We start from the raw sequence: 57,671 nt of genomic DNA, 5'->3' as shown, positions 1-57,671 counted from the left end.
CTGTATTTAACAAAAATATTTACCTCTTTGATAGGTTTTTATCTTTAGATACGTATTAATTGGCAGGGTACCCCAAAACAAAAAAGGAGAGGTTGAAGTGAAAATAACGGATGAAAACGTTGTACAACAAATAATCTTAGAAAATGAAAAGACTATTCCTTATCTTATTAAAAATTATGAAGGTCTGCTTAATAGTATCATTCGAAGATATTTGAACGGCAATCAACAAGATATAGAAGAATGCTTAGCGGATGTGATAATTTCGATATGGTTTAATATAGATTCATTTGATGATAAAAAAAATGAGTTCAGGCAATGGATTGCCGCAATTGCCAAATACCGTGCTATTGACTATATACGCAAAGTTGAAAAAGTAAAGCGACATGTAAGTAAGTTTGAGTTTGATGAACATGTATATAATCAATCAATAGTCAAGCCAAGTGGAATCGACTTAGCTACCATATTAAGTGCGTTGAACGATAAGGAACGAGCGATATTTGAAAAATACTATGTGGAAGGTGTTCCAGCCAACGAAATTGCCAAGGAATACAAAGTAAAACAATCTTGGGTGCATAATAAACTTTCTAGAGGCAGAAAAAAGTTGAAAACTATTTTATTGAAGGATGGGGTGTAAAGGATGTCCATATTTAAAGAGTTAAATGATGTAAGATTAGACGTAACTGAGTTTGAAGAAATACCACTTTCAACAATGGAGCGAAAGCGCATTCAAAAAAGGATCTATAACAAAATATCAACAAAGACTAAGATGAAGAAAAAGAAAAACTATTTTTTATTAGCTGTAGCCTCCTTTATTGTCATTTCTAGTTTTACATTTATCCTTACATTTCCAGCTTTGGCCGCTAAGGTACCAATTCTTAGTAACATATTTGAATTATTGATTCATGATGAAAACTATGTATTTGAGGAATATGACAAGCATTCGACCGATATAGGGATAACCCAAGAAAGTAACGGGATAAATATTACTACAACTAATGCAGTATATGATGGAGAAAATATAACAATTGCCTACACGATTAAGAGTGAACAGGATTTAGGAGAGAGACCTGTTTTAGAAGGTAAAATAATTGTAGATGAATTTGGAGATCGTTATAAGGATAATGGATATTTTGAAAATTATATAGTAGAAAAAATAAATGACCATGAATACGCTGTAATATATATCTATCAATTACTCGAGGGATTTAAACCCGACACCCTTCATGTTACATGGACGGGGGATACAGTACTTAATTTAAATAATGTTCGACAAGCCACGTTAGGAAGTTGGTCTTTCCAATTTTCTTTAGACATGTTAGATAATAAAACAAGAAAATTTGCTACTAGTGAATTTTCCACAGAAGAGGAAGGGATTGAAGTTGAGTTAACAAAAATAACGCAAACTCCCATTTCCTCTACTATATATCTGTCGGAACTAGTGGACGAGCGGGTAGTTTCACAAGAAGAGGAAGAAATGAGAGGCGTTTCAATCGAATACTTAATATCCGATAATTTAGGAAAAGAATACAAATATGTCCATTACCGAGATACTGGTCACAGTACAGATTTTGATGCGAATCATAGAAGTTATCCAAGAATTACGACGAATGTTTTCGATGATGCAGCGACAACTCTCACGATAACGCCAATCATAAATGTGATGAAAGTGGCTAATCCTGATTCAAATGGTGCTGGTCCCCTAGTGCCAGTAATGAAACCTTATACTATTGAACCCATTCAAGTGCCAATAAATAAGAATTAGCATTTTTCTCACTGACTATATTCTTATAAAGGTCTACCTAGCTTTTTGCTAGGTGGACCTTATTTAAACAAAAGAAAATATCCCTTTTTGAAAGATTTTTCATCGATCTTAAAAAAGTAAAACCCTCTGTATAATCATAATTGTCAACGGCTATTGACTCATGACCAAACAGAAGGACCTATTTATATTCTAACCATATGGAGATGCCCTTGCCAGTATGGCGGAAGACCTTGCAAAAGAAAAAGCACAGCCTTTTAAATAGAAAAAATTAAAAGACAAATGAATCCCCTCAGAAGATATAAAAATACTTCCTCTTCATGCATTTTTTTAAAGTATCTCCGAGATACATTTATTATAAATATTTGTACTTATGGTCAAAGGAATGTTTTTTTCAATTTCCCTTATTGCACTAACCTGCTTCGTTAGTTCAAAGTAAAGTTTAACTAAAAAGAGCATTGTCTCCTGATTTGAACAACACCCCGTTAATTAACCATAATCCCTTGAATAGCAACGAATAAAATAAAGAATGATATGCACAAATAGAAGAGACCCCACGATAAACTCTGAGTTCTTTTATATTCTCGCAATCCTATAATAATGAACATTGCACTCATAAGTATGAACATCAATGGTTGCAAGTTGAAGTTTTCCGTAACCAAACTGTAAACACTAATTAACAAGGCACAGATTGCAAAGATTATTTGAAATAATTTTAATATATCAACCTTTTTTTCTGCCATTTTTTATGCCTCCCACCAAAAATCGGTTACCTTCAAAAGATACCTTAATTCAATATAATTACTCTTTACTTTAATACGTTTAAAAGGGATATGTGTTTCAAATTTTTGAATCCTATTCAACTAACCTGCCCCGTTAGTTCAACAAGACCTATCGCTAAAATAGCTGTGAAGTCTATTTCGATGTTATATTATGTATACAGAAAAGCAGGTCCTTCCTTTATGGTATCACCTCACCCTTCTACATTTTGTACTGCTTGTTTTGTTGTAAGTCCTACCGTTGATCCCCATGCCCAAAGCGATTTTAAAATCGCATACGGTAACAATGCAAGAGCTGCAACGTAGCCCCAGCCTTTAGTGAAATAAGTTTTATCAGCTATTTCCGACCTCATATGTTTCTCCTCCGCCTACTACTTACTACTCCATTAATGCGATTCACTATTAAATGCGTTTCCATTATAAATAATTCCCACCCCTTTAATTTTTTGTGCTACAATCATGCACGTTATTTAGCCATCACTTCTTAAAAGAGGTTGAGTGCTGCATCTAAAAGACCCACCGAAACTTCTTGATATTTTAAAATCTATATACTCTACTTTAATTCCTCTTTTTTCTAATTCATCTCCGATAAATTTAAATTCATAATCGGAATATATACATTCTCATTTATAGGAAGACCATTTGTTGCAAGTCTGGACGAGTCTTCTGATGTTACATATATTCTATCCCAATCTTTATACTGCTCAGATATACCATCTAATAACGCTTCTTCACAAACTATCATTAGCCCTTCTCTAACCAAGCTAATAGCACAGTCAAGATGAAGTATTGTATGGTGGAGAGGTACCTCAACTACCTTATATTCAAAGTTACTTACTAAATTTCTTAGCCAGCTAATACCATTTTTATTTGATGCAAGTCCGACCTAAAAGACCAGCTAATAGAATGGATAACAATAACTTCACAAAACTCCCCCTTAATCTGCCTATCTGTATTCCACAAAGAGCCATCTAGCAGCTCAACGATTTTTCACTAAAGCACCCGTTAGTTGAAGTAGGAATTTTAAAAACCAATATTTTAATCAATTTTCCATTTCCAACAAACTGAGTAAAACGCACCACCGGAAGGCAGTGCAGAATTTTAATGTTGTGTTGTTATTGTCGGTCTACTGAACTTGTTTTCCTAAACCACCATCATCCCGTATTTCAAACTTCCCAATTTTTCCTGGTTCAGAAAGAATTGCCATACCTTTTACTTCGTGTTGTGAAACTTCACCTGCATTATTCGTATATTCTACCTGAGCGGTAATGTCATAAAACTTGGGTGTGTTAATATTCTCACTTTTAGTTACTTGTATATCACGAACTTTCATTTCATAACGAACTTCCTCCAGTTCCGTACTTAAGTGGAACTGGAAAGCTTTATTTGCAGGAATTAATTGCTCATACATATAATCCATAAAGTAAGGTTTATATGTTGTTTCTACTAATTCTTCATATGCAAGCCATTCAGGTGAATCCACTGGTATTCCGAAGCCCGTACCTTCGGGTAAATTTTGCTTGATTTCATCCATTTTTTTATTGATGTTTTTCTGGATAAGAATATATTCTTCGTTCGGAACTGTAAATTCCGATTCAAGAACAGCACGAACTGCGTCCTTATTTTTATCTTCTGTTGAAACAACCACTTCTTCTTGGAGTTCAGGCTTTTCTTCTGAACAACCCGCAAACAGAAAACACGAGCTAATCAAGAAAAAGATGCCTCTTATTTTTTTGATTTGTTTATTATACATACTAGTCCCCCTGATAATTTGTCTAGTGTTAAAATTATACTCTTTTGTTAATTGAAATACATTATAAAAACCGAAAATTTCCATTTTTCTATCTTTTGTACATTTAGACGAAACACAAGTTTTCCTTTTTAAAATTAGTATTGTTATCTCAACTCAATTATCTGAAATAAAAAAAGTACCTCTTTTTGCTACAAATCTTATGACAGATTCGCTATCAATTGCGGTACTTTAAGTTATACATTTATTGGTATTTTGCAGTTTTGTACTTCATCACAGAACCCGTTATCATTCAATTGCCTTTTAATTCTTATTAATCTAACCTGCCCCGTTAGTTCAAGAAGGCTAATCAGACAATCGATAACAATAAGGTTCTTCCTTTTAAATCATTTAATTTCCTTAGATGATGCGTTTCTTTCAAATTTCTTTGTTTTTATAAACGAATTCAAATCTCTAAAAAAGACATAATACGATAGCAATACCACCGCTATCATTGGATATGCAATTGTAGGGAATTCATCGAATATATAATCTCGCTGAACAAAGATGAAATATTGTACCATTATCAATAAAATTAAAATGTGAATTACTGAAATCAATTGTTTATGTTTTCTGAAAAACAATATAAATAATAAATATACTACATTTACGAGAACAAAAGCCCACAAAGCATTCAAGACTAAATCAAACGACTTTATTTAAAATCTGCTAGTGGAAACAAAATAACCCGTGTAAGCCATAAACTTATTTCCTCGATTGATTCCTTCATTCCGCCCTCTAACCAATTAAGAATCAGCCCAATCGAACCATTTGCCATAAATGTTGCTTCCCAAACACTATCTTGGAAACGAAGTACCTCATCTTTAATGACTAACGTAACTCGATCGTGGAATTCTCTTTCAGATAGCATTATTCGATAGAAAGATTCGTGCTTCTGAATATGTTCAAACATTGTAATAAGTATTTTGATTGGCTGACTAAATTTTTTATAATCATGTAATGCTGATTCATAAGTATACGTTGGAAATAAAAAGGTTTCTTCAAATTCTTTTAATATTTCATCTTGCATTTGTTCCAACATATCCTGCTTGTCTCGGAAATGAAGATAAAACGTTGATCGATTAACTTCTGCAATCTTAACTATTTCACGAATAGTTATGGCTTCGTAGCCCTCTTCAACCATTAATTTCATCATTGCATCTGTAAGTAACCGCTTTGTACGTTTAACACGTGGATCAACAGGTTTCAACTAACATTCCCCCAAAACTCGATTATTTCTTCGACACTTACTTAAAAGATGTCCACTAAACTACATTCTCCATTATATTGCTGATTGAAGAAAGCTTTTTCCTATTTTAAACTTAATTATAAGACATTATGTTGTCTACTTTAATAATTAACAATAAATTTTATCTGTACAGGAGGAATGTTATTTAAACTTCAATGATCAGGTAAATAGAAAGGATGGATAGAACTATGGATAGACTAAAAGGGAAAGTAGTTATTATTACTGGTGCGGCAAGTGGTATGGGATTAGCAGGTGCCCAACTGTTCGCTAAAGAAGGGGCTAAAGTTGTTGCAACTGACGTAGTTGTTGATGTATTAGAAGAAAAAGTAAACGAAATTGTTGCAAACGGCGGGGATGCTCTAGCAATTCAATTAGATGTTTCTCAACCAGATTCTTGGCATACTGTAATTGAAAAAACACTAGAGAAATACGGAAAAGTTGATGTTTTGGTTAATAATGCTGGAATACACATTCCAAAAGGTATTTTAGAAGCTGAATTAGATGATTGGAATAAAGTGATGTCTATCAATACTACTGGTGTATGGTTAGGAATGAAAGCAGTTATTCCTCATATGCAAAAAAATGGTGGAGGTTCTATTGTTAATACTTCTTCAATTGCCGCTATTGTTGGCGGATTTGGTGATGGTCACGGTGCGGCTTATAGTGCATCCAAAGGTGCTGTTCGTGCATTAACAAAACACGCAGCCCAATGGTTTGGAGAAGGTAATATTAGAGTAAATTCAGTTCATCCTGGTGCTATTTTTACTGGCATGGTTGAAAAGGCTGGTATTAAAACACAGGAAGAAATGGGTACACATTATGAAGGAAGATCGGCTTTAAAACCTTATGCTGGAGAAGCCTTAGACATTGCTAATGCCTATTTATATTTAGCGTCTGATGAATCTAAGTATGTAACAGGGTTAGAATTGGTGGTAGACGGAGGATGGACTACACGTTCATAATCACGAAGAAAGCCGTAGAGTTTTAGTTAATAAATATAAAATAAGCTTAGTTCATTGAACTGAGCTTATTTTATATATAAAAAACAACCATTCGTTTAATTAGTAAATAAACCCTTATTTACATTCTCTAAATTTTTAAATACCTTCTAATTCCTTCTTCAAATAACCTGCTGCGTTAGTTTAATGTATTTCTGAGAACTACTTGAAATTTTGGATAAAAAAACAGACCATCGACATGATGGTCTTGTTTAACTAAAGAACCCGTTAGTTGAAGAACATTTCTATTAGTAAGGTATCTTTTTTGTTGAGCTAGTGCTCATTCAGACACTCAGTATCACCTTAATTTAAGTATTACTTTCCCTTTAGCTTTACCTGTCTCTGTATACGCTAACGCATGTTTAGCATCTTCAAAAGGAAACACTCTGTCAATTGTTGGTTTCACTGTTCCTGTTTCTAAAAGTTCTGATAAAATTTCTAACTGTTGCCCGCTATGTTTCATAAAAAGAAAGGTGTATTTTATATCATACTTTTTTTCCAATCCAGTTATTTTTGAACTGACTAATGAGAGAATTGTTTTCTTAATTAGACCAAGTCCCATTTCTTTTGCGAAACGACCATTTGGAGTTCCAGCGATAGAAACAATTTTACCCCTTTTTTTTACTGTCAAAAATGACTTCTCTAATGTTTCACCTCCAACACTATCAATTACTGCGTCATAATCTTTTATGACGTCTTCGAAATTCACAGATTTATAATTAATGATTTTATCTGCTCCAAGTGATTTGGTTAATTCAATTCCTTCGCTAGAAGTCGTTGCAACATACGCTCCCATTTCTTTTGCTAGTTGTATAGCAAAAGTTCCTACGCCGCCTGAGCCAGCATGAATGAGAACTTTTTGACCGTTTTTCACACTCAATATATCATGAAGAGCTTGGTATGAAGTTAATCCAACTAAAGGGATAGAAGCTGCTTCTCCAAAACTAAGGTTTTTAGGTTTTAAAGCAATATCTGCTTCATGAACAGATAGAAATTCTGTAAATGTACCCATCTTTTCTGAACGAGGACGACCGTAAACTTCATCACCCACATTGAATTTGGTTACCCCTTTACCAACTTCGATAATGGTTCCACTAAAATCGTTACCTAACGTTAAAGGCATGTCGTATTGCAACAAAAGTTTTAATTCGCCCTTACGTATTTTTGTATCAAGAGGGTTTATACTCGCTGCATGTACTTCCACTAAAACCTCATTATCTCTTATTTTGGGCATTGGTCGTTCAATAAAAGTAGGATCTTTTTTATATCCTTCTATTACAAATGCTCTCACGCCAAAACGCCTGCCTCTCTACATTAATTACTAGTGAATTCCTGATTTTATTGTAAAACAAGATATCCTGAAACTTCATCATTCTCTTTTAACGCAAACATTATGAAACTCCCCCAAGACTTGAATAGATATGGGAAAGTTTCATTAATTGTTCCTGCTGTTTATATGCCAGTTATTGTTTCATGGAAGGATAATCGATATATCCTTCCGCACCGCCAGCATACATTGTATTTCGGTCAGGTTCGTTCAATGGTGCGCCAACTTTTAAGCGTTCCACCAAATCAGGGTTTGAGATTAACCAAGTTCCTACGGTAACAACATCAGCCACTTCATTATCTACGTCTACTCCTAAATGCTCTAAAGGTCGTCCTGGTCGGTTAATAAGAAGAGCTTGCGACCATAATTCGCGAATTTCCTGTACTAATGGTTCATTTCCAAAGTGCATGACATGAAGATAGGTAAGATTAAGCTTATCTAACTCCGCAATTAAATAACGATACATATCAATATTTGTTTCCCCTTCTTCTATCCCGTTCAATGTTCCTTGTGGGGAAAAACGGATACCTGTCCGTTCTGCACCTATTTCTTCAACTACTGCTTTAGCTACCTCAATCGCAAATCTCGAACGGTTTTCAATAGAACCACCATATGCATCTTGACGGTGATTTGCATTTTCGCTTAAGAACTGTTGAATAAGGTAACCGTTAGCACCATGAATTTCAACACCATCTGCTCCAGCTTCAATGGCTGAGCGTGCTGCTAAACGAAATTCATTAATGACTTCTTTAATTTCTCCTTCTGTTAACTCTCTCGGTGTAGGAATTTCCTTCATTCCTTCTGCCGTGAAGATTTCCACATTCGGTGCAATAGCTGATGGTGCAACAGCTTGACGGTGATGTGGTGTGTTGTCAGGATGAGAGACTCGTCCGACGTGCATCAGTTGAATAAACAGTTTACCGCCTTCACTATGAACTTTTGAAGTGATTTTCTTCCAACCATCAATGTGAGCTTTAGTATATATACCCGGTGTGTTTGTATAGCCTTGACCGTCGTCAGAAGGTTGAGTACCTTCACTGATAATTAAACCAACTGATGCTCGTTGACCGTAATATTCAACCGCTAAGTCACTCGGTGTCCCATCTTCTAACGCACGACTTCTGGTCATAGGTGCCATACCTATTCTATTCTTTAAGTTGAAATTCCCAATACGTACTTCATCAAATAATTTACTCATAATCAAGCTCCTTTTTTTGTTTGCTTATAATAAATCTTATAGTGATGTGGCATCTAAAAATGAATTCACATTCTTAGCAAATAACTCTGGGAATTGGAATAAGTGTCCGTGACCAGAATCGGGATAAATGATCAATTGGGCATTTGGTAACTTCTCAGATAAGATAAAACTATTTTTTGTTGGTACCATCACATCTTCGATGCCATTCGTCACAAGTGCTGGGTGAGGGATATTTTTCAACCAGTCATAATCTTGATCAGGCTTCGGTTGTGCCCATTTTGCAAGAGCGTTTAGTTGAGCAGCTTGAACTTGTTCTGAACTTTCAAATTGTTTCTGACTCATAATTCGTTGCAAAGAATCCATCCCAGCAGATTTACTTGTTTCAGTTGATTTGTAGAAGAAGAACATGAAATCGTCTATGGCATTGTCTACATTTCCTCCATGTCGTTTCATTCTTTCAAAAATCACTGGTTCTGGGTTTACCCCTGCTTCTGGAGAAGAACCAGCAATTATAATTCGTCGAATAAGGTCTCCTTCTTGTAATGCTAATTCTTGTGCAACCATTCCACCGATTGAAAATCCTAAAAGATCAACTTTATGTAAATCCAGTGCTTTAATGAACGTTGCGGCATCCTGAGCCATTTCACTAATAGTTTCTGGTGTTTGCCCATTTGTTTCCCCCACACCTTTATTATCAAAAAGAATTACTGGTCGTTCTTTCGCGATTGGAGCAACCATATTCGGGTCCCAATTTTCCATTGTCCCTCTAAAATGCACTAAGAAAACTACAGGTGTACCTGTTTCAGCCCCAAATTTTCTGTAAGCAAAACGAGTACCATTCGCCTCTATAAATGTTGATTCTGTCGGTATTGTGAAGTTTGACATATGAATTCTCCTTATTTTTAATTTTGTTTTATCACTTTAATGTTTTAAGAACGACCGTTCTAGAATTAATAAAGAAAAAAGAAAGCGCTAATCTAACACTTTCAACATTAAATCAAGGATATTTTCTAATTCCTCTTTTGAATAGTTTGTTTTAACCATGACCCTTAAACCAACAAGGTTATTATGCAGAAATTGGGCAGTAATTTGAGGATTTAGCTCTTCATTCAACTCGCCTTTTTTTCGACCTTCTTCAAGCATTTGCTCGAACATAATCTCAGTATCTTTAAACATTTTTGTCACTATATGTTTAATATCTTGGTCTAGTAAGGATAGCTCTACAGCAGCATTTACTGATAGGCAGCCTGTTGGATAGACGTCTAATTCAGCTGATTGTATAACATAATTAAAAACATCCCGAACAGCTTTCTTTACTGTTGTAGAGTTACTGATAATTCCAGTAAATGTTTCGATAACAAACGTTTCATAGTAAGTTAAAGAAGCCAAGAACAGTGAGCGTTTATCCCCAAATGTATCATATATACTTCTACGATGAATACCCATATAATCAACCAAATCTTGCATTGATGTTTTTTCATATCCTTGCTTCCAGAAGAGTTCCATCGCTTTTCTAAGGACGACTTTCTCATCAAATTCCCTATTTCTAGACATTTTACTTCCTTCTCCTTAATGGACAATTTCTTTTAATAACATTTTAGAACGGTCATTCTAAAAATAGAGTACACCATTTAAAATGATTAGTAAAGAAATTTATTCAGCGTAACCACAAAGTGTCTGGTTACTTTTTCAGTTAACCTGCTGCGTTAGTTCAATAAGAAAAAGCTACCCTTACACTCAGCCACTTGTGAGCTTAAGCACTCCGTTAGTTGAAAAACGTCATACATTAATTTTCAGTTTCTTTTTCGTCTCTCTCTTTTATATATCTTTCGTACGCCTCTTTCACCCTGACATTGCTATTAGCTGGTACTACTTGTTTATGAATCTCATTAATTAAAATAAATGACCTGAAAATGACTCCGACAATAATTGCACATAAGATATAGATTCCAATAGAACCGAAGATAACCAAGATACCTAAAAGACCAGCTAATAGAATGGATAACAATAACTTCACAAAACTCCCCCTTAATCTGCATACTTGTATTCCACAAAGAGCCATCTAGCAGCTCAACGATCTTTCACTAAAGCACCCGTTAGTTTAAGTAGCATACTTCACAAACTTTAGTTTTATTTTCTGTTCAATATAATAACTTCAGAATTGCCGTCCCACTCTATTTTTGCTTCCATCTGTTCATCTTCTTCAATAATTACTGCACAACTTTCATTGTTTAATGGGGGTCCTGTACACTCACTATTACCAGAATTAATATTTTTACCTTGTTGGTTAAATCTTTCTTCTTTACTTGTAATTTCAAACCATGAACTCTTTAAGTTATACCCAAATACCGCTGGTGCTGGTTCTTTACCGATATATTCAAATGATACATCTGCCAATTCTCTTTCATTACTTATTTCAGTTTCGTACTTAACAATCCAGTTGTTACTTTTTCCATGAAAATTATATTCCTTCCCATCTTGTGAACAAGCACTTAAGATCAGCGACAAAAAAATAAACATAATACCTAAAATCTTATTTAACCTCATAGTTACGCCCCCCTAAATACTATACATTTCCAATATTAGCATTTTTATAAATGTATTTTAGTGCTTGTTCAACTAAACTAGTGCTTTAGTTAAATATGAAAAAAGAGTTGCATAAGCAACCCCATGAATTTTAACTAAAGCACCCGTTCCTTATTAGGAGAGTTATTCTTCTGTTTCTTCTTCATCTATTTTAGTATTTGTAAATGCTGGTTTTATAAGTGGAGTTGAAGTTGCATCATTTACGGATGTCGCATTATTTTTTTGCTTAATCTCAAAATATTTATCGACAAGTCTTCGTGCTAATGGAGTTGAAAAATTTGTTTTGTATGATGATTCCAACGAAGCATGCGGGATAACGAGTGCGTATGCTATTTCCGGATTGTCATATGGTGCAAAACCGACATGGGTTAAGTTTACAGTATTAAATGTTTGCCATAACTCGGCATCAAAGTAGCTAGCTTGAGCAGTGCCTGTTTTTCCTCCCCCAGTAAATGGAGCATTTCCAAAGGCTTTATTCGCCGTTCCACTTCCACTAAAATATACAAGTCTCATACCCTGACGAACCCGTTCGATTTCTTCACGAGTGTTATCTACTGTGTTTAGTATAGTTGGCGTGATTTCCTTTACTATTTTACCTAGTTGGACGCCATCCTCAGAAGGCTCTCTAATTTCCTTGACTACGTGAGGTTGAATTCTATAACCACCATTAGCAAGCGTAGAAACAAATTGGGCTAATTGCAATGTAGTGTACGTATCAAACTGTCCAATACTTAAATCTAGCAGCTTACCATCTTCAAATCCACCTGTTCTTCCGTTCACTTCTCCAGGCAAATCTATACCTGTTAATGCTCCGAGTCCAAGTTGAGCATAACCACTTCTCATTTTAAGAAATGCATCTGTCCCAAAGTTAATAGATTGGTTTGGTCTATAAGTACTGCCAGCAACTCCATATGCTGTTTTAAACATATATACATTGGAAGAACGCTCTAGCGCTTGTAAGTCATTCATTCGTACGCTTCCGAATCGGTTAAATACAGAACTTTTTGGTGCCGAATCCTTTATACGGATAGGTTCATCCACTAATGAGCCTCCGATTGGATACACACCCTCACGATAACCTGTAAGTATAGTACCTGGCTTCACAGTGGACCCAACTTCATATGCATTAGTAAATGCGCCAAATGCGTAGTCATTAGTTTCTTTTGCACCTGTTTCTTCATTTGTTCCAATACGTTTACCTACTAGTGAAAGTACTTCACCCGTATAAGGATCCATCATGATAAAATAAGCATTTTGCAAATATTGACCACCACTGTTTTTACTAAATTTAAGTAGTTCTTCTGCTAAAATTTCTTCATGCGCTAATTGAACTTCACTGTCCATTGTTAACACTAAATCTTTCCCAGGTTTTCCTTCATAAACTGTCTGAATATCGATTACTCTTCCTTTTCCATCCGTAATATTTTTGACCACACTTTTTTGACCTTGGAGCACTTCTTCATATTGTTGTTCAATATAACTTGTACCTACACGGTCATTCCGAGAATAGTCTCTAGATAGAAAATAATCTAATCGATCTTTTGGAATACCTACTTTTGGCAATGTAGTTGAGCCTAATATAGCTAGTGAAGAAGTTTTTACTCTTCTCCAATCGGTTGTCGTATTAACTCCCTCTAATTCACCCAGTCTTTCTGAGACCCGTGCAAATTCTTCAACTGTGACCTCTTCTTTTACGTCATCTCCTTTAATAATCTGAGGAGATAATGCATATCCTGAAGCCATTTCTCTATAAATCGCAATGACTTCCAAATCGTCCTCAGTAAAGGAATTTAATTGTTCTTCTGTAATTCTGCTTCTAGTCAAACGGTCGATTGCTCTATTTATCTCTGTTTTTTCTAATTCTTTATCTTCTTCTATTTTTTTACGCTCTTTATCCGTCACCAACTCAAGTGCTTCTTCTGGATATTTTTTCAACCAGAAATCTTGCAAATCACTCTTGGTAATATTGTTTGATTTCTTTTCTATTAAAACACTTAATATTTCCGCAATTATATACATATCTTTGGACTTCGTTGTTTGCATTTTTGTATACGTTATAGCTCGTAGCGGAAGATTATCAACCATTATCCGTCCTTCACTATCGAAAATTCGACCACGGGGTACACTAGTATTTACCGGGATTTCTTCACCTTGGGCTAATTCACGTGTGTATTCTTCTCCTTTAACGATTTGTAAATAGCCTAATCTTAGTATTAGCATTGTAAAAAGTATAAATATCGAGAAAAACAATACGTTCATACGAAAAGTAATAGTTGATCGTTGTTTAGCTTTCATACTTTGTGCACGTTTATTGGGAATTTTTCGCATGGGAGTACCTCCTTTAAAAAATAGAAGAGAACCTTGTAATAAAAGAAGATTTTCCCCATAAAGACCTTGTAGAATTGCTACAGTTGCACTTGAACTTTGAACCCTAGAGTGGAAGATTCGATTCCCAACATATCTCGACTAAATATACAGTATATGGAAATTAAACGCAAATCCTATTATTTTGCTTCTCTGCGTTAGTTTAAAAAGCACTATTTAAATTAGATAGACTTTCATTTTCCAGTTCAACTTCCCGATTACAATACTCAACATAAAGTAATTTCATAGCATCTATAATTATTTCATCTGCTAATTTCTCTTTATATCGATTTGGTAACTCCTTTGCACCCAAAACATATAATAATGGATTTTTGGAAAACTCACCCATTATCCCAATATCAACTACTACATTATCTAACCCTCCAGTCATATGATTTAAGAAGTGGCTTGGAATACCTTCTATATCGCCTCGCTGCCTAACTAAACCATTAATAATTGGAGTCCATAAATTGGGATTAGTTTTATACCCTTGATATATTAATCGCAAAAGTTCTAACATCTCACTCAATTCTCCGTTGTTATCCAAGTCTCTTGGATTTTGAGTAATATTTATGTTTTTAAAATATGATTTTATTTTAGTGTTAATCATTTCCCATCCACCACAAAATTGAACAATTCTATCTGCGACAAAGCTATCGTGACAGGCTATCATCACTTCTACCGCATCTTGTAGTGCCAAGTTTTCTCTACTTTGAAAGTGAGGATACACTTCGTAACTATCCTCTTCTGGATTTAAAATTACATCTTCAACAATGTCAGTCCATTTATAGTTTCTTTCTTCAACCAATTTTGCTATACAAAAGGCAATTGCAACTTTTGCCGCAGAAGCAAGAGGTAATAATAATTCTTTATTTAATGATAAAAGTATTTCCTGTTTTACTTGAGAATAAATTATAATCCCCACTTCACCTGACTCTAATTCCTTTATTTTTTCAAGAACTTTCTCCATTTTCGAACCCCACTTTACTTTACATAGTCTTCTATCTAATTATTATTCTCTGTAAACTTGATCTTGTTCAACTAAAATATTGCTTTAGTTGAACAAGGAAAGAAGGCTGTATCATCACTAAAGCACCTGTTAGTTTAGTGTAATATTTCACAACTATTATTTTCTAAAAGAAAATTCATTTTCACCCTTATCTATTAACTCTATTATTTTATCCAATTTCTTTTCAAGTTCATTAAGTTGATGCTGTTTTGCCTGTTGATTCAAAAGTAATCTCCTTATAAATAGTGTAAATGATACTACAAATAAAACGATAAGCCCCAATACTATAACCTGATAAATCATGTCTCCTACGCTAAACATTAAAACATCCCCTTTTGCAGAAATGGTCAAGCATAACTGTAAATTTCCTCTCCCATTCCTCATTTACTTTATTTTACCATTTAATATTGATAATTGGATTCTTTATTAGTACTTCCTTTGTTTTGGACGTAAAAATAGACCATCGTAATGATGGTCATGTTTAACTAAAGCACCCTTTAGTTGAATATGAAGTTAACGATTAGAGTAATATTCTTTTGGATTTGTTATTCCATTTTCTATTAAAAATTTAGCTTCAGATTTAATTATTTCAATGTAGTTACCTTTTTTAAAAGGTTTTGTTAATTCATCAATCCTTCTTAGACTTCCTTTTATCTTTGTTTTATTATTTTGAACATCCACAATTACAGTTAAATATGCTTTACCATTATAATTTACTACTCCTGTGACTTGTTTTTTCTCTAAATCTATATTTGTATATTCGGGCACGATTCTTATTGGAGCAAAGGTTGTCCATCCCACCGAACTTTGTTTTGATTTCAGTCCAATCTTAAATATAAAATAACTAACAAGTTTTTTTAATTTAGATATCATTTTTTCACTCCTAATTTACATGGAATATTTTATCACACCTTATTGAACTAACCTGCTGCGTTAGTTCAATAAAAAAATAGGCTATACCCCTCCTTGAAGTAAAGCACCCGTTAGCTTAATAAGAGATTTGATTATTTCTCAACCCATAATTTAAAAGTATCTAATATTTCTCCTAAATTCATTGGACCACCATTGCCAAAAAATTGAGAGTCATTCCCTTCTTTGTCATAGTCAATTTTACAATGAATCCAGTAAGTTTCATTCCGTTCAATATTTATATTTTCAAAGGTTTTGTCCTTTACATCAGTATTTTCTATACTAATCTTTACACTCCATCCGGGGTTATCTAACGTTTCAATGCATATTCCAAATTGATGTTCCCAATCATCATCACATTGTTCAAAGTACCATTGTTGAATCCATTTTAAAGTTCCCATTTATAATCCCCAATCTATATTCTTTTTGAACTAACCTGCTGCATTTGTTTAATAAGAAACACCTTCTTATAAATTGATTTTGGTTAGTTGAAAGTACTCCTCATAAGAGCCCCTTATTTCATCAGGCCTATCCCTACCAATCTCAAGAGCTCTTATAGCTCGTGCAACCTCGCTCACGTATGTTTAGACTGGAGTGAACGTCACCATCATCTTGGTGGCGCTTTAGGGAACGGACTTATTACACACTTTTTTGATTTAGGTTGGATAGTTAGAGTTCCATTTATTCGCGCTGTGAAAATCACAGATAAAGGAAAAGTAGGGTTTAAACAAGACTTTAATATTAATATGTAATTTAGCGCTGAGAAAAACCCCTACTTAGAAGACAGATTAGGATAACTTTCTTTTTTCTGTACACTATGAGGGGCCATATAAACGCTTGAACGCTTAGAACAAACTATTCATTTATTTATAAAGTTCTTTTAACTAGGTTTTCTCCTGAAAAGTTCTATTTACAAGATAGATACCAATAATAATAAACAAGCCACCAACTATGATAGAAGGGTATAACGTCTCCCCTAATAGTAACCAGCCAGATAATACACCGAAGAAAGGTGCCAAAAATAAATAGGCACTCGTTTTTCCTGGATCCCCCTTTTGTAAAAGATAATACCAGACGGCAAATTGAACAATAGAAGACATAATACTTAACCATAATAAAATGAACAATGAATTACTGTTCAAATGAAGACTGGTTTTTCAAGAATAAAGCTGCTAAGTAAAAGTAGTAATCCACCAAAAAGCATCTGGTAAGCGGATAGAACCCACGTATTGAAAAGTGACCCCCATTTTTTAACTAATAATGTTGAAATTGACCAAAAAACAGCAGAAAGAATGCCAAAAAGAACGCCAATCTTTAATTCAATTTGCACACCTACTGCAATACTTACCCCTACTAACCCTAAAAGAACACCAATCCATTGATAAAATTTATAGCGTGTTTTTAAAAATATGGTTCCGAGTACAACAACAAGTAACGGGTTAGTGAATGTAAGAATTGAGGATTCACTAGCTGTAATGGTTCGTAAACTCAAGAAAATAAAACCCATAACACCGGCTGTTTGGAAAGTACCAATAATAAGCATCTTTATCCAGTTTCCTTTAGATACTGGGTGCGGTCTTCTTAAAACGATAACGATTACTGTCATTATGAATCCAGCAAGTGTGAAGCGTAATCCTGCTAATAACAACGGGGATGAATAAGACAAACCTATTTTACCTACAGCAAAAGAAGAACCCATTAAAGATGTCGTTAAGAGTATTAACAACGTAAATTTGAAAGTATTCATTTTTTATCTCCCTACATATTATACTGAGCTATCTGTGTCTATTATAACTTCTATACATTTCAGCTACGGTCGAAATATGGAATGCAAATGGAGATAAATTATAAATGGTAAAATCCAAATTGGTCGAATAGGCTTATTTGCTTGAGGAACCTTCACATGCTGCACTGCTAATTAATTTAACGAATGGGCTTTTCCATACTGCTAGTGAACTTGCTTATAGGAGTGTTGTTAAACACAAAACGACAAATGCACTTCATAATCTTCTTCAACTATACTGCCTCGTTAGTTCAATAAGAAAAAGCTACCTCTCAAGGCAGCCTCTTGCTCTACTAAAGCACCCGTTAGCTTAACAAGGTATGATTAAATTATTTTCCAACTTTAACGTATATTTACTTAAATATAGGACGCATAAAACTTCTCTCATAACTTAAAATACATTTAGTATCTTCTGCAAATTTAAATGCTGCTTGACATTCTTCATCCAATGCCATTTTCACTCGGTATTCTTCGTATGATGTTAAACTTGGGAAAGTGAATAAGGCATAAGCAATATTATTAGCACCCTCATGTGGAAGAAAATAGCCATGATGTGTGCCACCTAATTTATTTACAAGCGGAATCCACATCTTACCGTATTCTTCAAATTCATTTACTTTATAAGGGTCAATGACGTACTTCAAATAGCATGTTACCATTTTATTCCTCCTAAATATTTTTCTCATCATAACATATATTTCAACTATTCTGCTGCGTTAGTTTAAGTGTAACATTTCATAATTGATTTCTGAGGATCTACTTGAAATTTTAAATAAAAAAATAGACCATCGCAATGATGGTCTTGTTTAAATAAAGCACCCGTTAGTTAAAAAAATAGTTTAAACAAAACATATCCAACTATTAAAACAACAATTAATATTACTGTCCCTTTCCAACCCATACCACCTGTTAAATCAGTTAAATTTCCATTTTCACCTCGACTAAATCCATCTCTTAATGCACCACCAGGATTTTTTTTAAGTTCTTGTTGTCTTAATCTTTCTCTTTTTTCTTTTGGAGTTTCTTGTCTATTATTCAAACCAAACACCCCCTATGATTACTGTATTCTCTAATTTCTATTGGTTTACCTTCTTCAACTAACCTGCCCCGTTAGTTCAATAAGAAAAAGCTACCTCTTAAGGCAGCTTCTTTCTCTGCTAAAGCACCCGTTAGCTTAACAATATTTCTTTTGATTAATGTCATTTTTAGATATTATGTCGTTTTTTTACATTTGGAAATTCACTGTTATTAATTTTGTTCCAAATTTTTAATGCACTTGGATAACAATTATTAATCGAATGTACTTTACTCACCGAAAACATTTTATCAAATACCTCATGTATCACTACTGCCAATTTTTCAACAGATGTTGCAGTTGGTAATAGCAATACAATGCGACTTATTTCTGGATCATATTCATCCTCAGATGTGTAACGTAAAAGGTGCTTCGGGTCCCAATCATTAATTACATCTTTTACAATTTGGTAGTGGTTCATAATATCCCCTCATTTAAAATACATTTTTAGTGATTTATTCTACCCCCTTATTTAGCTAACCTGCCCAGTTAGTTCAAGAAAAAGTGCCACCACCAGACTTGAAGTAAAGCACCTTTTTTAATAAATAATTTACATATATTAACTTATTCAACACAATCGTAAAAAAAACTTCTTCTTCAACTAACCTGCTGCGTTAGTTCAATAAGAAAAAAGAGTTGCAAAAGCAACCCATGATTTTTAACTAAAGCACTTTTTATACTGTTTTTAGAGCAAGTTTAACTGTCGTATTTATTTGCTCTTTAAACACACCATTTTTATCAATAGCTAATAATTCCTCTTTTAAATGTTTTTCAAATAAATCAACGTTTTCTCCTAGAAACCGTTTAGCACCAAATGAAGTAGAATAGTGATTTCCGATAATAGAATCCAGTGTCCATATCTGCTCATATGAAGGTATTTGATGAATTTCTAGGTCGAACTTTGAACATGAAATAATATCCTGATGGCTAACTGTTGGATGACTGTATGTAATATTCCCTGCTCTTCTTTCATTCCCATACCAATGTTTTACAACTTCCTGAACTGTCTGTTGCCAAGGTAGAAGCACTTCATTAGGAGAGTAATTATCTATAATAGCTATTCCGCCACCAACAACTATCATTTCGTACAGACTTTCAAGAACTCGTGGTCTATCCATCCAGTGAAATGCCTTTGCAATAGTTACAAATCTAAAGGTCGTGTTGTTATTACGTTTATATTTTTCTACATCACCAATTAACCACTCTGTATTTTCAGCTCTAATTTCCTTACTGATTCTTTCAGCCTCCTGAATCATCTCATGCTCTGTATCCAACCCAACGACTTTTTCAAACCAATCAGAGAACCTTAGTGATAATCGTCCATCACCGCATCCTAAATCCAGCATATTGCCATTCCCATCTAAAGAAAACTTATCTCTTAAATATCTGATTAAAGTAGCAGAATATAATGGTCTATATCGAGAATAATACCAAGCTGTACCTTTAAATAAATCGTCCCCATAATCTTTCATTGAATAATCCCCCTTAATTAGGCCCTTCGGTTGGAACATCAATCTGTATTCTAAATCTTCCTTATGGGGTACCGCAACATAGCTATCAAACTAACAAAACAAGAATTCCCTATTATCATTCATTTTATCTAATTACTTCCGAATAGCTTCTATTCAAAGTACTCGACTCGTATCACCCAATATTCACGCTTCTTCAGTGAGGATGGTGTTTATAATTTTGAGTACCAGGCTCTCATTAAATTCTAATTTGTGTGAGAGTCTAGTATCTATCGAGTCGCTTTCCACTATTCTTTCGTTAACCTTCCAGTGAAAATGGTTCTATAACTTTATTTTCATATGATGATAACACGATGTTAGTGGAAGGGGTACCGTAAAGCATGGATGCATCGATAAATTTTTCTAAACTCTTAACAGAATTAGTTGCTAATTTTACAATATAGCTTATTTCCCCTGCTACTCGGTAACATTCCAGTACATCAGGGTGGTTATGACAAAAATTTGATAATGCTTTACAGTCTTTTGACTCGAACAAAATAATAGCACTAATAGGACGGTCCATTTTTTTTACATCAACTTGAGCATGATAGCCTTCAATTACTTGTTGCTCCTCAAGTTTACGCACTCGTTCTATTACTGCTGGAGATGATAAGTGAACGACTTCTGCCAATTCTTTCATTGAAATTTTAGCATTTATCTGTAATTCTTTTACAATTTCTTTATCGATTTGATCCATAAACGTCATCTCCTTTTTTTATAAGTTAGAATAACCTAAATTCCTTATAATTTAAAGTTAAATAAATAGATATCCTTTTTATACTTATATAAACATTCGCTTTGCTCTACTAAAATGGTGCATAGGGAGGTGATTGAAACAATGAAAAAAATATTATTACTATTAGCAGATGGTTTCGAAGCAGTAGAAGCAAGTGTATTTACAGATGTGCTTGGTTGGAATAAATGGGAAGGTGATGGTTCGACGGAAGTTGTGACAGTAGGTCTTCGAGAAAAACTAACTTGTACGTGGAATTTCACTGTTTTACCTGAAAAAACAATAGAGGACATTCAATTAGAGGAATTTGATGCACTTGCAATTCCAGGTGGATTTGAAGAAGCAGGCTTTTATAAAGACGCATTTAGTGAGCCATTTTTGAATGTGATAAAGTATTTTCATAAAAATCAAAAACCGATTGCTAGTATTTGCGTTGCATCGCTTGCACTTGGTAAAAGTGGTATTCTTAATGGTAAAAATGCCATTACTTATAATCATCCAACAAGTATTAGAAAAGAGCAGCTAAAGAACTTTGGTGTAAACGTACAAGAGGAACCCATTGTTCGCGATGGACATATCATCACCTCGTCAAACCCCAGCTCGGCTTTTGATGTTGCCTTTTCATTACTTGAAATACTAACGTCTAAAGAGAACGTTAAACATGTAAAAGATCTTATGGGTTTCAATTAAAGGTACAAGGTTCTTGAAATATTTGAGAACCTTGTAACCCAATTAACGAGAAGAGTTGGAAAGCATATGAAAAAGATTCATTACAGCTGGATTATTTTAGCGGTTGCATTTTTCTCTATTATTGTCGTAGGCATTGTGCGATCCTCATCGGGTGTTTTTATTGAACCCTTTGAACTTGAGTTTGGATGGAGTCGTCGAGCCATTTGATTTGCCTTTGCAGTAAGCTTAATTTTATATAGCTTCTCAGGTCCTTTTATGGCAGCTTTTGTTGAAGTTTTCGGATTAAAACGAGTAATGCTGTATTCAATGCTAACGATGACGGTTGGTCTTGCATTAACCTTTGTCATGCAAACAGAGTGGCAGTTGATATTAATCTGGGGTGTCATGATTGGTATTGGCTCCGGATTATTTTTATCCGTATTAAGTACTCAAATAGCGAATCGCTGGTTCGTGAAACAACGCGGTCTTGCAGTCGGAATATTAACTGCTAGTACGGCAACTGGTGAATTAGTGTTATTGCCAGTATTAGCTGCAATAATCAGTAAATATTCTTGGCGCTATGCAACTGGGCTCATCTTCATATAGTATTTTGATGTTCATAATAATCGCACTTTTCATGAAAAACTCACCAAAAGAAAAAGGGATTCTACCATACGGTCAGGTGGATGAAAAACAAACTCCTAAAGAGACGAAAAATCGACAAAATCCATTCAATTTAGCTTTAGGTACACTACTGGAAGGATTGAAAGTAAAGGATTTTTGGCTTCTTGCTGGGAGTTTCTTCATCTGTGGCTTGTCTACTAGTGGATTAGTTGGAACGCATTTTATCTCCTATTGTATCAGTTTTGGAATACCGGTTGTAACAGCTGCTTCAATGCTATCATTTATGGGGATTTTTGATTTAATAGGTACGACATTATCTGGCTGGTTATCAGATCGAATTGATAATCGTTGGCTCCTATTTTGGTATTACTCATTACGTGGCATATCACTACTATTTTTACCATTTGCTTTAAGTCAAGATTCTTATGTATGGTTAGTTATTTTCTCTATTTTCTATGGCTTAGATTGGATTGCAACTGTCCCTCCTACAATTGGATTAGCAAGACGTACATTTGGATTAGAAAAAAGTACATTAATGTATGGCTGGATTGTCGCAGCTCATCAGGTAGGAGCAGGAGTTGCAGCGTATGGTGGTGGTGTTATTTTTAAAATATTCGGATCATATCAATGGGCATTCATCCTGGCAGGGGGCATGTGTATATTAGCGAGTTTATTCGTCATTACGTTGAAAAAGCATCAGCCGAAGCTAGAAGTGATATAGTCTATACTATTAAATGTTGCGATTCTCAGACTCTATATTGCGATTAGGAGCAACTACATTACGATTTGAGGTCCTATCTTGCGATTTGCACATATATTTAAAAAAACAGGTGGAGAAAAATGATTCGTTTTCTCCATGCTTTTATATTAGAGTAGTTATCTTGAACCTGGTCTCTTGCCTTCTAAAATAAGAATATTGACATTATCAATTAACTGAGGGAGCTCACTCATCGTTTGAATTCTAAAATCAGCACCGTTTAGTATATATAAAAGGAGATATTATAATATATGGAAGATAAATTAAANATCTAAATTTAATTTAATAAATGAATCGGTTAGGGCCAGAAAGTTTAGATACACATGGCTGAATTCATGTCGGATATTGAACTTACGGAGAAAACCACCTACGAAAATGATAAGGTACCATTTTCATAGGTGGTTTATATTGTCTTTATTATTTAATGGAGCTATGTCCTTAAGCCATTATTTTTGGTTTTCTTTGTTCTAAAAACGGTTCTTTGCTTTCTATTTCTTCGCCCGTTTCAATATCAATAAATGTACTTGTTTCATTAAACCATTGGTCTGGTGCTTTATGTCCCCAGAACGTTTGACGAAGTGGATCATTTAAATCCCAACGTTTCGGCTTTAAATCTGGGTCACTAGTTAAATAATCACCTGTATAAAGCTCTATACGATGACCATCTGGATCTCTCAAATACAAGAAGAAAGCATTGGATAAACCGTGTCGACCAGGTCCTCGTTCAATCGAATTAGCATACCCCATACTCGCTAATACATCACAGCAATCAAGCACGCTTAATCGATCTGTTAGAGTGTATGCGAAGTGGTGTAATTTTGGTCCGGGACCACTCATAAATGCTTGGTCATGAACAGTAGGTTTTCGATATAGCCATGCAGCCCACAAATTCCCGTCTTCTGTATCCGTATACTCAGAGCATAAAAAACCTAATTCCTTCACAAAGAAATCATAGGCTGTTTGAACATGGGGTACTGCACAATTTACATGATCTATTCGCTGAATTTTTGCCCCATGATAAAGGTCATAACGTTGCAGCATTCGGTCAACGGTAGTCATTTCGGCAAAAAATTCTAGGGGGATGCCTGATATATCGTGGACTCGAAGGGTTCTACCCATTGCATGTTGTTTCCCCTTTTCCATCCATTTTGTTTTCAAGCCCTTAGAAATAAAAAGTTTTTCAATTTCATCCAGATCCTTTTCTTTTTCAACCTTATAACTGAGTACTTCTACTACGGCTTTATCCGCTTTTTTCAACAGTAAACTATGATGTGAGTGCTCTTCTAAACCTCTTAAGTATATATGATTTTCATCGCTTTCTGTTTCAATCATGCCTAATCCATCCACATAGAACTTTCTTGATACTTCCAAGTCCACTACATGAAGAACAGTTCTCGCGATACGAATGATTGAAAAATCCATCGTTTTCACCATTCCTTCCTCTATTTTTTCCCGAATTGCTGTATATGATGATCAGCAATGGAAATATGAATAATTTTCTGTTCCGTATAAAAACCGAAACCGTAATGTCCACCTTCTCGTCCGATTCCAGAGGATTTGGAACCGCCAAAAGGTGTTCTTAAATCACGAACGTTCTGTGCATTCACCCAAAGCATTCCAGCTTCGACCCTATGCGCAACACGATGTCCTCGCTTAATATCATTCGTCCATACATAGCCCGCAAGACCATATTCGACTTCGTTTGCTAACTTAATAGCTTCTTCCTCATCTTTAAATGTCAATACAGTTAGTACCGGTCCAAAAATTTCTTCTTGAGAAACACGCATGTTGTTTTTAGCATTTAATATAATCGTCGGTGCTACAAAGTTCCCTCTAGCAAACTCCATTGGGATGTCACCAGTTACAACTTCAGTGCCTTCTTCTTTTGCAATTTCTAAGTAGCTTTTCACTTTACTAAAATGCCCTCTATCAATCAGTGGCCCTACTTCCGTATTTTCATCTAACGGGTCACCAACTCTAATATTAGAAACACGTGTTTTTAAAGCATCAATGAATTTATCTTTAATACCTTCTTGTAAAAATAACCGTGAGTTCGCAGTACATCTTTCACCGTTAAAAGAATAGATTCCCCACACACAAGCATCTAAAGCACGATCGAAATCGGCATCTTCAAATACGATAATTGGCGATTTACCACCAAGTTCCATTGAGCAGCTTTTAAGTGTATCGGCACTATTTTTAATGATAGTAGAACCAGTTTTTGTTTCTCCAGTGAATGAAATAAGCTGAACATCAGGATGTTTAACAAGCGCATCACCTGCTATTTCGCCAAATCCATGAACAACATTGAAAACACCTTTTGGAAGATCAGCCTTGTGAATCACTTCAGCTAATAGATTCGCTGAAAGTGGAGAAAGTTCTGCTGGCTTTAACACAACAGTATTACCAGTTGCTAATGCCGGCGCCACTTTCCATGTTTCTAACATGAAAGGAGCGTTCCATGGTGTGATTAATCCTGCAACACCCACAGGTACATTAATCGTGTAGTTGATAAATTCATCATCTACTTGATAGGCATCTCCAACTAAGCGATTTTCCACCATACGCGCATAAAATCTAAAGTTTTCTGATGCGCGGCTCACCATTTTTCTAGTTTGACTAATGGTAAGTCCCGTATCAAGTGCTTCTAAATAAGCAATTCTTTCTATTTCTTCATCAATCAAATCTGCAATACGATAAATGTACGATAGTCTTTTACTCAATTTCATTGTTTTCCAAGGCCCGTGATCAAAGGCTTCACGCGCAGCTGCAACTGCTTTATTTATGTCATCCGTTTGACCTTCAGCAACTTCATTAATTTGTTCATTAGTAAATGGATTCATATTTTTAAATGTACTTCCACTTAATGCGGAAGTGAATTCTCCATTTATATATAGAGATATATCCTTTTGTGTTTCGTGTTTCAAAGAAATTAACTCATGGGAGGATACCATACTATCATCACCTATTTTCTTAAGATAATTTTGTAGTGATTTATTTTACAGCTGCTTCCTTCGGCAAAATATCAAGTTCTATAAGTGTTTTACGTACTTCCTCTTGTATTTCAGTTGAAGGTAATCCTAAAGGTAATCGAAGTTTCGGTGTGATTTTCCCCATCATACCTAGTGCTACTTTAGCTGGAGCTGGATTAGTGTCTTTGAAAAGTACGTCATTTAATGGCATTAATTCGAAATGAAGGTCTTGTGCTTTTTTAACGTCTCCTGTTTCCCATGCGTTGTATAGTTCTGCTACTTTTACTGGCTCTACATTTGCTGTGGCACTAATAAATCCAGCACCGCCAATTGCTAGCATAGGGTAGCAAAGTAGTTCAATTCCAGAGAACAGAAGGAAGTCTCTACCACAGTTTAGGAGTACTCGGTTTACGTGTTCGAAGTCTTTATTTGCTTCTTTTACTCCAATAATATTTGGACAATCTTCTACTAAACGTTTCATCGTACTAACTTCCATATTTACCGCTGATCGACCTGGTATATTATAGATAATAATAGGGATTTTAACGGAATCAGCTACTGTTTTAAAATGCTGATAAAGTGCTTCTTGGTTTGGTCTATTGTAGTAAGGGACGATAACCATAGCAGCATCAGCACCTAATTCTTCTGCATACTTTGTTAACTCCATTGTTTCATCATGATTAGTAGAGCCAGTGCCAGGTGCAAAAAATACCCTACCACCAATCGTTTCTTTCGCTAGAGCCATTACTCTTTTTCTTTCTTCGATTGTTAGTGAACTTGGTTCACCACTTGTTCCCGTTACAGAAATTCCATGACTTCCACTTTCTATTTGCCAATCAATTAGATCAATGAATGCCTTTTCGTCAAACTCGCCACTTTCCGTAAAAGGTGTAACGACAGGACAAATGGACCCTCTTAACTTCTTTTTAGCTTCTTCGTATGCCAATAGAATCTGCTCCTTTTAAGTAAACTTCTTTCATCTATTTAGTCTAGGTACCAACCATTGTTATTCCTGTAATTCTTTTAGTTCCCTATACTTCCCTTGACTAAATAATAGTGGATCTTTTTGTTCAATCTTAACGCCAGTAACCTGACCGATAAAAATCGTATGGTCTCCTACTACATATTCGCTATGCAGTTCGCATGTAACAACAGCTAATGTATCTTCTAAAATCGGCAATCCATTATAGGTAACGAATGTTATTTCAGTTTCTGATTGAAGCTGACCCGAAAATTGTTTCGATTCTTTTAGTTGATTTGACGATAAAATGTTAATAGCAAATTTCTTCGAATCTTTTATATGCTGGTGCATCTTTGCATTTGCTCCAATACTGACTGCGATAAGCTTAGGATTTAAGGAAACCGACATAAATGCATTTGCAGTCATGCCATGCACAACATCAGCAACTTTTGTAGTAATAACTGTTACACCTGTTGCGAAACTGCCCATCACATTCCGGTACAGACGATCATCTATTTCGTTGTTTATTTGGTGCATAATCCCATCTCCTTTCAACTAATATATAGCGCATGAAAAGCTTAAAATATGCCGGCTTCTTTTTTCGTTTTATTTAAAAAGTTAGTTACCATGTCTTTATAAGGTTGCTTATCAAAACCATCATAATAAGCATTTGACATTCTCACTGGATCTCCAAAGAAATAGTATTCGTAGAGTGCTTGACGATTACCGAACGCACTTATGGAAATATCCCAAGCTAAGCGGAATAGTTGTACTCTTTCTTCACCATTGATATTTGCACCTTGCGTGTAACGATGTACTAATGGACCAACATCTGTATTGCTGAAATCGGATTCAGTTGGAAGCGCCATTAATCCTGATGCACCTAGAATTTTTATGATTTCATGCATACGCTGATACATTTTTGGGAACCAGTTGCGCGCTGCATTTAATGGTTCAAAGTCTGGCGTCATATTGCCATATTGATCAATTTTTGCATTGTGTTCAGATTTATATAGGTGAGAGCGTAACACTTCTAAAATAACCATGATTTCACTTGCTTTTTCTTTTACATGCATGAATTTATCAATACCAATTGCCTCCATCATACTGATGACTACACCTAAAATGAACTCTGTTTTTACGACATTTTTAGAAATAACTTGATGCGTCATATGGATAACTGCATTAGTCTCGGCATACGTACGATTACAAATATCAGTACTCTCACACACAAAAATTCTTTCCCACGGGACAAGTACATCTTCAAATGAAATGATTGCATCACTCTCATCAAACCGAGCGCCTAGTGGATGGTCCCATTTGCTTTTACCATAGTCAAAGGATTCACGGGATAGAAATTTTAAACCAGGAGTATTATTTGGGATTGCAAATGCAAATGCAAATGGATCGTCTATAGTTCCAGGTGTTCTATTTATAGTAGAAGGGAATACAACGATCTCATCCGTAATCCCGCCTAATGTTGCCAAAAGTCGACAGCCATTTACGATTATTCCGTCTGGAGTCTTTTTCGTAATACGCGCGGAAAGATAAGGATCTTTTTGTTCAGACTGCGTTAACATGGATCGATTCACTTGTGGGTGAATTAATGTATGAGTTAAACTAATGTCGTTTTCACGAGCATATTCATAGTAGTCTGATGCATTTTTAGCAAATTGGTCACTTCCTCCACCTTCTTGTGCAAAAAATTGGTTAGCAGTACCGAATGCCATAATACTTGTATTTAAATAATCTGGAGAACGTCCCATCATACCACCAGAAAAAGTTGCCCATTCGGTATGCATTTCACGTCTTTTGAACAGATCTTCTTTCGTTTTAGGAGTAATGAATGAAAGCCCAACTTTTTTTCCGGATGTAGGTGAGGTATATAGCATTTTTTCTTGTTTCTCATGTTGCAAATCGTATAGACCTGCTACGCTTTCTACAACATTTTTAAATGCTGGGTGTGTCGTTACATCGTCTACTTTCTCTCCGTGAATCCATACTTCCGTTTTCCGATTTTTTATACCTTCTATATATTCTTTTCCAGTTCGTGCACCCATCCTATTCCCTCCTATTTTCGGATAAATATTTCCAATTTATCTTCATTTTTATACTAGTTACTTCACTCTATTGAACTAGACGATTACTACTTATTTATAAATCTAGCGTGAATATTATTATGTTTATAAGTACCTGCTTCACTAAATTCGATCAGTTCCATGGACAATGCTAGATACCTATTTTCCATCAATTGGGAGAAGTGTTCCTTCATTATTTCAAATATTGTAGAACACACTTCTTTTTTTATTTCCTCCGAACGACCGGCACCAATTTTTAAGACTGCATGAACGAAAGCATCATCTTCCGTACCATCAGCCACTCTGTACTCATTTAGTTCAATCGCTCTTGAACGGATTCCACCAATTGGAAAAACATTATTCTGTGTAATGAGCACGTTATGAATTTCCTCAAACAACTTTCCAAGATTCGCCTCATCCTTAATATTATCCGTATACTCGACAATAAAATGTGGCATATAGACCCTCCTTTTCGCACTATCGATTTGTAAAGGCCTCATCCCCGATAATCGTATTTACTAAGCGACCAATTCCTTCTATTTCTGTGACGACAACATCTCCGACTACTGTATTAACCGATCCTTTAGGAGTACCTGTTAGAATGACATCATTTTCACTCAACGTCATAAAGCTACTTAAATATTCAATAATTGATGGAATATCAAAAATCATATCCGCTGTTGTTCCCTCTTGGACTAATTCGCTATTAACATGTGTTGTTAATCTTAGATTCATCGGATCGGCAATATCCATAACGTCGACTAACCATGGTCCTAATGGTGTACATATATCTCGATTTTTCACCCGCAAGTTGGGACGGTAGTAGTTTTCTAAATAATCTCTTATCGCATAATCATTGGCGACACTGTAGCCTTTTACATATTTATAGGCATCTTCTTTTTGGACATTTCTAGCTGTTTCTCCGATAATTACAGCTAATTCACACTCATAATGCATATAAGTAACATCTGCTGGGCGACGTGTATATGCTTGGTGACCTATCAACGTATTTGGTCCTTTTAAAAAGACAAGGGGGTCTGATGGTGCATCAAATGAAAGCTCTGCTGCATGATCCGCATAGTTAAGCCCTAATGCAAACACTGTTCGAGGCTCTATCGGCGTAAGCCACATTATTTCCTCTTCTTTGACTACTCGACCATCCGCTAATTTGAGTTGATTTACCCATTCAATTGCTTCATGGATGGCACCCCCATATGCTACTCGTGCTCTTCTCATATCGGTTTCCTCCATTTTGACTCGCTTTCATCAACAATTACGTTTTCTAAGCTACCAATACCGTCGATTTCAATTCGAATTTTATCTCCTACCTTTGCTTGCGGTGCGTCTTCAGGGACACCTACGAGTAACACATCTCCTGGATTTAATGTCATAAACTCGGTCACTTCCGCAAGTAACCGTGAGACGGAACGAACTAAATTGGATGTTGAATTTTCTTGCTGGAGTTTATCATTAATGAATACGCGGATTGATACGTTATCTGGATTTTCTACTCCATGACGATCGATAATCCATGGCCCAATTGGACAGAAACCATCTCTTGCTTGAAAATGAATCGCTGGCCGATATAAGCTATCATGCGGTATTCGAACATCGTTTACGATCGTGTACCCTGCCACATAAGATAATGCAGTAGATTCATCCACAACTACCGCTTGCTTTCCTATAACTATTCCGAGAGCCGCTCCAATTTCTAATTTAGATATCCCTACTGGCATCGGTATTGAACCACCATAACAATTGAACGTATTCACAGGTTTTATATAAAGGACAGGAGCGATTGGAGGCGATAAATATGGTTCGTTATTTACATCATCTCCTAATCTTTCAAGTTCACCTTTAAAATTCAGCATTGTCCCATAAACAGTTCCTGTAATCGGGTTGTCAAACTGGATTTCATTCGGTATTAACTCGTAGTCTTCTATCACAACAGTATTCTTATGTGTATTCACTTCCGCTTTTATTAATCCGGGTTCCCCCAACACTTTAAAACTAGCTCGGCTCATACGCTTCACTCCTTTTTCCATCTTGCTAACAACAATTTATTTCCTAAGAAATACTATATGAAAAACGTAAGCTTCTAAGTCTACTAAAGCTTTGAATTGGAGTATTTACAGATAGAAATTAAAAAAGGCGCTTTTCTTGTAAAATGAAGTCCTGAAACCGCAAAGTAGTGAAAAAAGCGCCTTAAGCTTCGAAACACAGAAACAGATTATTAAACGGATAACAATGCTTTATCACTAGTTAATTTCTCGCCACGAATGCGTTGGAATTCGTCCATTAGTTTAGCAATGGTTAGTTTTTTCTTTTCCTCTGCTTCAATTTCTAGAATGATTTGTCCTTTATCCATCATAATAAGCCTGTTCCCGAGGTCTAACGCTTGTTGCATATTATGTGTGATCATTAGCGTAGTAAGCTGATCCTTTTCAACGAGCTGCTTTGTTAAATTAGTAATAAGTTCCGCTCGTGATGGGTCGAGTGCAGCAGTATGTTCGTCCAGAAGTAAAATAGATGGTTGCGTAAATGTAGCCATCAAAAGAGAAAGCGCTTGCCTCTCCCCTCCAGAAAGCATTCCTACTTTTGCATTCAATCGATTTTCCAGGTTTAAATGAAGTGTTTCAAGTGATGTCCGGAACAACTCTCGTCGCTTCTTATCAACTCCATTTTTTAATCTACGTTTTTTGTTTCGCGAATAAGCCATCGCCAAGTTTTCCTCGATGGTCATCGTAGGTGCAGTTCCAGCCATTGGGTCTTGAAATACCCTTCCTATCATTTGTGAACGTTTATATTCCGGCATTTTTGTAACGTTTTTATTTGCTATTTCAATTTCACCAAAATCAGGAGTAAGAGCGCCAGAAATCATATTCAGCATCGTCGATTTTCCGGCACCATTGCTACCAATCACAGTCATGAAATCTCCAGGGTTTAACGTTAGATTAATTTGATCTAAGGCAATTTTTTCATCTGGTGTTGACTCATTAAATAATTTATTAATCTGACTGAGCTTTAGCAATGGCATTTCCCTCCCTCAAGAGCAAGTGTTCATGTTCCATTTGCCGTTCCGCATGGCGTTTAGCTTTTCTATTTTTTTCCCGCCTCTTTTCAAAGTATTGCGGTAAAATCAACGCGCAAATTACAATAACAGCAGTAATTAATTTCATATCTCCTGTATCAAGCAAATCTACTCTAAGTGCGAGACCTAGTACAATTCTATAAATAATCGCTCCCGCAATTACAGCAAAGGTTGTTCGCAATATCGTTTTCGTACCAAATACCGCCTCACCAATAATGACTGAAGCAAGTCCGATAATAATCATTCCGATTCCCATTCCGATGTCCGCAAACTTTGCATATTGAGCAATAAGTGCGCCTGAAAAAGCAACTAGGGCATTTGAAAATCCAAGACCAACAATTACAAGTGTGTCTGTATTAGCAGATAAACTTCGAATCATTTTCTTGTTATCACCAGTAGCTCTAATTGCAAGACCTACTTCTGTTTTTAAAAACCAATCGACGATAAACTTAATGAGTAAAACGATAATGATCATGATGAACAATGTACCCCAGGTGGCTGGCAAGTATTGAACTCCCATCATGCTGAAAAATTGATTGATGGTACTATCAATACCTAACGAACTCCAAAAAGTTTGGAATTGAATAAATATTGTTTCGGCATTTAATAACGGTATATTCGGACGACCAATGGAATTTGCAGAAGTCAGCCCCATTATGCGTAGATTAATAGAATACAAAGCTATCATCATCAATATTCCAGATAATAGTGCATTTATTTTTCCTTTTGTATGTAGGAAGCCGGTTACACATCCAGCAAGAAATCCGATAACTATAGCAACTGCCGTAGCAGCTGCCGGATGATATCCTAGGACAATCATCGTGGCAGCAACTCCGGCTCCTGTTACAAAACTCCCGTCAACTGTTAAATCTGGAAAATCTAAAACTCGGAATGATAAATACACGCCAAGTGCCATTATTGCATAGATGATTCCTTGTTCTACTGAGCCAAACATTGCTAAAAACATGTAGAATCAACTCCTATTTATTCACTAAACTCGGCTTTCCATTCGTCTTTTACGTCAAGTCCTAAGGTAGAAGCTGTATCTTTATTCATTATCAATTTAAGCTTTTGAGGAATTTGAACAGGCAAGTCAGCTGGTTTACTTTCCCCTTTTAAGATTTTGACAGCCATTTGTCCTGCTTCGTATCCAATGTCAAAATATTCAAAGCCGTATGCTGCAAGACCTCCTCGTTTAACGGAGTCAAATTCGCCTACCATCATTGGAATTTTATTTTCATTTGCTACTGAAATTACAGATTCAAGAGCGGAAACAACTGTGTTATCTGTAATGATATACATCGAGTCTACTTTACCAATCAATGATTCTGTAGCTTGTTTCACGTCTGCAGATGTTGCTACAGAAGCTTCCACTACAGACATATTCATATCTTTCAACATTTCTTTTACTGCATCTACTTGAGCACGAGAATTTTGCTCTCCAGAGTTAAACACCATTCCAACATTTTTTGCTCCCAATTCGTCTTTAAGGAACTTCATAGTATTGGTAATTGCATCAGGATGAGCATCAATTGTGCCAGTTACATTACCACCAGGTTTTTCCATAGAGTCTACAAGCTCAGCTCCAACTGCATCTGTTACTGAAGTGAAAACGATAGGGATTTCTGATGTAGCACTAGCTACTGCTTGAGCACTCGGTGTTGAGTTTGCAAAAATTAGATCTACATTTGCACTAACAAGATTCGTTGCGATTGTCGTATTAGAACTATTATCACCTTGAGCGTTTTGAACCTCATATTCCGCATTGATTCCTGCATCTTCTAAAGCCTTTTTAAAGCCATCGAAAGCCGCATTTAGTGAAGGATGTTCAACAATCTGAGTAACTCCTATTTTATATTTCTTCGAAGATGCCTCTTTTTCCCCTCCATCACTACATGCCGCAAGAATTAACGTAGAACTGAAAATAACAGCCAACATTTTTTTCCAACCGTTCTTCATTACAATTCCCCCTCTTTTACTCCATTTTATTTAGTATTTATTTGAATCTAATGTAAAAAAACGTGAGCATTTTTAACTGACTCAATATACAATCAATTTCACAAACAGGAATATAGCCTTTAAAATCCGAACAAGATTGATTTACGCTACAGTCGGAAGCTTTCCGCGGGCTTGGCTTCAGCAGCTTCCCTCGCTAGGCTCAGTCCAGGTCTTCAGCTCAAGCTTTTCCCGCTGGAGTCACCGCCTTCCGCTTCAATCAACAAAAATAAAATTTCGCATTTACTAGCAATAACATTTTTTTATATAAAATTTCGCTTTATAAATAAAAATGGTAATAAATTGACTCAAATATGAAAAATTACAATATTCAGTCTTTTATTTTCGTAAAACGGTTAGTAACTTTTATGAAATCTTCGTTAAGTCTTTCTTTTTCATCGGTGAAGTATGAATTGCTTGTCCAACTAAACCCTCTACTACTTCAAGTAGTCCTTCATTGTATCCCGGATGCGCATAGTGTGGAAAAATAATATCTTCTTCTTTGGCTGCCATTTCAAGCAACTGGACAAAGGAGCCAGACATTTCTACTGCCCCTTCTCCTATCATATGAATGCCTTGTATTATTTCAGTTGTTGAATCTGAAATAACTTTAATAAATCCATCTTTTTTCCCAGTAATTGTTGCATAACCATTACCACCAAGAGCAAATTGGCTAACACGAATATCTATTCCTATATCACGTGCACTTTGTTCCGTTAGCCCCACTGAAACGACTGGTGGAATGGTATGCGCAACAACTGGCATAAATGTCAGATCAACTTCTGTTTGTATTCCAGCAATGGATGCAGCTGCAGCTTTTCCTTGTTTAATAGCTTTTCCAGCGAGCATAGGACCACCAGTTATATCACCAATTGCATATATAGAAGGGATCGATGATTTCATATCTTTGTCAATCTTAATAAATCCTTCTGAGGTAAGTTCAATTCCGAATCGGATTATTCCTAGCTCCTCCAAATTAGGCTTCCTTATTTCCGAAACAAATAGATGAGATCCACTAATTGTCTCTACTTCATTTCTATCCGATATAAAAGTAATAGAAATATCTTCTTCAGTCTCATGTTTTGCAATGAAATCTACTTCTTTATACATTTTTATTTTTCGCTTTTTAAACAAGCGAGTTAATTCTTTATTTAGAGATTCATCGAAAGGAAGACCTATTTTACCATCTATTACAATACTGACATGAGCCCCTAATACCGCAAAGCTAGAAGCAATCTCAAGTGCAATATAATCTTGCCCTCTTACAATGAGATGCTCTGGAATCTTATCCATCTTATATATTTCATGCGCCAATAAAACCCTTGGATCTTTCTCTTTCCTAACATCAGTGGTTATCGGGTTACTACCAGTTGCAATAATGAGTTGCTCAAATGTATAAATATCGAATTGATGTCCATTTTCTACTCCGATTTTTTCAATAGATAGGAATGTAGCTTTTCCACGTATAATTTCGATTTTATTTTCCTTACACAAACCTACTACACCTGACCTAAGCTGATTAATAATATTCGATTTATAAGAGCTTAGCTTTTTGAAATCAAAGAGCATTTCTGAACTTCCAATTCCAAGGCTGTTTAGATGAGCGGTTTCTGATAATTTTGATGCTGCATGTGTAAAAACTTTGGAGGGGATACAACCATTATTCAAACAGACACCCCCCATATCAGCCTGTTCAATTAACGTGACCGTAAGACCAAGCTGTGCAGCCCGTATGGCAGCACTGTAGCCACCTGGCCCTCCCCCAATAATTATAAGATTCCGCTCTTGACTGATTTCTCCAACAACCATTTTATATCAACTCCAACATCAGTTTATGTGGCTGTTCAATCAAACCTGCAAAGCGGTTCGTAAATTCAACTGCCGTAGCGCCATCCGCTACACGGTGGTCAAACGCCATAGAAAATGTCATAATATGGCCAATTACGATTTCATCCTGAGAATTGACAATTGGTTGTTTTTTCGTTTTGTGAAAAGCAATCAGAGCGGTTTCAGGATAGTTGATAATTGGGGTAGCTCCTGTACTTCCTAAAGGTCCAACATTACTCACTGTAAAGGTACTATTTTGCATTTCAAATGGTTGTAGTTTACTTGCAATTGCTCTTTCAGTTAACCCTTTGACCTCTTTGTTAATCTGTTTAATTGATTTCTTATCGACATGATGAATAACCGGGACCATTAAACCACTTTCTGTGTTTGTCGCGATACCGATATGATAGTTTTTTTTTAGTAGTATCCTGCTATTTTCTTCATCGAGTTCCGCATTGAATATAGGGAATTCCTTTAATGAAATAACAAGTGCTTTAATAAGAAATGCTGGGATACTGATTGATTCTCCAGATGCTTTCATTTGCTCTTTCAATTCAAGTAAGTTTGTCATATTGACTTCGTCAAAATGAGTGACATGGGGAATTGTAAAGAGTGATTTCGTCATCTTTTCTGCAATCTTTTTGCGAATCCCTTTAAAAGGAATTTCATCGGGTATTTCTTGAGAAAATACTGTTTGCTTTTCATCCTTTACTGATTCCTCAGTTGATTGTATTCCTTTCAAGAATCGAAAAACATCTTCCTCTGTTACTCTTCCAGATGGATCTGTAGCACGGACGTCTTCAATATTAATGTTATTGTCGCGTGCAATTTTGCGTGTGTATGGAGTAGCAAGCACTCGTTTATAAGTCATCGGATGAGCTTTTTCTTCATTGTTATTCGTAGTCTTTCCTTTCATTTCTGAAACTGGATTCATTTCTACATGTAATTTTTGTTCCGTCCGTACAGATTCATCGGATTCAATGTAGAGTAAACTTGTTCCGACCTGTACAACTTCACCTTCATCAATACGAATTTCTTTAACGATGCCTGAGCAAGGAGAAGTAAGTTCAGCAACCATTTTGTCTGTTTGTACTTCTACAAGTGGTTGATCAGTCATAACCGAATCTCCGACCTTCACTAAGTAATGAAGTACTTCTCCTTCGGTCATTCCTTCCCCGACATCATGCAGCTTTACTTCGAGCATTCCGCATCCTCCTTAAAAATGAACCACTTTTTCAATTCCCTCAACGACACGTGCCGGTGTTGGTAGATAATGTTCTTCTAATGCAAAGAATGGTACCGGTACGTCAAATCCCGTAATTCGTTCAATTGGAGCTCGTAAATAAAGGAAGGCTGTATCGTTAATAATCGACACGATATCATTACCTAATCCTCCAGTATTTTGAGCTTCATGAATAATAACTGCTCTTGTTGTCTTTTTTACAGAGTTAGCTATTATGTCACGATCAATTGGATACAATGTTCTTAGATCAATAATTTCACAACTAATTCCCTTTTGCGCAGCCAATTCAGCTGCTTTCTCTGCAATCGATATCATTGCTCCCCAAGCAATTAGTGTTACATCCGTACCTTCACGCACAATTTTTCCTTTACCAATTTCCACCTTATATTTTCCAACAGGTACTTCTTCTCTCTTCGAACGATAGTTTTTCATAGGCTCCAAAACCAATACTGGATCTGGATCTTCCATGGCAGCAATTAACAATCCTTTTGCATCGTAAGGATTTGAAGGACAAACGACCTTAATGCCAGGCATATGTGTGAATAAGGTTTCAGTACTATCAGAATGTATCTCGGGTGCGCGTATTCCAGCCCCGTATGGTGCTCGAATAACCATTGGCACTGTAAAACGGGACATCGAACGCATTCGAATTCGTGAGACATGTGTCATGATCTGCTCGTAAGCGGGATAAATAAAACCGAGGAATTGGATTTCTGTAATCGGTCTAAAACCGTTAACCGCAAGACCAATTGACGTTCCGATAATCCCTGCTTCTGAAAGTGGAGTGTCTACTACTCTATCATCACCAAATGTTTCTTGCAGTCCCTCAGTCGCTCGGAATACGCCGCCGTTCTTACCAATATCTTCTCCCAAAATAATGGTTCGATCATCCTCTTCTAACAGGAGTCGCATACCATCATTAATTGCTTGAATTAAAGTCAACTGCTTTGTCGTTTCATTTTTTGTGACTGACTCTTTTATTTGTGCCATTCATTACCGCCTCCTTAGATGTGCAAGGTACGATTCTTTTTGTTCAACAAGTTGGGCTGGCATTTCAGCATATACATGATTAAAAACGTCTTCTAAGTTCGGCGGAGGAAACTTTTCCATTTCTTCAACTGCCGCTTCAACTTCACTGCTCGTTTTATCATTAGTTGCTTGGATCCATTCATCATTCCAATAGCCGTAATTTTTCATAAACAGTTCTAATCTTGTTAATGGGTCAACAAAAACCTCCCCTTGTTTTTCAGGACGGTATTTTGACGGATCATCAGCAGTTGTGTGTGCACCTTTTCGCCAAGTAACTGCTTCTATCAATGTTGGGCCATTTCCAGCACGTGCATTGTCAAAGGCTTTTTTCGTTTCAAAATATACTGCGAAACAATCATTTCCATCGATTCGCACCCCTGGTATACCATAGGCAACTGATTTTTGAGCTATCGTCTCAGAATTCATTTGTTTTTCAATCGGGACTGAAATCGCATATCCATTATTTTGGCTAAAAAAGACAACTGGTACTTTGAATACACTCGCAAAATTCAAACCTTCGTGAAAATCACCTTCCGAAGTTGCTCCGTCCCCAAAATAAGCAATTGCTGCATTTTGTGTTCCTCTTCTCTTCTCAGCCCAAGCAGCACCTGCCGCATGAGGTAGTTGAGTAGCAATAGGAACAGCGGGCGGGAATATATTTCTATCTTGCGGTGCTACACAGCCCTCTACTCTCCCATTCCAATACAAAAACGTTCTAGCCATACTTTTTCCGAATGTAATTGTCGCACCATGATCTCGATAAGTTGGGAAAACCCAGTCTCCAGCTTTTAATGCGAGTGCGCTACCAACTTGAGCAGCTTCCTGTCCTTCAAAAGGGGCATAAGTACCCAAACGTCCTTGTCGTTGCAAGTTAATCGCTTTTCTATCAAAAGTACGAATTCGTAACATGTGATAGTAAAGTTCTTGAACCAATTGCTCATCTATTTGTTTTTCAAATCCCGTATCAACAAGATATCCTTGATCGTCTATGATTCTTTTTATAGGGTAGTTATCTTCCACTTAACTCGCCTCCCATTAGAATAGTTTGCTAAACGACCATTTTGGTTTCGCTGGTGCTGAGTAAAAGCTATTCCGTTTGCTTCGATCTGCTATTCTTTTTTCACACATTGCATTCGCTGATTCCTCTGTTGTTTTTCCGCTGCTCGCAGCATCTTTATACACTTCCAACATTACATCGTAAATATGTTTCGTTTTTGCAAGTACACGCTCAAGATTTATACCGTACAATTCATCTGCCACTTGAATAAGACCACCAGAATTGACAATGTAATCCGGTGCATACAAAATCCCATTATCTCTCAATAATCTTCCATGTCTATCTTCTAATAATTGATTGTTAGCCGATCCTACAATTGCTTTCACTTTAAAATGAGGAATTGTAGTGTCGTTAATAATCCCTCCAAATGCACATGGAACGAATATATCTGCTTTTTGGGAATAAATATCATCATTTTCAACAAACTGAACTTTGCCAGTTGTTTTTGCAGCTACTTCTTCGATTGCTCGAAGGCTATCTTTATTAATATCTGTTACGAAAATGCGAGCACCAGCTTCCAGAAGTCCTTTTGCAACTTTAAACCCGACCTTACCTAATCCCTGAATCGCATAACTATGTTGACCTAAGTCATCATTTCCATGCAACAATTGATTGGTTGCTTTGATGCCGTACAAAACACCAGCGGCAGTTGGTATAGAAGAATCACCACCTCCACCATATTCTTCTGGAAGTCCGTTAATGAAATTCGTTTCTTTTATCGCATGAATGAAATCATCCATTGTCGTCCCCATATCGGTACCTGTATAAAAACGTCCACCTAGAGAGTTTACAAATTGTCCGAATGCGCGGAATAATTCCGGTGATTTATCTGTTTTAGGATCACCAATAATTACTGCTTTCCCGCCTCCGAAATCGACATCAGCAGCTGCGCATTTATAAGTCATTCCTTTGGATAGACGAAGAGCATCTTCTAGCGCTTCATCTACACTACTGTATGGTTGCATACGACATCCACCAAGTGCTGGGCCAAGCGTTGTATTATGGATTGCAATAATTGCACGCAATCCAGTAGATGGATCGTTACAAAAAACCACTTGTTCATGCTTCGCCATCTTCTCGAAAAGATCAAATTCTTTTGTTATTGCCATTTTTTCAGCCATTATCACCCTTAATACCCCCTAAGGAATTACTTTCTAGTCTAAAATAGTTTCTTCTTTCTCTGGAAATATGGAAGCATTTCTTAGTTTTTCAGCTATTGTTTTTTTAGGTAAAATAACTTGTTTCACTTCACCTTTACCAATAATACCTAATTGGTTGGATGCCACAATTTTTGTCAGTACTACATTGTCCTGTACATCAACTAAAGTTGCAGTTAGCGTAACTACCGTACCGAGTGGGGAAGGCGCTATATGACTTAGCTTTACGGATGCTCCCATTCCTTCTTCGTGGTCTTCTAAAAATGGAAGAATAATTTTCCTGGAAACCCACTCCATATGATAAGTCATTGTTACCGTTGAATAGACAGGATGAACTATTTTCCCTTCAAAAGATGCAAACATATCATCTGTTACTGATATTTGTATAGTCTCTTCTCTGCCTATTTCCATTCCGCTTCTCATTACAACACCTCTACTTACTATATGCTCGAATCTTCTTAATACTGAATGGTGTTAGGTATTTCTATTCACCATTACACAAATTGTTGTAAACGCTTACATAAACAATTATATTTCATCTAACATAACACTATTACAACGTAATCGTATCAATTTGTAATACGATAGTCAATATAGTAATTAGAAAAATCTATCAATTCAAAATTAACTGATTCACACAAAAAAAGTAGTGAGTAAGGTCCCCACTACTTTTTACAACTCTAGTATTCTCTTAAATTCTTTTGCAGATTTAATCATACGATTTTCTGCTACTTCCACCATGTCGTCAATTAGTTCTTTTACTGTTGGAATATCTTCAATAAGTCCTGCAATTTGTCCACTATTCATAAAACCATTTTCGATATCGCCTTCTAATGCACCTTTAAGATGTTGTTTTTCCGAGGTCAGTTCACTATATTGATCCAGTGTCATCCCTGCTTTATCCAATTCATAGAGCTTCATAGCATAAGATGTCTTTAAGATTCTTCTCAGTCTTCCTACACTTCGACCGACAATCAATGTTTCCGTGTCACTGGCCTTCAATAAGTTTTCCTTATAAACATCGTGAAAAGGTGCTTCCTTTGTTGCGATTAAACGCGTACCGATTTGGACACCGCTTGCACCAAGCATAATTGCAGCTGCCAATCCTTTGCCATCCCCAATTCCTCCAGCTGCAAGTACGGGAATGTTAACGTGTTTCACAATTTGCGGAATGAGTGTGAAAGTAGTTAGTTCTAAGTTTGAGTTTATACCAGCAGCTTCAAACCCTTCTGCCACGAGTATGTCTGCCCCAGCAGCTTCCGCTTTCTGTGCATGTTTTACAGAAGCTACTAGAGCTATTACTATTACTCCATGTTCATGCAGTAGAGGAATATATGGTGCTGGGTTTCCCGCTGATAACGAAATAATTGGTACTTTATGTTTGATAACAAGATCAATTAATTCATCTGTAAAAGGTGTGATACTAATTGCAATGTTTATAGCGAAGTTCTTATTTGTTAGCGCTTTTGTTTCTAAAATTATGTTCTCTACTTCCTTTGGAGTCATTGTTCCGCACCCGATCGTGCCAAGGGCCCCTGCTTCTGAGACAGCTGCAGCAAGCTTTGCATTGCTAATATTCCCCATACCTCCTTGAATAATCGGATAGGTTATTTGCAACTTTTCACAAATATATATCATTTTTTATCCACCCCTATAAAAATATGTTATAGTAAAATCAATAGAATGACAATTGAGATTATTTGAAAAATGGGGGTAAATTTATGATTATCACTTTTAAAGGGAAAAAACCTGCGTTAGATCCTACTGTTTTTGTAGCTCCAGGTGCAAAAGTTATCGGAGAGGTCCAAGTTGGAGAAGAATCTACTATATGGTTTAATACAGTTCTGCGAGGAGATGAAGGTTTAATTTCAATTGGTAAAAGATGCAGTATCCAAGATAATTCGACCATTCATTTATATGAGGATGCGCCTGTTGTAATAGAAGACGAAGTTACTGTTGGACATAATGTCATCCTTCATGGATGTAAGGTTGGAAAACGCTCTATTATTGGAATGGGATCTACAATTCTTGATTATGCTGAAATTGGAGAAGAGTGCATTGTCGGTGCTAATACGTTAATTCCGCCTGGAAAGAAAATTCCTCCACGCTCACTAGTCGTCGGTTCACCAGGGAAGGTAGTGCGAGAATTAAACGAAAAAGATTTTGATATTATTCAGCTTTCCATTGATACGTATGTTCAAAAAGGATACGATTATCGAGAAATTTTTGAAAAAGAAGAATAGTAAGTACAAAAAGAGAAAGAAAAACCTGACATCGAGCATCCTTCTATTTGGAGATATACGCTGAGGGTACTAAAAAGTTCCTATAATTAACTTTGCCACATGGGGTTTCTCAGAAACCCAATAAATAAGAAAATCGTTGATACGGCTCCCTTTCCGCGGGCGTTGCCTCAGCATCCTAGGCCAACACGATGTTGGTCATGCAATCGTTGCCGCAGGATGCGGCGAACTTAGATTGCCTTCCCCTCAACTGTGGGGTCTTCGACTAACGCTAATCCCGCAGGAGTGTCGCCTTTTTCATCGATTTTCTAGAATTAAATAAGTAGAGTGAGGGGAATTCTAGAACTTCCCCTCACTCTACTTTTCTAGTTTTTTTGACAAGTCCATCTCGCTTTTTTAATTATAGATACTAAATAATGGTGGTGCCCTGAATGTGATTAGCAAGAGATAATTACGATTGATCAAGTAGAACAGCTGATCATTTGAATCGAAAATTAAAATAATGTATGCATAATAAATCAAAAGGTTTTGGAAATGTCCAACATTCCCGAAACCTTTTGATTTTCTGATACTATATTTCGATATGTGTTTACAAACAAAAAATGTAAGTATTTTTCTATTCACCAAAAACGTTAGTCCATAAGAAGTGGATGATCATCTGCATCATATGCTTTGTCCTTACGACGCATATCATTATCTTCTTGGAATACTTCTTCGAAAAAATGATTTGCTGGCTGTGCAAGCAATTTATAATATTGCTCAAATAAAAGTGCTGCATGGTTACCACTCCATATTTCTGGTAACAGTTCCTTTGGAAGACCAGGATCTGAAAATAGAAACTTACGATATTCATGTACAAGATTTGTTCGTTCAACAAAACATTCTGCATCCGACATTCTTCCATCGTTCATCATGCTCTGATGGATTATATATTGTTTGCTGTAGGTAGAGATAAAATCTTGATATTTTCCTTCAATTTCTTGAAGCGGCCAACTTTTTTCAACAAGAGCTCTGTTTGCTTGAGGACCTTTGTATTCTGCTACGAAGAAATCTACATAATTTTGTATACCATATTTTTCTATAAGAAATTCAACTTCTTTTTCAAGATTGTTCGGTGATATCCAGCATCCACTAGAAAAACTGCCGAATCCACTCCATAAAAGCTCTTTTCGTAGTTCATCTCGAACTTGTCTTTTTTCTTCTGGAATCGTATACATTAGCATACGCCATTTTCCATCCCAGTCGTTTGGCATTAATTTGAAAATTCGAATGGCAGCTTCTTCCATCCGAACTTCACCACGTGTCGTCAAAAAGTAATAACTTTTATTCCCTTCCTTCTCGGACTCGAGCCAACCTTGTTTCATCATTCTTGAAACCGCTACTCGTACCGACTGTTCATTATGTCCAAACTCTTTTAGCAGTCGGATTAAGCTTCCGATCCATATTTTATTTCCGTAATGACGGATATAATCACCGTAAATTGTAAATATCATTGATTGTGTATTCGACATGTAAACTCACTCTTTCTTTTTCCCTGATTACCAATATAACACGTTTCTTCCCTTCTTTCATTATTTTGTTATTAGAGTTTACTAATTATTTCCCTAAAAAGACTGGTTTCCTTTTCTCACTGAATGCAAGTAACGCTTCTAAGCGATCCTCAGTTGGGATTGTTAATTCGTATGCCTTAGACTCAATTGCAAGCCCTGTATGCAAGTCGGTATTCATTCCTTGTGTAATTGCATACTTCGCTTGTTTAATTGCTACAGGACCATTTTTCATTATTTCATTTGCTAGTTGTTCACAAGACTTCAGAAGATTTTCTTTTTCCACCACTTTTAATACCACTCCAAGCTGTACCCCTTCTTCTGCCGTGAATTTTCTTGCAGTGAAAATCAGCTCTTTCGCTCTCATTTCCCCTACTAATCTTGGTAATCTTTGCGTCCCACCTGCTCCTGGTATGATTGCCCAGCTTGTTTCAGTTAGACCCATTTTCACTCCTTCAGCTGCAATGGAAAAATCACACGCAATCATTAGCTCGAATCCTCCGCCAAATGCATACCCATTGACTGCAGCTATAGTTGGCTGTGGCAGATTTGCGATACTGTTGAACACATCTCGTATCGCTTTCACGTTTCTTCTAACTTCTGATTCTTTTAATGTTTTCCGCTCTTTCAAATCGGCACCAGCACTAAAAGATCTATCCCCTGCTCCAGTAAATATAATCACTTTCACTTCCGGATTAATTGAGATAGCATCTACTACTTGTTGAAGCTGATGCAATGTATCGTAATTAAAACAGTTCAGGGCTTCTTCTCGATTAATGGTGATATATGCAATGTTGTTTTCTTTTCTTAATAAAATATTCATCATTATGACATCTCCTATTCGAACAACTATAGTGAATTACTCCTGTCGCTTTGTTTTTGTTCCAAGAACAATCTATTGTATTGGTTATAAAAATGCCCTTCTCTCGTCGTTACTCTTCTTTTAAAGAGCTTTGACGCTTGAAGGACAGCAAAATGGTAGTACCTACTCTGATACATTCTCAAATATAGTTGCAATCCCTTGACCGACGCCGATACACATTGTCGCCATTCCGAATTGAACATTTCTTTTCTTCATTTCATATAAAAGTGTCGTTACTATTCGAGCACCACTCGCACCTAGAGGGTGTCCAAAAGCTATTGCTCCTCCATTGACATTCACTTTTTCACTTTCTAATTCTAGTTGGCGAATGCACTCCAGAGATTGTGAAGCAAAAGCTTCATTCAATTCTACAAGACCAAGGTCAGTTGTTTTCAACCCTGCACGTTGTAGTGCTTTTTTTGAAGCGAAAATAGGACCAAGCCCCATAACAGCTGGTTCAAGTCCTGCTGTTGCGCCTGTAACATATTTCGCTAATGGCTTCACATTCAATTCTTTTGCTTTTTCCTCACTCATAAGAAGTAAGGCAGATGCACCGTCATTGACTCCCGAAGCATTACCTGGTGTAACCGTACCACCTTCAAGTAATGGTTTTAATTTCCCAAGCTGATGTAACGTTGTATTTGGTCTTGGATGTTCATCTTGGTCGACAATGATTTCATTCCCTTTACGGTCCTTATACATAACCGGAACGATTTCTTCCGCAAATCGATTTTCTGCCATAGCTTTTTTAGCACGTTGCTGGCTCTCGAATGCAAATAAATCCTGATCCTCACGCGTTATATGAAATCGCTTTGCAACATTTTCGGCAGTTTCTGGCATCGTATCTACACCGTACATCTCTTTCAGTTTTTTATTTGTAAAACGCCACCCGATTGTTGTATCTTGCAGTTCCATATTTCCTCGTGGGAACTCTCTATCTGGCTTTGCCATGACAAACGGTGCTCGCGTCATGCTTTCAGTGCCACCAGCGATGTAAATATCGCCTTCGCCAACTGATATTGCTCTTGCAGCGTACATAACAGCGTCAAGTCCAGAACCACACAGACGGTTTATAGTTGTTCCTGCTACTTCGACAGGTAGGCCAGCTAACAATGCCGACATTCTTGCAACGTTGCGGTTATCTTCACCTGCTTGGTTTGCATTTCCGAAAACAACTTCTTCAATTTCCTTTACGGGGAGGTTCGGATTACGTTCAACAAGTGCTTTAATAACAATAGCTCCTAAATCATCTGGTCGAACTTCTCTCAGTGATCCGTTATATCTTCCGATTGGCGTACGGACAGCATCTACTATGACTACTTCTCTCATTTCGAAATCAACTCTTCATCAATAGAATAGTCGTATACACCTTTTCCACTCTTTCGTCCTAGACGCCCTGCTTTGACATATTGTTCTAAAAGAGGTGCAGGACGATACTTTTCCCCAAGCTTTTCATGTAAATATTTCAAATTATTTAATCTTGTATCAAGTCCCACTAAATCTACTAATTCGAATGGTCCCATTGGGTAATTTAATCCTAGCTTAATCGCTTTATCAATTTCTTCTGGTGTACCTAACCCTTCTTGAAGCATGTAAAACGCTTCGTTACCAACAAGTGCGCTAATTCGGCTCGTTACGAACCCTGGAAATTCATTAATGACAACAGTTTCTTTTCCCATTTTTATAGCTACTTCTTTAATTCTTTCTGCCGTTTCATCACTTGTTTCCAACCCTCGTACAATTTCGACTAAAGGCATTTTATGTACAGGATTAAAAAAATGCATCGCAATTGTTTTTTCTGGTCGTTTTCCAAAAAAAGCGATTTCTGTTGGGCTCATCGTCGAAGTATTTGTAGCAAAATAGCAATGAGAAGGAGCATGTTCTTCTATCGTTTCAAACACTTCTTTTTTAATAGTTGTTATTTCAGGTACAGCTTCAATAATTAAATCAGCAGTACTTACTGCTTTTGAAAGATCGCTTTCATAGCTTAAATTAAGTCTTGCTTGTTCAACCTGTACCGATGTAATCTTTCCGTGCACAAGTCCTTTTTCAAACATGCTATCTATATCTTTCTTCGCGTTTAGTAATGCAGAATTATGATTGTCGACAACTGTCACTGCATAGCCACCAACTGCTCCTACATAAGCAATCCCTCTTCCCATAATACCTGCACCTATGATAACAATATGGTTGATCATTATTCTACTCCCCTTATATTAATGAAAGAATACGGACAGGGTTTGAATTTTTCCCTGTCCGTATTTTCAGTTTATTTTTACAGTCCGAATGGATTCAGTGGTCGACTGCCGTAGTAAGATAAAATGCTTTTCGTTTCCGTATAGAGGTCTAGCGTTTCAATACATAGCTCACGTCCGAACCCTGATTGCTTATATCCGCCAAATGGTGTCCCAGGAAATGCTGAAAATGGGCAGTTTACCATTACAATACCTGCTTGGATCTGATTTGCAACACGCGTCGCACGTGCACCATCTTTTGACCAAATGGCTGAGCCTAACCCGAACTCTGTATCGTTTGCAAGTCGGATTGCTTCTTTTTCATCTTTAAATTTCATTAATACAACAACTGGACCAAAAATTTCTTCTTTTACAACTGTCATATCGTGATTTACATTTGCAATAATCGTTGGCTCATACCAGAATCCGTTTTCGTATCCATTTGGTTTCGAAACATTTCCACCAACAAGAATTTCTGCTCCTTCTTTCCGAGCTGATTGTACATAACTATCGATTGTATCAAGTTGAACTTGATCGATAATTGCACCAACATGTGTTCCTTTATCAAATGGGTTGCCTAGCTGTAATTTTTTCGTTTTTTCAACAAACTTATTCAAAAATTCATCGTAAATATCCTCATGTACATACAAACGAGATCGAGCTTCACATGATTGACCTGAATTATAGAAAATACCAAACAGTGAACCATCTACTGCAGCGTCAATATCTGCATCTTCAAATACAAGATTAGGAGATTTTCCACCCAGCTCCAGTGTTACACGTTTTAGCGATTGAGATGCTTTCCCCATAATGTCTTTACCGATAGGCGTTGAGCCAGTGAAAGCTACTTTATCCACTTGAGGATGCTCCACTAAAAAGTTACCAATATCAGATCCAGAACCTGGAAGGATGTTCACCACACCCGCAGGAACACCTGCTTCAAGACAAATTTCTCCCAAGATTATTGCTGTTAATGGTGTGTGGGAAGCTGGCTTTACAATTACCGAGCAACCTACTGCAATAGCCGGCGCCACTTTCCAAGCAGCCATCATAAGTGGATAGTTCCACGGAATGATTTGTGCACAAACTCCAACTGGCTCTTTCTCTGTATAGTTATGGAATTGGCCAGGAACATTGTTAACGACTCCTCGGTGACCAACAATTGCACCCGCATAAAACTCAAAATCTTCAATCGCTTGAGAAACTTGACCTTGCGCTGCATGAAGCGTTTTACCAGTATCGAGAATTTCCAATTCAACTAGCTCATTAAAACGAGAACGCATTATTGCAGCGATTTTGTTCAATACTTGCGCTCGGCGACCAACTGGATACATTTTCCATTTACCATTGTCAAATGCATCTCGAGCACTTGCAACGGCTTTTTCAACATCTTCTTTAGACGCTTTTGCAACTTCCGCAACTAGCTCACCTGTTGCTGGATTGTAAGTTTTAATCGTTTCACCTGTACTACTTTTTATTTTTTCTCCGTTAACAATCAAATGATAAAACGATCGTTTCATTGCCTCTTGCTCGATATCATTATCCCGAATAGTTGTCATGTGCTCAGCTCTCCCTATTGTCCTGAAAAAACAGGTTTTCTTTTTTCCATAAATGCATGAATACCTTCGCGGTGATCAATTGTTAAACCAGCAATCCGTTGTCCTTGTGCTTCTTGCTCAAGATAGTCTTCAAAAGTAAGCTCTGTAGCGAATTTCAATGATCGTTTAATCAAACCAATCGCCTTTGTTGGTAAAGTAGAAAGATTTGCTGCAAATGCCGACACCTCTTCATCCCATAAATCTAACGGAATAAGTTTATTCGCTAGACCTAATGAGACTGCATCAGTAGCCGATACCTTTTCTCCAAGAATGGATAATTCCAATGCTTTAGCATGACCGACTAACTTGGTTAAATAATACAGATTACCCGAGTCTGGAATGAGGCCAACATGTATGAAAGCATTCAAAAAACTGGCGCGTTCCGATACAATTCTAAAGTCACAAGCAAGTGCTAAGCTGAACCCTGCACCAGCCGCAACTCCATTTACTGCTGCGACAATCGGTTTTTCACATTGTCTAATTTGATTTATCATCGGTCCATAGTGATCTCTTAAAACTTGGCCATGATCCATATTCTCATCGACTTCTGCCAAATCTTGTCCAGAACAAAAAGCCCTTCCTTCACCTGAAATGACTATGCAGCGAACTTGTTCATCGAATGTAGCAGCTTTGATCGCATCTTTTACTTCTCGGTTCATTTGTGCGGTAAATGCATTTAATTTGTCAGGTCTATTTAAATAAAGCCATGCAATTCCATCTCTGACATCATAACGAATCGTTTCGAACATGCAACGACCTCCTTACTTCCCTTTGTAATTCGGTTTTCTTTTTTCAACAAATGCGTTCATACCTTCTTTTTGATCTTGTGAAGCGAAAAGTAGATAGAAGTTTTTTCTCTCATATTGCATTCCTTCATATAAAGGATAATCTACAGCTTTATTAACCGAGTCTTTTATAAGCCGCACTGATAGAAGGGGTTGATTAGCAAGACGGTCTGCCAATTTCATTGTTTCTTCCATTAGTAGTTCAGGTGCAACGATTTTGTTAATAACTCCATGTTTGAGAGCAGTTTCCGCAGAAATACGCTCCCCCGTCCAAAGCCATTCGAGGGCTTTCGTACGACCCACAAGTTTCGTTAACCTTTGTGTTCCTCCTGCACCTGGCATTACGCCAAGTCCTACTTCTGGAAATGAAAATTCAGTACCGATACTAGCGATTAATAGATCACAGCAAAGGGCAAGCTCAAATCCACCACCGAAGACAAACCCTTTTAACGCACCGAGTATAGGCTTTTTAATGAGCGCAAAACGGTCCCAATCAGCAAATTGATTTAGTTGTTCTAGGCTTACTGGATTATCATCCATCATTTCGTCAATGTCGGCACCTGCGGAAAAAGACCGTCCTTTACCAGTAAGCACTATTACACGAACGTTTTCATCCCGGTCAAATTCCTCCATCGCTACGACAATTTCATTGACCATTTTTCGATTTAATGAGTTAAACTGTCGAGGTCGATTCAGCTCAATAATTGCTATGTTTTTCATTAAAGTTGTTTCAATGAATTCGAAACGATTCATTACGCTTCCTCACCAATCATTAATGTGACAAGATCACCCGCAAATCCCATTAAATCTTTGCCAGAAGCTCTTCCTTCTGGTGAACGTAAGCCCTCCTGCAGTGCATCCAAACTATCATAATGCATTTCACATGTGAGATAGTATTTTCCATCTCCACCCATCGGAGATCCTGTTACTTTCGTTACTTTCATCTCACGAAGCCCTGGGATCTTCGCTGTTAGTGGTGCATGCACGTTAAAATAATGTGCATCAAAAGCCTCTTTGTTTTCAGGGTGTTTGTACAACGCGATTAATTTTGCCATTTTTCTTCTCCTCGCTTTACATTAATGTAGAAACAGGTTTCATAGCTTCAAATACGTTTTTACAACTCTTACAGTACAAAATGCTTCTGCATGCAGTCGGACCGAAAACATTTTCCATCGTGACATACGTAGATCCGCAGTAAGCGCAATCTATATGCCATGAGCCGTCCGCTTCCATCTGTCTTGGTGGTGGTGCAATTCCGAATTTTCTAAGATTCACATGTCCTCGTTCCGTTATTCGATCTGATGTCCACGGTGGGTGAAAGACAAATTCCACTTGGACATCTTTCACTTCCGGTAATTCTTTTACAGCATTGATCGTATTCTTTTTAATAATTTCGAGTGCTGGACATCCTAAAAAAGTAGGGAGCAAAACTACCTTTACGTTATTTTCTTCTGTAGTGACTTCCCCCACCATACCTAGGTCCATAATGCTAATGGAATCCATTTCCGGATCTTTTACCCCTTCAAGTACTTCATATACGCGCTGAGGAGAAATTTCTATGGATGCTTCCATGCAAGTCACCTCTTTCCATTTTCGAAAATTACCAAGTTGCTATTGGATCGAATTTGTAAACTTCTGAAAGTGTGTGTAGTGCTTCTACCAAGTCTTGCGTATGTTCACCGTTTCGTCCGTTTTTTGTAGGCTTATCCGATATCTTTGGAACTTCCATTTGAAGCGCCGCAAATACTGGTTCGATACTTGCTTTCCATTTATCTCTCAAACTCTCTTCACTACTTATTAATTTACTTTTTTCAATTAGTAATTTTTCGTTTCCATAAGAGAATACATCACCAAAATCATCCATTACTTTTTTGATAGCTTCTTCCATTTTCTTTTTCGCTACATCTGTAGAGCTAAGTAATTGCTTAAACCACGTTTCCCAGTGTAGCCTGTGATAATAAAGCTCCATTCTCACTTTTACTGCAGTATCTGCAAGTGGACTGTACGAGCTTTCACATAAAGAATCGATTTTTATCTTTTTCGCTTGTGTGTAAAAATAACTTCTGACAACTTGATAAGCCCAATCATATGAGGGGGTTTCCATATAATAACCTTCACCATTCACTCGCTCCATCAAAACGCTGTTTTTTCTTTCCAGTGCAGGACGTGAATGGGCAAGATCATCCGCATTTCCTAATCCTAAATCTTCGAGTAGTTTATAGAACATCGCTGCATGCCCCATGCTGTCTTGGCTAATGGAAGAAGAAGCGACGTCTTCTTCAATATGGGGAGCGAGTCCGAGCCATTCAGATCCACGATAGGCGTACAAGAAATCATCATCGGCAAGCTGGAATAATAAACTTGTTATTGCTTCTTTATACTCCTGGCTCATGACTGTTTCATTTTCATTCATTTACGCTCTCCTCCCCATGATAGAATCTCTTTTTCATCCAATATTTGCTGCTCGTACTGGCGCCACTTTTTCTTTAAGTAACCATAACCTTTTGTTGTCCGATAATCTTTATTGTCAAGTCTGCCAAGCGTCATCTTCTCTTCTACATCCATCTTTCGAATATTCTTTCGATTCACAATCCAAATGTCAGCAACCGGTTCACGTCTCATGAAGTTTTCCTGTGCCAAAATAAATGCCATATCTTCATTTGGTGCTAATAAGCTAAATTGATGTTGGAAAGCAGAGCTTGGCGTTCGCTTGCTAAATACTTCATATTCTTGATAAAATGTTTTCTCTTCGGCCATTTATTCTGCCTCCTTTCGCTAGGTGGCTTTCACGCTCAGCGCATCACGCACCCATGCATTATTTTCGTAAGATGACCTTCGTAAATTCAGACGTGCATGTGAACGTGGTCCTCCGTTTTTTATGATTTTCTTAAATTCATTCCAATCTGGCTGTTTATAAGACCAAAGCTTACTCTCTTCATCAAAACGGAGTGTCGGATCCGGAATGGTCAAACCAAGAGATAAAATACGCGGAATGTATTTATCAAAAAAAAGTTGTCTAAATTCTTCGTTTGTCTTAGTACGAATTTTATATTTTATCGTCAAGTCTTGTTTCGACGATCCTGTCGTCTCTTTGCTTGCCGGTCCAAAGAACATGAGCAGAGCTTCCCACCAGCGATTGAGAGATTCCTGAATCATCGCCTTTTGTACATCTGTACCTTCAGCGAGCGCCATGATAATTGATTCACCATGTTGAGCATGAAACACCTCTTCTGCACAAATTCGCTGTAGTGCTCTTGCATACGGTCCGTAAGAAGCCCCAAGCATATTTGTTTGTGTAATAATAGCAGCTCCATCAACGAGCCAACCAATAATTCCAGCGTCCGCCCAAGTTTTCGTTTCCATATGGAAAACGTTATGGAATTTCAAATCTCCATTAAATAAGTCTTGCATTATATCTCCACGGTTTTTTCCATAAGGAACTAGTAAGTCTTCCGTTACCCGCAAAAGCAACTGGCCGTGACCCATTTCATCTTGCACTTTTGCCATAATGCCTAGTTTTCTATTTAACGAAGGAGCTTTAGGTACCCATTCTTTTTCAGGAAGTGCCCCCATTATTTCACTTATGCCATGCATTGAAATCAATCTAATTAATGTCAGTCTGTATTCTTCTGGCATCCAATCATCTGCTTCAATCTTGTCGCCACGTTCAATTCGCTTCATGAAATGAGCCAATTGTTCTTCTTCTGCCGCATTCTGCAAATTGGTCATATCTAACCCCCCCTTAATAAAGTTATGCCTTTATATGATTGCATATAACGATTTAATGACGTTATAACTATATAACGTTATATTATTTAAAAATTATGCTAGTCTATAAAATTTAGCCCACTTTAAACCATTTCTATTATTATTGGGCTGGTAGCTATTTTTATAGAATCTGTAGGGCATCCATCAAACGCATCTTCTAAATCTTCTTGCAACTCTAGAGGTACTTCAGCTGTCCCTTTATTTTCATCAAGAATTACATACGCAAGTCCTTCATCATCATAATCGAAGATGTCTGGTGCACTGGCTCCACAAGATCCACATGCAATACATGTTTCTTGATCAACAATTGTATACTTTGGCATAATGTCTTTCTTCCTATGTTTATCAGACTTTTTCAGCCTGTCTCCTCGGTTTATCCATAACACTAGTGCTGTGAAGAGGCTGAACTTTAGACGTTGGATCGATAAACACTTTTGCGTTGCTAACAGCAGTCGGCGCTTCACCAAATCCACTTGCGATTAACTTCACTTTTCCTTCATATGTGCAAATATCACCGGCAGCGTAAATTCCTGCAATATTTGTTTCCATTTTTGAATTTACGACAATGCTGTTTTTATCCAAATTAAATCCCCAATTTTTGATTGGACCAAGAGAGGACACGAAACCATAATTGACAATAACATCATCAACATCGATAATCATTGTTTCATTGCCTTTCACATCTATTAACTCGACTTGTTTAATTCGTTTTTCTCCTATAAATGCAGAAGGAATAAATGGAGTTAATACATCTACAGATGAATTCTTCAACATTTCCACAGTATGTTCATGTGCTCGGAACTTATCACGGCGATGAGCCAATGTTACTTTTTCTGCAATTGGTTCTAGCATAAGAGCCCAGTCTACAGCAGAATCACCACCGCCGAACAACTGAACTTTTTTTCCCTCAAATTTTTGTAAATCATTAATAAAATAATGAAGATTAGTTTCTTCAAATTTTGAAGAATTTACAAGATCCAATTTTTTCGGATGGAATGCCCCGTTTCCTGCAGTAATAATGATTGTTTTAGTAAAATGGGTCCCTTTGTTCGTCAATAGTTTAAAAGAATTGTTAGGATGTCTTTCTAGCTCTTCCACTGCTTCATTCAAACAAACTGTTTGTTCAAATTGCTCCATTTGCTTCTTTAATCTATCGATGAGGTCTTGCGCTGTTATTTTAGGGAAACCTGCAACATCGTAAATATACTTTTCAGGATATAAAGCGGATAATTGTCCACCTAGCTCCGGAAGACTTTCAATTATTTTACAAGACATATTTCGAAGGCCAGCATAAAACGCAGTGAATAAGCCAACTGGTCCTCCCCCAATTATGGTTACATCAAAAATTTCCTCGTTGTGAGACAAACAGACTTCCTCCTTCTGAGTATGAATTACACACCTATTACATTTTTATCTCGAGAATCTACAACTCGAATCGCTTTTCCTTCAGATCTTGGTATCGTTTTAGGACTATTAAAAACAATATCCATAGACACTAAACAGCTCGATTTCAATGAACTTTGAATTTCTAATTTCAGTTGAGTTACTTGTGAATCGCTTAAATCACCATTGATTTTTTCATAGAGATTATTATCTATTTCTACATGTAGTTCGGCGATGTCCATCGCGTCTTTTCTAATTAAATGAATTTGATAATGAGGTACAAGATTTTCCACCTGTAAAAGAACCCGTTCTACTTCCGTTGGAAAGACATTCACTCCACGTATAATCAACATATCATCTGTACGACCTTTCACCCTCGACATTCTCGTCAAAGTCCTGCCGCAAGTACACTTCTCGCGTGTTATGGACGAAATGTCACCAGTGCGATATCGAATGATTGGAAGCGCTTTCTTCGTTAAACTTGTAAAAACTAACTCTCCTTCTTCCCCTTCAGCAACTGGTTCAAGTGTTTTAGGATTAATTACCTCGATGTAAAAATGATCTTCTTGTACATGTAGACCATTTTGAGCTTCATAACATTCAACGGAGACACCTGGTCCAATAATCTCGCTCAATCCGTAAATATCAACTGCTTTCAAATGGAAAGTTTGCTCTAGCCTTTTTCTCATTTCTTCCGACCATGGCTCCGCTCCGAAAATTCCATATTCCATCGATGATTGCCTCGGATCTATACCCTTCTCTTTCATTTTCTCCGCTATGTTCAACATGTATGAAGGCGTCCCGCAAATGCCTCTAGGTTTAAAATCTTCTATTAATGTAATCTGTCTTTCCGTGTTTCCACCTGACATTGGCACAACGGTTGCTCCGAGAACTTCCGCACCATAATGGAGCCCAATTCCCCCTGTAAATAAACCATAGCCATATGCATTATGGAAAATATCTGTCTTTTTACCACCTGCCGCCACAATTGAACGCGCTACAACTTCAGCCCACATTTCTATATCCTCTGCTGTATATCCAACAATTGTTGGTTTCCCACTCGTTCCCGAAGATCCATGAATCCGAACAACCTCTTCTTGTGATACTGCAAATAATCCAAAAGGATAATGATCTCGCAAATTTTTTTTTATTGTAAATGGCAGCTTCGTCAAATCTTCTAAACTTTGAATATCTTCTGGCTTAATCCCAAGCTCATCAAATTTCTTTCGATAAAATGGAACATGCTCATAAACGTTCTTAACTGTACTACGGAGTCGATCTAGCTGTAGGCTTTCCATTTCTTTACGCTGCATCGTTTCAATTAATGGATTATACAAACATCATTCCCCCTAGTTTTCTTTCTTTATGAAATGGAGTTATCAAAATCTGTCTCATATAACAAATAAAATACGGAGATATAATATATGGTAATATGATATTAGATTAATAGTTCGAATCGTATAAGTCAACACAAAATTCAGAATTTTTTTATCTTCATTATCGTATTACAAAAAAGTGAACTCTCGACTGTGGTTGAGACAACGTTTAGTGGAGGGGGAATGGTAGAAATAAAATCGAGGAAAAAGAAAGGAAAAGTTCAATGTCCTAAGAAGAATCAAGAAAACGCTGATCCTAAGTGAAAAGGACAGCGTTTAAAATCGTTTGCATAAAATTATGTGCGTGAATAAATTGATATTGTTACAAAAAGCAGTGATTAGTTTTTATCTTCACGCTGGCTTCTACTAATACTTTTGTAATTATTTAATATAATGGCTATGTTAAATTCTAATGTTGATTTGTGACCATAACAAAACCGCCTTTGTGAAAAGGCGGTTAATTGAGCTATCGTCTCCCGTTAGCGTAATCACCTTAAGTGACAAGTTCATCTTACCGTCTGGTAAACGAGACCTATGGCTCCAGAATCAAAGGTCTTGTTTTCGATAAGTTTAAGATTGATCTTCTCCTTGAGACCTCGGAATAACGGCAACCCGCTGCCGATCAGGACGGGAGAAACCGTAATTTTATACTCATCGATTAAATCATGCTGCATAAGGTGGTGTGCGAACCTAGGACTGCCGAGGATAACCATATCCTTGCCTGGCTGCTGTTTGAGGTTCTTGATCTCTTCCTCGACATCTTCTTTCACCAGTCTGGAATTGTTCCATTCGACTTTCTCCAGCGTCGTGGAAAAAACGATTTTGGCTGTCTTTTCGATCCACTCGGCATGATTCCGTTCATGCTGCGAAGCTGATGGGTTCGAAGGCACAGATGGCCAGTAACTGTGCATCATCTGATAAGTCCCACGTCCCCAAAGGACAGTGTCGGCAGTACTCAGAATTTCTTTCGCGTGTTTCTCCAAATCAGCATCGTAGGAAACCCAGCCAATGTCCATTTCACCATTCGGCCCTTCTACATAACCGTCAAGCGATGCGTGCAGAAATAGAACGAGTTTTCTCATTTTCAGTTCTCCTTTGATCATGAGGAATATCTACATTATACATTATCTACATTTTAGCATAATTCAACTTGGGTTGTTTCTTTTGGATTGCTAATCCCAAACCTGCCCGTAAGCTTAACAAGAGTAAGCAGAAAGCCGAAGCTTTGCGTTCGTGTCGGTAACAGTAAACAGGCACGATTTGACCAACATATTTTTTTAAATAACTTTAAGCCACTTTGTTATTACTTCTCTAAGTTTTTCTTCTTTTGCTTTAACGTCATTTTTATCAGT

General features: G+C 36.8%; 59 protein-coding genes and 3 pseudogenes. 6 read left to right on the top strand and 56 right to left on the bottom strand.

Features of this window, described 5'->3' with window-relative positions:
- Window positions 1–97 precede the first annotated feature (97 nt).
- Together AN959_RS16060 and AN959_RS16055 are read left to right on the top strand one after the other, a co-directional pair.
- On the top strand, window positions 98–634 hold the full coding sequence (locus AN959_RS16060) for a sigma-70 family RNA polymerase sigma factor (protein WP_056832227.1): 537 nt from the start codon (window positions 98–100) through the stop codon (window positions 632–634).
- A gap of 3 nt (window positions 635–637) precedes the next feature.
- Window positions 638–1,762 (top strand): DUF4179 domain-containing protein, encoded by a 1,125-nt coding sequence (locus AN959_RS16055; RefSeq protein ID WP_056832225.1) that lies wholly within the window; start codon window positions 638–640, stop codon window positions 1,760–1,762.
- A gap of 482 nt (window positions 1,763–2,244) precedes the next feature.
- On the opposite strand, the gene AN959_RS22050 is transcribed toward AN959_RS16055, so the two are convergent.
- The 5 genes and pseudogenes from AN959_RS22050 to AN959_RS16035 all read right to left on the bottom strand — a co-directional run bounded on the left by AN959_RS22050 (window position 2,245) and on the right by AN959_RS16035 (window position 5,537).
- Window positions 2,245–2,376, bottom strand: coding sequence for a DUF3953 domain-containing protein (locus AN959_RS22050; RefSeq protein WP_371256572.1), 132 nt, complete (start codon window positions 2,374–2,376; stop codon window positions 2,245–2,247).
- A 317-nt stretch (window positions 2,377–2,693) separates the two neighbouring features.
- Window positions 2,694–2,891: pseudogene (locus AN959_RS16045) on the bottom strand (hypothetical protein); the annotation flags it as partial.
- Between the two features lie 221 nt (window positions 2,892–3,112).
- Window positions 3,113–3,283: a hypothetical protein gene (locus tag AN959_RS21765; protein ID WP_253278930.1), complete on the bottom strand. Its 171-nt coding sequence runs from the start codon at window positions 3,281–3,283 to the stop codon at window positions 3,113–3,115.
- A 381-nt stretch (window positions 3,284–3,664) separates the two neighbouring features.
- Window positions 3,665–4,291, bottom strand: a complete 627-nt coding sequence (locus tag AN959_RS16040) for a hypothetical protein (protein ID WP_056832221.1) — start codon at window positions 4,289–4,291, stop codon at window positions 3,665–3,667.
- A 691-nt stretch (window positions 4,292–4,982) separates the two neighbouring features.
- A complete protein-coding gene (locus AN959_RS16035; protein ID WP_056832220.1) occupies window positions 4,983–5,537 on the bottom strand; it encodes a TetR/AcrR family transcriptional regulator in 555 nt (184 codons plus the stop codon).
- Between the two features lie 227 nt (window positions 5,538–5,764).
- Here AN959_RS16035 and AN959_RS16030 point away from each other — a divergent pair, with 227 nt between their 5' ends.
- Window positions 5,765–6,538: an SDR family NAD(P)-dependent oxidoreductase gene (locus AN959_RS16030; protein WP_056832218.1), complete on the top strand. Its 774-nt coding sequence runs from the start codon at window positions 5,765–5,767 to the stop codon at window positions 6,536–6,538.
- 334 nt (window positions 6,539–6,872) lie between these two features.
- Here AN959_RS16030 and AN959_RS16025 read toward each other — a convergent pair whose 3' ends face one another.
- From AN959_RS16025 to AN959_RS15945, 17 genes and pseudogenes are all read right to left on the bottom strand, one after another.
- Window positions 6,873–7,865, bottom strand: a complete 993-nt coding sequence (locus tag AN959_RS16025; RefSeq protein ID WP_056832216.1) for an NADP-dependent oxidoreductase — start codon at window positions 7,863–7,865, stop codon at window positions 6,873–6,875.
- A 172-nt stretch (window positions 7,866–8,037) separates the two neighbouring features.
- Complete coding sequence (locus AN959_RS16020; protein ID WP_056832214.1) at window positions 8,038–9,099, bottom strand: alkene reductase; 1,062 nt, start codon at window positions 9,097–9,099, stop codon at window positions 8,038–8,040.
- Between the two features lie 36 nt (window positions 9,100–9,135).
- Window positions 9,136–9,984: an alpha/beta fold hydrolase gene (locus tag AN959_RS16015; RefSeq protein WP_056832212.1), complete on the bottom strand. Its 849-nt coding sequence runs from the start codon at window positions 9,982–9,984 to the stop codon at window positions 9,136–9,138.
- Between the two features lie 87 nt (window positions 9,985–10,071).
- Window positions 10,072–10,653 carry a TetR/AcrR family transcriptional regulator gene (locus AN959_RS16010; protein ID WP_056832210.1) on the bottom strand — a complete coding sequence of 194 codons (582 nt, stop codon included), beginning with the start codon at window positions 10,651–10,653 and terminating at the stop codon, window positions 10,072–10,074.
- Window positions 10,654–10,885: 232 nt separating this feature from the next.
- Window positions 10,886–11,116 carry a hypothetical protein gene (locus tag AN959_RS16005; RefSeq protein ID WP_056832207.1) on the bottom strand — a complete coding sequence of 77 codons (231 nt, stop codon included), beginning with the start codon at window positions 11,114–11,116 and terminating at the stop codon, window positions 10,886–10,888.
- A gap of 113 nt (window positions 11,117–11,229) precedes the next feature.
- The gene (locus AN959_RS16000; RefSeq protein ID WP_056832205.1) at window positions 11,230–11,646 is read right to left on the bottom strand and encodes a hypothetical protein; all 417 of its coding nucleotides are present in this window, start codon (window positions 11,644–11,646) and stop codon (window positions 11,230–11,232) included.
- 162 nt (window positions 11,647–11,808) lie between these two features.
- Complete coding sequence (locus AN959_RS15995; protein WP_056832203.1) at window positions 11,809–14,013, bottom strand: penicillin-binding protein 2; 2,205 nt, start codon at window positions 14,011–14,013, stop codon at window positions 11,809–11,811.
- A 199-nt stretch (window positions 14,014–14,212) separates the two neighbouring features.
- Window positions 14,213–15,019 (bottom strand): serine hydrolase, encoded by an 807-nt coding sequence (locus AN959_RS15990; protein ID WP_056832202.1) that lies wholly within the window; start codon window positions 15,017–15,019, stop codon window positions 14,213–14,215.
- A gap of 156 nt (window positions 15,020–15,175) precedes the next feature.
- Complete coding sequence (locus tag AN959_RS15985) at window positions 15,176–15,379, bottom strand: DUF4083 domain-containing protein (RefSeq protein ID WP_056832200.1); 204 nt, start codon at window positions 15,377–15,379, stop codon at window positions 15,176–15,178.
- A 192-nt stretch (window positions 15,380–15,571) separates the two neighbouring features.
- Window positions 15,572–15,931 (bottom strand): hypothetical protein, encoded by a 360-nt coding sequence (locus AN959_RS15980; protein WP_056832198.1) that lies wholly within the window; start codon window positions 15,929–15,931, stop codon window positions 15,572–15,574.
- 131 nt (window positions 15,932–16,062) lie between these two features.
- Complete coding sequence (locus tag AN959_RS15975; RefSeq protein WP_056832196.1) at window positions 16,063–16,368, bottom strand: immunity 53 family protein; 306 nt, start codon at window positions 16,366–16,368, stop codon at window positions 16,063–16,065.
- A gap of 483 nt (window positions 16,369–16,851) precedes the next feature.
- A pseudogene (locus AN959_RS15970) lies at window positions 16,852–17,714 on the bottom strand (DMT family transporter).
- A 389-nt stretch (window positions 17,715–18,103) separates the two neighbouring features.
- Complete coding sequence (locus AN959_RS15965; RefSeq protein ID WP_056832035.1) at window positions 18,104–18,409, bottom strand: NIPSNAP family protein; 306 nt, start codon at window positions 18,407–18,409, stop codon at window positions 18,104–18,106.
- A gap of 167 nt (window positions 18,410–18,576) precedes the next feature.
- Window positions 18,577–18,789 carry a DUF6366 family protein gene (locus AN959_RS15960; RefSeq protein WP_056832194.1) on the bottom strand — a complete coding sequence of 71 codons (213 nt, stop codon included), beginning with the start codon at window positions 18,787–18,789 and terminating at the stop codon, window positions 18,577–18,579.
- A 166-nt stretch (window positions 18,790–18,955) separates the two neighbouring features.
- On the bottom strand, window positions 18,956–19,246 hold the full coding sequence (locus tag AN959_RS15955) for a DUF1871 family protein (protein ID WP_056832192.1): 291 nt from the start codon (window positions 19,244–19,246) through the stop codon (window positions 18,956–18,958).
- A 253-nt stretch (window positions 19,247–19,499) separates the two neighbouring features.
- A complete protein-coding gene (locus AN959_RS15950; RefSeq protein ID WP_056832190.1) occupies window positions 19,500–20,297 on the bottom strand; it encodes a class I SAM-dependent methyltransferase in 798 nt (265 codons plus the stop codon).
- Between the two features lie 295 nt (window positions 20,298–20,592).
- Window positions 20,593–21,030, bottom strand: a complete 438-nt coding sequence (locus tag AN959_RS15945) for an Lrp/AsnC family transcriptional regulator (RefSeq protein ID WP_053589248.1) — start codon at window positions 21,028–21,030, stop codon at window positions 20,593–20,595.
- 141 nt (window positions 21,031–21,171) lie between these two features.
- On the opposite strand from AN959_RS15945, the gene AN959_RS15940 reads away from it, so the two are divergent.
- Both AN959_RS15940 and AN959_RS15935 read left to right on the top strand, forming a co-directional pair.
- Window positions 21,172–21,756, top strand: a complete 585-nt coding sequence (locus AN959_RS15940) for a DJ-1/PfpI family protein (protein ID WP_056832187.1) — start codon at window positions 21,172–21,174, stop codon at window positions 21,754–21,756.
- A gap of 66 nt (window positions 21,757–21,822) precedes the next feature.
- Window positions 21,823–23,080 (top strand): annotated as a pseudogene (locus AN959_RS15935) (MFS transporter).
- 474 nt (window positions 23,081–23,554) lie between these two features.
- On the opposite strand, the gene hpaD reads toward AN959_RS15935, so the two are convergent.
- From hpaD to AN959_RS15845, 18 genes are all read right to left on the bottom strand, one after another.
- Window positions 23,555–24,538, bottom strand: a complete 984-nt coding sequence (hpaD, locus tag AN959_RS15930; RefSeq protein ID WP_056832386.1) for a 3,4-dihydroxyphenylacetate 2,3-dioxygenase — start codon at window positions 24,536–24,538, stop codon at window positions 23,555–23,557.
- A gap of 20 nt (window positions 24,539–24,558) precedes the next feature.
- Complete coding sequence (gene hpaE, locus AN959_RS15925; protein ID WP_056832185.1) at window positions 24,559–26,070, bottom strand: 5-carboxymethyl-2-hydroxymuconate semialdehyde dehydrogenase; 1,512 nt, start codon at window positions 26,068–26,070, stop codon at window positions 24,559–24,561.
- Window positions 26,071–26,110: 40 nt separating this feature from the next.
- The gene (gene hpaI, locus AN959_RS15920; RefSeq protein WP_056832183.1) at window positions 26,111–27,034 is read right to left on the bottom strand and encodes a 2,4-dihydroxyhept-2-ene-1,7-dioic acid aldolase; all 924 of its coding nucleotides are present in this window, start codon (window positions 27,032–27,034) and stop codon (window positions 26,111–26,113) included.
- 60 nt (window positions 27,035–27,094) lie between these two features.
- A complete protein-coding gene (locus tag AN959_RS15915; RefSeq protein ID WP_056832385.1) occupies window positions 27,095–27,565 on the bottom strand; it encodes a flavin reductase family protein in 471 nt (156 codons plus the stop codon).
- Window positions 27,566–27,627: 62 nt separating this feature from the next.
- On the bottom strand, window positions 27,628–29,109 hold the full coding sequence (gene hpaB, locus AN959_RS15910; protein ID WP_056832180.1) for a 4-hydroxyphenylacetate 3-monooxygenase, oxygenase component: 1,482 nt from the start codon (window positions 29,107–29,109) through the stop codon (window positions 27,628–27,630).
- An 86-nt stretch (window positions 29,110–29,195) separates the two neighbouring features.
- On the bottom strand, window positions 29,196–29,585 hold the full coding sequence (locus AN959_RS15905; protein ID WP_056832178.1) for a 5-carboxymethyl-2-hydroxymuconate Delta-isomerase: 390 nt from the start codon (window positions 29,583–29,585) through the stop codon (window positions 29,196–29,198).
- 19 nt (window positions 29,586–29,604) lie between these two features.
- Window positions 29,605–30,363, bottom strand: a complete 759-nt coding sequence (locus AN959_RS15900) for a fumarylacetoacetate hydrolase family protein (protein WP_056832176.1) — start codon at window positions 30,361–30,363, stop codon at window positions 29,605–29,607.
- Entirely contained in the window at window positions 30,360–31,151 is a 792-nt protein-coding gene (locus AN959_RS15895) for a fumarylacetoacetate hydrolase family protein (RefSeq protein WP_056832174.1), read from the bottom strand. Before AN959_RS15895 ends, AN959_RS15900 begins: the two co-directional genes overlap by 4 nt.
- A 209-nt stretch (window positions 31,152–31,360) precedes the next feature.
- Complete coding sequence (locus tag AN959_RS15890; protein ID WP_056832172.1) at window positions 31,361–32,158, bottom strand: ABC transporter ATP-binding protein; 798 nt, start codon at window positions 32,156–32,158, stop codon at window positions 31,361–31,363.
- Entirely contained in the window at window positions 32,136–33,185 is a 1,050-nt protein-coding gene (locus tag AN959_RS15885) for an ABC transporter permease (protein ID WP_056832170.1), read from the bottom strand. The genes AN959_RS15890 and AN959_RS15885 overlap by 23 nt, the downstream gene beginning before the upstream one ends.
- A gap of 17 nt (window positions 33,186–33,202) precedes the next feature.
- Window positions 33,203–34,177: an ABC transporter substrate-binding protein gene (locus tag AN959_RS15880; RefSeq protein ID WP_056832168.1), complete on the bottom strand. Its 975-nt coding sequence runs from the start codon at window positions 34,175–34,177 to the stop codon at window positions 33,203–33,205.
- Between the two features lie 402 nt (window positions 34,178–34,579).
- The gene (locus AN959_RS15875; RefSeq protein WP_056832166.1) at window positions 34,580–36,022 is read right to left on the bottom strand and encodes an NAD(P)/FAD-dependent oxidoreductase; all 1,443 of its coding nucleotides are present in this window, start codon (window positions 36,020–36,022) and stop codon (window positions 34,580–34,582) included.
- A 1-nt stretch (window position 36,023) separates the two neighbouring features.
- Complete coding sequence (locus AN959_RS15870; protein ID WP_056832164.1) at window positions 36,024–37,244, bottom strand: dihydrolipoamide acetyltransferase family protein; 1,221 nt, start codon at window positions 37,242–37,244, stop codon at window positions 36,024–36,026.
- A 12-nt stretch (window positions 37,245–37,256) separates the two neighbouring features.
- Window positions 37,257–38,273, bottom strand: coding sequence for an alpha-ketoacid dehydrogenase subunit beta (locus tag AN959_RS15865; protein ID WP_056832162.1), 1,017 nt, complete (start codon window positions 38,271–38,273; stop codon window positions 37,257–37,259).
- A gap of 3 nt (window positions 38,274–38,276) precedes the next feature.
- Window positions 38,277–39,332, bottom strand: a complete 1,056-nt coding sequence (gene pdhA / locus AN959_RS15860) for a pyruvate dehydrogenase (acetyl-transferring) E1 component subunit alpha (protein WP_056832160.1) — start codon at window positions 39,330–39,332, stop codon at window positions 38,277–38,279.
- A gap of 15 nt (window positions 39,333–39,347) precedes the next feature.
- Window positions 39,348–40,490, bottom strand: a complete 1,143-nt coding sequence (locus AN959_RS15855; protein WP_056832382.1) for a Glu/Leu/Phe/Val dehydrogenase — start codon at window positions 40,488–40,490, stop codon at window positions 39,348–39,350.
- A 33-nt stretch (window positions 40,491–40,523) separates the two neighbouring features.
- A complete protein-coding gene (locus AN959_RS15850; protein ID WP_056832158.1) occupies window positions 40,524–40,949 on the bottom strand; it encodes a thioesterase family protein in 426 nt (141 codons plus the stop codon).
- 249 nt (window positions 40,950–41,198) lie between these two features.
- Window positions 41,199–42,164, bottom strand: coding sequence for a nitronate monooxygenase family protein (locus AN959_RS15845; protein ID WP_056832156.1), 966 nt, complete (start codon window positions 42,162–42,164; stop codon window positions 41,199–41,201).
- Window positions 42,165–42,247: 83 nt separating this feature from the next.
- On the opposite strand from AN959_RS15845, the gene AN959_RS15840 reads away from it, so the two are divergent.
- Window positions 42,248–42,769, top strand: a complete 522-nt coding sequence (locus tag AN959_RS15840) for a gamma carbonic anhydrase family protein (protein WP_056832154.1) — start codon at window positions 42,248–42,250, stop codon at window positions 42,767–42,769.
- Between the two features lie 629 nt (window positions 42,770–43,398).
- Here the strand turns inward: AN959_RS15840 and paaX are convergent.
- From paaX to AN959_RS15760, 16 genes are all read right to left on the bottom strand, one after another.
- Window positions 43,399–44,277 (bottom strand): phenylacetic acid degradation operon negative regulatory protein PaaX, encoded by an 879-nt coding sequence (paaX, locus tag AN959_RS15835; RefSeq protein WP_056832152.1) that lies wholly within the window; start codon window positions 44,275–44,277, stop codon window positions 43,399–43,401.
- Window positions 44,278–44,362: 85 nt separating this feature from the next.
- Window positions 44,363–45,139: an enoyl-CoA hydratase-related protein gene (locus tag AN959_RS15830; RefSeq protein ID WP_056832150.1), complete on the bottom strand. Its 777-nt coding sequence runs from the start codon at window positions 45,137–45,139 to the stop codon at window positions 44,363–44,365.
- Between the two features lie 159 nt (window positions 45,140–45,298).
- Entirely contained in the window at window positions 45,299–46,504 is a 1,206-nt protein-coding gene (locus AN959_RS15825; protein ID WP_056832148.1) for an acetyl-CoA C-acyltransferase, read from the bottom strand.
- The gene (locus tag AN959_RS15820) at window positions 46,501–47,373 is read right to left on the bottom strand and encodes a 3-hydroxyacyl-CoA dehydrogenase (RefSeq protein ID WP_056832146.1); all 873 of its coding nucleotides are present in this window, start codon (window positions 47,371–47,373) and stop codon (window positions 46,501–46,503) included. The genes AN959_RS15825 and AN959_RS15820 overlap by 4 nt, the downstream gene beginning before the upstream one ends.
- Before the next feature lie 77 nt (window positions 47,374–47,450).
- Complete coding sequence (locus AN959_RS15815) at window positions 47,451–48,968, bottom strand: aldehyde dehydrogenase (protein WP_056832144.1); 1,518 nt, start codon at window positions 48,966–48,968, stop codon at window positions 47,451–47,453.
- Window positions 48,969–48,982: 14 nt separating this feature from the next.
- The gene (locus AN959_RS15810) at window positions 48,983–49,756 is read right to left on the bottom strand and encodes an enoyl-CoA hydratase-related protein (protein ID WP_056832142.1); all 774 of its coding nucleotides are present in this window, start codon (window positions 49,754–49,756) and stop codon (window positions 48,983–48,985) included.
- Window positions 49,757–49,768: 12 nt separating this feature from the next.
- Entirely contained in the window at window positions 49,769–50,545 is a 777-nt protein-coding gene (locus tag AN959_RS15805; protein ID WP_056832141.1) for an enoyl-CoA hydratase/isomerase family protein, read from the bottom strand.
- Window positions 50,545–50,847: an EthD family reductase gene (locus AN959_RS15800; RefSeq protein ID WP_056832140.1), complete on the bottom strand. Its 303-nt coding sequence runs from the start codon at window positions 50,845–50,847 to the stop codon at window positions 50,545–50,547. Before AN959_RS15800 ends, AN959_RS15805 begins: the two co-directional genes overlap by 1 nt.
- Before the next feature lie 16 nt (window positions 50,848–50,863).
- Complete coding sequence (gene paaD, locus AN959_RS15795) at window positions 50,864–51,364, bottom strand: 1,2-phenylacetyl-CoA epoxidase subunit PaaD (protein WP_056832138.1); 501 nt, start codon at window positions 51,362–51,364, stop codon at window positions 50,864–50,866.
- A 28-nt stretch (window positions 51,365–51,392) separates the two neighbouring features.
- Entirely contained in the window at window positions 51,393–52,205 is an 813-nt protein-coding gene (gene paaC, locus AN959_RS15790) for a 1,2-phenylacetyl-CoA epoxidase subunit PaaC (protein WP_082461050.1), read from the bottom strand.
- On the bottom strand, window positions 52,202–52,549 hold the full coding sequence (gene paaB / locus AN959_RS15785) for a 1,2-phenylacetyl-CoA epoxidase subunit PaaB (protein WP_056832136.1): 348 nt from the start codon (window positions 52,547–52,549) through the stop codon (window positions 52,202–52,204). Before paaB ends, paaC begins: the two co-directional genes overlap by 4 nt.
- An 18-nt stretch (window positions 52,550–52,567) precedes the next feature.
- A complete protein-coding gene (gene paaA / locus AN959_RS15780) occupies window positions 52,568–53,521 on the bottom strand; it encodes a 1,2-phenylacetyl-CoA epoxidase subunit PaaA (RefSeq protein ID WP_056832135.1) in 954 nt (317 codons plus the stop codon).
- A gap of 122 nt (window positions 53,522–53,643) precedes the next feature.
- Window positions 53,644–53,883 carry a ferredoxin gene (locus tag AN959_RS15775; RefSeq protein WP_056832132.1) on the bottom strand — a complete coding sequence of 80 codons (240 nt, stop codon included), beginning with the start codon at window positions 53,881–53,883 and terminating at the stop codon, window positions 53,644–53,646.
- 22 nt (window positions 53,884–53,905) lie between these two features.
- Window positions 53,906–54,925, bottom strand: a complete 1,020-nt coding sequence (locus AN959_RS15770; RefSeq protein WP_056832130.1) for an NAD(P)/FAD-dependent oxidoreductase — start codon at window positions 54,923–54,925, stop codon at window positions 53,906–53,908.
- A 26-nt stretch (window positions 54,926–54,951) separates the two neighbouring features.
- Complete coding sequence (locus AN959_RS15765; RefSeq protein ID WP_056832378.1) at window positions 54,952–56,256, bottom strand: phenylacetate--CoA ligase family protein; 1,305 nt, start codon at window positions 56,254–56,256, stop codon at window positions 54,952–54,954.
- 569 nt (window positions 56,257–56,825) lie between these two features.
- Window positions 56,826–57,401, bottom strand: a complete 576-nt coding sequence (locus AN959_RS15760) for a dihydrofolate reductase family protein (RefSeq protein ID WP_056832128.1) — start codon at window positions 57,399–57,401, stop codon at window positions 56,826–56,828.
- Between the last annotated feature and the right edge of the window lie 270 nt (window positions 57,402–57,671).

This window comes from Psychrobacillus sp. FJAT-21963 (assembly GCF_001420585.1).
Lineage (GTDB): Bacteria > Bacillota > Bacilli > Bacillales_A > Planococcaceae > Psychrobacillus.
The sequence above is the reverse complement of the archived record's forward strand: the minus strand, read 5'-3'. Positions and strand labels throughout refer to the sequence as shown.

What these genes read in the sequence shown, in the direction of transcription:
- AN959_RS16055 (WP_056832225.1), top strand. Translation starts at nt 638, where the DNA reads ATGTCCATATTTAAAGAGTTAAATGATGTAAGATTAGACGTAACTGAG.
- AN959_RS22050 (WP_371256572.1), bottom strand. Translation starts at nt 2,376, where the DNA reads ATGAGTGCAATGTTCATTATTATAGGATTGCGAGAATATAAAAGAACT.
- AN959_RS21765 (WP_253278930.1), bottom strand. Translation starts at nt 3,283, where the DNA reads ATGATAGTTTGTGAAGAAGCGTTATTAGATGGTATATCTGAGCAGTAT.
- AN959_RS16040 (WP_056832221.1), bottom strand. Translation starts at nt 4,291, where the DNA reads ATGTATAATAAACAAATCAAAAAAATAAGAGGCATCTTTTTCTTGATT.
- AN959_RS16030 (WP_056832218.1), top strand. Translation starts at nt 5,765, where the DNA reads ATGGATAGACTAAAAGGGAAAGTAGTTATTATTACTGGTGCGGCAAGT.
- AN959_RS16020 (WP_056832214.1), bottom strand. Translation starts at nt 9,099, where the DNA reads ATGAGTAAATTATTTGATGAAGTACGTATTGGGAATTTCAACTTAAAG.
- AN959_RS16015 (WP_056832212.1), bottom strand. Translation starts at nt 9,984, where the DNA reads ATGTCAAACTTCACAATACCGACAGAATCAACATTTATAGAGGCGAAT.
- AN959_RS16010 (WP_056832210.1), bottom strand. Translation starts at nt 10,653, where the DNA reads ATGTCTAGAAATAGGGAATTTGATGAGAAAGTCGTCCTTAGAAAAGCG.
- AN959_RS16000 (WP_056832205.1), bottom strand. Translation starts at nt 11,646, where the DNA reads ATGAGGTTAAATAAGATTTTAGGTATTATGTTTATTTTTTTGTCGCTG.
- AN959_RS15995 (WP_056832203.1), bottom strand. Translation starts at nt 14,013, where the DNA reads ATGCGAAAAATTCCCAATAAACGTGCACAAAGTATGAAAGCTAAACAA.
- AN959_RS15990 (WP_056832202.1), bottom strand. Translation starts at nt 15,019, where the DNA reads ATGGAGAAAGTTCTTGAAAAAATAAAGGAATTAGAGTCAGGTGAAGTG.
- AN959_RS15985 (WP_056832200.1), bottom strand. Translation starts at nt 15,379, where the DNA reads ATGTTTAGCGTAGGAGACATGATTTATCAGGTTATAGTATTGGGGCTT.
- AN959_RS15980 (WP_056832198.1), bottom strand. Translation starts at nt 15,931, where the DNA reads ATGATATCTAAATTAAAAAAACTTGTTAGTTATTTTATATTTAAGATT.
- AN959_RS15975 (WP_056832196.1), bottom strand. Translation starts at nt 16,368, where the DNA reads ATGGGAACTTTAAAATGGATTCAACAATGGTACTTTGAACAATGTGAT.
- AN959_RS15965 (WP_056832035.1), bottom strand. Translation starts at nt 18,409, where the DNA reads ATGGTAACATGCTATTTGAAGTACGTCATTGACCCTTATAAAGTAAAT.
- AN959_RS15955 (WP_056832192.1), bottom strand. Translation starts at nt 19,246, where the DNA reads ATGAACCACTACCAAATTGTAAAAGATGTAATTAATGATTGGGACCCG.
- AN959_RS15950 (WP_056832190.1), bottom strand. Translation starts at nt 20,297, where the DNA reads ATGAAAGATTATGGGGACGATTTATTTAAAGGTACAGCTTGGTATTAT.
- AN959_RS15945 (WP_053589248.1), bottom strand. Translation starts at nt 21,030, where the DNA reads ATGGATCAAATCGATAAAGAAATTGTAAAAGAATTACAGATAAATGCT.
- AN959_RS15940 (WP_056832187.1), top strand. Translation starts at nt 21,172, where the DNA reads ATGAAAAAAATATTATTACTATTAGCAGATGGTTTCGAAGCAGTAGAA.
- hpaD (WP_056832386.1), bottom strand. Translation starts at nt 24,538, where the DNA reads ATGGATTTTTCAATCATTCGTATCGCGAGAACTGTTCTTCATGTAGTG.
- hpaE (WP_056832185.1), bottom strand. Translation starts at nt 26,070, where the DNA reads ATGGTATCCTCCCATGAGTTAATTTCTTTGAAACACGAAACACAAAAG.
- hpaB (WP_056832180.1), bottom strand. Translation starts at nt 29,109, where the DNA reads ATGGGTGCACGAACTGGAAAAGAATATATAGAAGGTATAAAAAATCGG.
- AN959_RS15905 (WP_056832178.1), bottom strand. Translation starts at nt 29,585, where the DNA reads ATGCCACATTTTATTGTCGAGTATACGGATAATATTAAGGATGAGGCG.
- AN959_RS15900 (WP_056832176.1), bottom strand. Translation starts at nt 30,363, where the DNA reads ATGAGAAGAGCACGAGTAGCATATGGGGGTGCCATCCATGAAGCAATT.
- AN959_RS15895 (WP_056832174.1), bottom strand. Translation starts at nt 31,151, where the DNA reads ATGAGCCGAGCTAGTTTTAAAGTGTTGGGGGAACCCGGATTAATAAAA.
- AN959_RS15885 (WP_056832170.1), bottom strand. Translation starts at nt 33,185, where the DNA reads ATGTTTTTAGCAATGTTTGGCTCAGTAGAACAAGGAATCATCTATGCA.
- AN959_RS15880 (WP_056832168.1), bottom strand. Translation starts at nt 34,177, where the DNA reads ATGAAGAACGGTTGGAAAAAAATGTTGGCTGTTATTTTCAGTTCTACG.
- AN959_RS15875 (WP_056832166.1), bottom strand. Translation starts at nt 36,022, where the DNA reads ATGGTTGTTGGAGAAATCAGTCAAGAGCGGAATCTTATAATTATTGGG.
- AN959_RS15870 (WP_056832164.1), bottom strand. Translation starts at nt 37,244, where the DNA reads ATGCTCGAAGTAAAGCTGCATGATGTCGGGGAAGGAATGACCGAAGGA.
- AN959_RS15865 (WP_056832162.1), bottom strand. Translation starts at nt 38,273, where the DNA reads ATGGCACAAATAAAAGAGTCAGTCACAAAAAATGAAACGACAAAGCAG.
- AN959_RS15855 (WP_056832382.1), bottom strand. Translation starts at nt 40,490, where the DNA reads ATGGCTGAAAAAATGGCAATAACAAAAGAATTTGATCTTTTCGAGAAG.
- AN959_RS15850 (WP_056832158.1), bottom strand. Translation starts at nt 40,949, where the DNA reads ATGAGAAGCGGAATGGAAATAGGCAGAGAAGAGACTATACAAATATCA.
- AN959_RS15845 (WP_056832156.1), bottom strand. Translation starts at nt 42,164, where the DNA reads ATGATATATATTTGTGAAAAGTTGCAAATAACCTATCCGATTATTCAA.
- AN959_RS15840 (WP_056832154.1), top strand. Translation starts at nt 42,248, where the DNA reads ATGATTATCACTTTTAAAGGGAAAAAACCTGCGTTAGATCCTACTGTT.
- paaX (WP_056832152.1), bottom strand. Translation starts at nt 44,277, where the DNA reads ATGTCGAATACACAATCAATGATATTTACAATTTACGGTGATTATATC.
- AN959_RS15830 (WP_056832150.1), bottom strand. Translation starts at nt 45,139, where the DNA reads ATGATGAATATTTTATTAAGAAAAGAAAACAACATTGCATATATCACC.
- AN959_RS15825 (WP_056832148.1), bottom strand. Translation starts at nt 46,504, where the DNA reads ATGAGAGAAGTAGTCATAGTAGATGCTGTCCGTACGCCAATCGGAAGA.
- AN959_RS15820 (WP_056832146.1), bottom strand. Translation starts at nt 47,373, where the DNA reads ATGATCAACCATATTGTTATCATAGGTGCAGGTATTATGGGAAGAGGG.
- AN959_RS15815 (WP_056832144.1), bottom strand. Translation starts at nt 48,968, where the DNA reads ATGACAACTATTCGGGATAATGATATCGAGCAAGAGGCAATGAAACGA.
- AN959_RS15810 (WP_056832142.1), bottom strand. Translation starts at nt 49,756, where the DNA reads ATGTTCGAAACGATTCGTTATGATGTCAGAGATGGAATTGCATGGCTT.
- AN959_RS15805 (WP_056832141.1), bottom strand. Translation starts at nt 50,545, where the DNA reads ATGAATCGTTTCGAATTCATTGAAACAACTTTAATGAAAAACATAGCA.
- AN959_RS15800 (WP_056832140.1), bottom strand. Translation starts at nt 50,847, where the DNA reads ATGGCAAAATTAATCGCGTTGTACAAACACCCTGAAAACAAAGAGGCT.
- paaD (WP_056832138.1), bottom strand. Translation starts at nt 51,364, where the DNA reads ATGGAAGCATCCATAGAAATTTCTCCTCAGCGCGTATATGAAGTACTT.
- paaC (WP_082461050.1), bottom strand. Translation starts at nt 52,205, where the DNA reads ATGAATGAAAATGAAACAGTCATGAGCCAGGAGTATAAAGAAGCAATA.
- paaB (WP_056832136.1), bottom strand. Translation starts at nt 52,549, where the DNA reads ATGGCCGAAGAGAAAACATTTTATCAAGAATATGAAGTATTTAGCAAG.
- paaA (WP_056832135.1), bottom strand. Translation starts at nt 53,521, where the DNA reads ATGACCAATTTGCAGAATGCGGCAGAAGAAGAACAATTGGCTCATTTC.
- AN959_RS15775 (WP_056832132.1), bottom strand. Translation starts at nt 53,883, where the DNA reads ATGCCAAAGTATACAATTGTTGATCAAGAAACATGTATTGCATGTGGA.
- AN959_RS15765 (WP_056832378.1), bottom strand. Translation starts at nt 56,256, where the DNA reads ATGCAGCGTAAAGAAATGGAAAGCCTACAGCTAGATCGACTCCGTAGT.
- AN959_RS15760 (WP_056832128.1), bottom strand. Translation starts at nt 57,401, where the DNA reads ATGAGAAAACTCGTTCTATTTCTGCACGCATCGCTTGACGGTTATGTA.